We start from the raw sequence: 57,328 nt of genomic DNA, 5'->3' as shown, positions 1-57,328 counted from the left end.
CGTCGCCCAGCAGGAAAGCGTATCCCGTGCTGCATTGACGCTCAACCTCTCACAATCGGCGGCGAGCACCTCAATCACCGAGCTAGAGCGTCAGTGCAGCTGCCAACTGTTCGATCGCGCCGGCAAACGGCTGAGCCTCAACGCCCTCGGCAAACAGCTGTTGCCGCAGGCGGTGGCCCTGCTCGACCAGGCCAAGGAGATTGAAGACTTGCTCAATGGCAAGTCCGGTTTTGGCTCGCTGGCGGTCGGCGCGACCCTGACCATCGGCAATTACCTCGCTACCCTGCTGATCGGCAGCTTCATGCAGCGCCATCCGGAAAGCCAGGTGAAGCTGCATGTGCAGAACACTGCCAACATCGTGCAACAGGTCGCGCATTATGAAATTGATCTGGGTCTAATCGAAGGCGACTGCAGCCATCCGGACATCGAAGTGCAGAGTTGGGTCGAAGATGAGCTGGTGGTGTTCTGCGCGCCCCAGCATCCATTGGCTAAACGTGGATTAGCAACCATGGAAGAACTGAGTCATGAGGCGTGGATTCTTCGCGAGCAAGGCTCGGGCACACGGCTGACGTTCGACCAGGCCATGCGACACCATCGCAGCGCGCTGAACATTCGCCTGGAGCTGGAACACACCGAAGCGATCAAACGCGCGGTGGAATCAGGTTTGGGGATTGGCTGCATTTCGCGCCTGGCGCTGCGCGATGCGTTCCGCCGTGGCAGCCTGGTGCCCGTGGAAACACCGGATCTGGACCTGGCGCGGCAGTTCTATTTCATCTGGCACAAGCAGAAATATCAGACGTCGGCGATGCGCGAATTCCTCGAACTGTGCCGCGCGTTCACCGCCGGGGTTCAGCGCAGCGACGAGATCGTCCTGCCCACCATCGCTTAAAGCAGGATCACCGCCCACACCAGCGCGATCATGCTCAATGCCACCAATTGAGCGGCGCTGCCCATGTCCTTGGCGTTCTTGGACAGCGGATGCAACTCAAGGGAAATGCGGTCGATGGCCGCTTCCACCGCCGAATTGAGCAACTCGACGATCAACGCCAACAGGCAGACCGCAATCAGCAGTGCCTGCTCGACGCGGCTGACGTTCAGGAAGAATGACAGCGGAATCAGGATGACGTTGAGCAACACCAGTTGCCGAAAGGCTGCTTCACCGGTGAAGGCCGCGCGCAGGCCGTCCAGAGAGTAACCAGAGGCGTTGAGGATGCGTTTGAGGCCGGTCTGGCCTTTGAAAGGTGACATAAAGTAGGCAACTGACCAAAAAGGAGTGGGAAAGCTAGATTAAGCGAAGTCAAAAAAGCGTGAACACGTAGCACCTTAGTGGCTAGAAATTGACTCAAGTTGTTGCAAGAGCAACGCTGCCTGAGTCCGGGTACGCACATTCAGCTTACGGAAAATGGCCGTGACGTGGGCCTTGATCGTCGCTTCGGAAACGCTCAACTCGTAAGCAATCTGCTTGTTCAGCAAACCTTCACAGACCATGGTCAACACTCGGAACTGCTGGGGTGTCAGGCTGGCAAGGCCTTCGCTGGCAGCCTTGGCTTCGTCGGAAACGCTGACCGCTTCGAAGGCTTGGGGCGGCCAGAAAACATCGCCATCGAGCACCGCGCGTACGGCTTTCTGAATGACACTCAAATCACTGGACTTGGGAATGAAACCGCTGGCGCCGAATTCACGGGATTTCACCATGATCGACGCTTCTTCCTGAGCCGACACCATCACCACTGGAATCTGCGGGTACTGCCCACGCAACAGCACCAACCCGGAAAAACCGTAAGCCCCAGGCATGTTCAGGTCCAGCAATACCAGATCCCAGTCGGCTTTTTCGTCCAAACGGGTTTCCAGCTCGGCAATGCTCGCCACTTCCACCAGACGGACATCCGGGCCCAGGCCCAGGGTCAATGCTTGATGCAGGGCGCTACGAAAAAGAGGGTGGTCATCGGCAATCAGGATTTCGTATGTGGCCATTCTTCAAATGATCCTGTTTTTTTCATGGGATGCCCGATGCATTCAGGCCTCGCCAAATCGGCGCCAAGCATGCCCAGCGAAGCCAGGGTGGTCAAGTTGCATGGCCCTGCCAGCCAGCCCTGTTCTTTGCAGTATGGACGACGCTCAGCAAACGACGGCCGCCACGTTCTGCACAAAGGGCATCAGCTCGGCGTGAGCCGGTGTTGCAACATTCATATCCAGCTGATGCTTAGCGTCCATATAGTGCTGACTGAACACATCGAAATAAGCGTCCAGCGCCAAGGCTGCGTCTGTATCGCCGGCAAGATCGAGGCACAGCGCCGCCACTTCGGCGGTGCACAGGTGCTCGCTGCGAGTGGATCTGCGTAACCGGTACCGTGAAAGCTTCTCGGGAAGCAGGCTCAGAATCGGCAATGCATCAAAATAGGGGCTTTTCCGGAAAATCTTCCGGGCCTCGGTCCAGGTGGCGTCCAGCAGAATGAACAGCGGCCGCTTGGTGCTATCGACCTCGACGCTGTGGGTTACTCGCTCGGGCTCGACGTATTCGCCTGGAAACACCAGATACGGTTGCCATTGCGGGTCGGCCAGCAGCGCCAGCAGTTGTTCATCGACTTCCGTGCGCGACCAGATGAATGCATGGTTGTCGCGCACCACATCGGCTATCAGCCAACCGGTATTACTCGGTTTGAACACTTCTTTGTTGGTCATGATCAGGCACACACCGCTACGGGTGTCGACCTGCGGGCGCCAGGCGCATAGGCAGTGACTCTCGATCACACGGCAGGCACGGCAACGGGTTGCTCGCCAGCCACGGGCCTGAATCGGCTTGATGCCCTCTTCCTCTCGCTGATCGCGCAAGCGGGCTACGGCGTTGGGGGCGTGGTTCATCGTGGGCAACACCCGCAGACAGGAAAACTCGACACAAACGGCACTCGGCAAGGCAATAAAGGCCAGCAGTTTACCAGAGCAGCCGGCGCAAGCCTGTACCGACCAGGCCACCTCCCCTATAATTCGCCGCCACTGAACGCACAGTCACGTGACGGGTCGAACCACCAGTCACTGAACCAGGAGAGTTTCATGCTGCGCCTTATCGTTCCCACCGCTGCCGTTTTGCTGGCGTCGTCCTTCAGTGCTCAGGCTGCGTCCTTGAGTGAGCAGAATCTGAACAGAGAGCTGCGAAACGTCGCCGTACAAAGCAGTGTCGGCACTCCACGGGCGATCAACGAAGACATTCAGGATCAGGGTTATACCGTCGAAGGCAATCAGCTGATCAACCACCTGAGCGTTCAGAGTAGCCACGCCGACAAGATGCGCGCCGATCCGAAAGCCGTGTACTTTCAGCTTGGCGCCTCCGTCTGCAGAAACGAGGGGTTCCGCAAGCTGATGGCCAAGGGCGCGATCATGCGTTACGACTTCACCGAAGTGAAAACCAACCGCCCGGTCGGCTCCGCAAGCTTCCAGGAATCGGATTGCCCGAAAGCCACACCGGCCAAGAAAAAGTAATCAACGGGAATTGGCGCGCCGCTGTTCATCCTCGGCGCGCAGTTCTGCCAACAGCGCCTGCAAGTAACGCGAACGTCGCTCCCCGCCCTCCAGACGTCGGCAGCACTCCTCTTCGAGACTCAAATGATTGGTCTCGGCTGATAACTTCAGCAATCGATACAGTTGCGCATCGATCTCCAGAGTGACTCTGGGCATGGTTTACCGCCTCCCTGCACGCATCGACCACCGTTGACCACGCGATAAATCCCTGAATTGCTTGAACGTTGCGTCTGCCTTTGACGCAAAGTTGTCGTGTACGCCTGTCACTTAGTAAATCAGAGCGCAGGACATGCGGCTTGCGTTCAGACGAGCGGTGAAAGCACCTTGCAAATGGTCAATAAGCGGTTGCCAGGAAAGACTTTGCGGCGCAATGATCAGGCAGCGCAAATCGTTGCGAGGGTCTAAATTCATAGTGTTCACGTTGTTTTTTTCAGGGCAGAAAAGGGGCTGCCCATTGCGTGCCTTATTGTGCGAACGTTTCTTTCATTCAAGGGATAAACAGAGCCCGTATGGATGGCTCGATTGCAAACGAGTCAGGTGGAGCGCCCAGGCAAGGGCTTGGGCAGACAGCGACACAAGGGGTGTCGCGGCGCCGACGACTGTTTTGTCGGGCCAAGGGTTCTGTGCAGAAGGAGAAGTTGAATGCCTTACCAACCGAATGACCTCCTGAGCCGTCATTTTCAAGAAAGCGGCCACGACCTCACCAGCAAGGTCGAAGAACAACTCAACCTGGTTTCACCCAACAGCCCTAACATCCCGATTTACCGCGACATGATCCTGACTGTGCTGCGCATGGCCCAGGAAGATCACAACCGCTGGAATGCCAAGATTACCCTGCAAGCCCTGCGCGAACTCGAGCATGCCTTCCGGGTGCTCGAGCAGTTCAAGGGGCGACGCAAAGTCACCGTTTTCGGCTCGGCCCGCACGCCGATAGAACACCCACTGTATGGTTTGGCCCGAGAGCTTGGCGCCGCCCTGGCGCGCTCGGACATGATGGTCATCACCGGTGCCGGCGGCGGCATCATGGCGGCGGCCCACGAAGGTGCCGGCCTGGAACACAGCCTGGGATTCAATATCACCCTGCCCTTCGAGCAGCATGCCAATCCCACGGTCAATGGCACCGGAAACCTGCTGCCCTTTCACTTTTTCTTTACCCGCAAGCTGTTCTTCGTCAAGGAGGCCGATGCGCTGGTGCTGTGCCCAGGCGGTTTCGGTACGCTGGATGAAGCGCTGGAAGTGCTGACTCTGATTCAGACCGGCAAAAGCCCATTGGTGCCCGTGGTGCTACTGGATGCGCCAGGCGGCAGGTTCTGGCAAGGCGCGCTGGACTTCATTCACCATCAACTGGAGGAAAATCTTTACATCCTGCCGACCGACATGAAGCTGTTGAGCCTGGTCTACAGTGCCGAAGAGGCAGTGGAGCAGATCAATCAGTTCTACAGCAACTTCCACTCCAGCCGCTGGCTCAAGCATCAGTTCGTGATTCGCATGAACCACAAACTCAGCGACCGGGCGCTCGAACACATGCAGGAGGCATTCGCCGACCTGTGCCTGAGCGATCATTTCCATCAGCACGCCTACAGCGGTGAGGAACACGACGAACCACAGTTCAGCCATCTGGCGCGACTGGCCTTCACTTTCAATGCCCGTGATCATGGCCGTCTGCGGGAGTTGGTGGATTACATCAACCTGCCGGAAAACTGGGCCCAATCCAAACCCCAGGCGAAACAACGCGCGCGTGAGCCGTTCAAGGTGACGTAAGGCAAAAAAAACGGCCCGCTATCGAAATAGCGGGCCGTTTTATTTAATCGTCCATCCCTCGGCCGCTGAACAAGTGGCTGATCATTTCCATGGAATATCCCCGATAACTCAGGAACCTGCCCTGTTTTGCACGTTCCCGAGTGTCTATCGGTAGGTGACCAGCAAATTTGCGCCGCCAGGTATCTTCCAGCTGCCCCTGCCAGTTGATACCGCTCTCGCGCAAGGCGAGTTCGATGTCGGCACGTTGCAGGCCGCGCTGGCTTAACTCTTCGCGAATACGCATAGGGCCATAACCGGAACGGGCACGGTAGGAAACGAAGCTTTCGAGGTAACGGGATTCGGACAACAGGCCCTCTTCCGTCAAGCGGTCGAGTGCTGCGTCGATCATTTCAGGGAGGGCGCCGCGCTGACGCAGTTTACGCGTCAGCTCGACTCGACCGTGCTCGCGTCGCGCGAGCAGGTCCATTGCGGTTCGCCGCACCGCGACGAGTGTATCGAGTACGGCGGTCGTCATCGGAGCAATCAGATATCAGCGTCAGCCAGGTCATCAGCCGTCTCTTTGACCGGCGATGCTTTGACGTCCGGCGCTGGGGTCAGCAACTTGTCGCGCAGTTGCTTCTCAAGCGTCGCGGCGATTTCCGGATTGTCTGCAAGGAACTTGGCCGAGTTAGCCTTGCCCTGACCGATCTTGGTGCCGTTGTAGGCGTACCAGGCGCCGGACTTCTCGACGAAACCGTGCAGAACACCCAGGTCAATCATCTCACCGTTGAGATAGATGCCCTTACCGTAAAGAATCTGGAACTCAGCCTGACGGAACGGCGAAGCCACTTTGTTCTTAACGACTTTGACGCGTGTTTCGCTACCGACGACTTCATCACCTTCTTTCACCGCACCAGTACGGCGAATGTCCAGACGCACCGATGCGTAGAACTTCAGCGCGTTACCACCGGTGGTGGTTTCCGGGCTGCCGAACATCACACCGATCTTCATGCGGATCTGGTTGATGAAGATCACCAGGCAGTTGGCGTTCTTGATGTTACCGGTGATTTTACGCAGCGCCTGGGACATCAGACGGGCTTGCAGGCCCACGTGCATGTCACCCATTTCGCCTTCGATTTCAGCCTTCGGCACCAGAGCCGCCACGGAGTCGACGATGATCACGTCAACCGCGTTGGAACGCACCAGCATGTCGGTGATTTCCAGGGCTTGCTCGCCGGTGTCCGGCTGGGAAACCAGCAGGTCGTCGACGTTGACGCCCAGTTTGCCGGCGTACTCAGGGTCGAGGGCGTGTTCGGCGTCGACGAATGCGCAGGTCGCGCCGGCTTTTTGAGCCTGGGCGATCACCGACAGTGTCAGGGTGGTTTTACCGGAGGATTCAGGACCGTAGATCTCAACGATACGGCCTTTTGGCAGACCGCCAATGCCGAGAGCGATGTCCAGACCCAGAGAGCCAGTGGAAATGGCCGGGATCGCCTGACGGTCCTGATCGCCCATACGCATTACGGCACCCTTGCCGAATTGACGTTCGATCTGACCCAGGGCCGCAGCCAAGGCTTTCTTCTTGTTGTCGTCCATTAAAGTCCTCACGTAATCAATAAGGCCTGACGGCCAACACCTGTATAAGTAGCCAGTATTATTCCACAGCGTTTCAGGATCGCCTACCCCTGATTTGAGATTTCTCCAGCGGCATGCCGCAGCAGCCCCTCTAGCGCGGCCTTCACCGTTTGTCGGCGGACCTCGTCACGGTTACCGGCAAAGTACTGCACCTCGCTGAACACCTGCTCGCCGACGCCCCAGGCCAGCCACACAGTGCCCACCGGCTTGGCCGGCGAACCGCCGTCCGGCCCGGCTACACCGCTCACCGCCACGGCAAAACGCGCCCGGCTTTTTTCCTGCGCGCCGCGGACCATGGCCTCGACCACCTCGCGACTGACCGCCCCGACGTTTGGAAACAACTCGGCCGGGACATCCAGTTGCCGGGTTTTCTGGCGGTTGGAGTAAGTGACATAACCGGCCTCAAACCACGCCGAACTGCCAGGAATGCGGGTGATCGCCTCGGCTATCCCACCACCAGTGCAGGATTCGGCGGTGGTGACGTGAGCATTGAGAACCTGCAAGCGTCTGCCAAGTTCAGCGGCCAGCTGAGTGATATCTTTCACGGCTCTCTCCTGATCGAGCGGAATGAGGCCTACCGTACACGAGCGGATCGCGCTTGCAAGGTTCAGGATCGATCAAAATGTTAGCGAGTGAGGGCTCTGACATAGACCTGACAGGCCTGCAGAGCAATCAGTCCGCTATCGCCTGCGGCGGTGATGGCGATAATTCGTTGAGCATCGGTTTTTTCCGATGATGGCAGGCATTAATGGCCTCCCTGATAGCAACGCGAAGATCAGCGACACCGCTTCACCGTTGATCGGGACGAGAATCGCGCGGTGGCACTTCGCAAACGCCAATCCGCTTGGCGGCCCAGCGCTCATAAAGCCCGATGGCCACGTCCGCCCCGGCCATTGCCGTCAGGCAGCCGAAGGCGCCTGCGGCCCAGATCGACACGCCGGCGGCGTATAGCAGCATGATGGCCGAGATCCCGCAGATCATGCAGGCTCCGGAACGCAGTGCCAGGCGCCGCAACAGCGACCAGCCCCGAGCGCCCTCCTTGTCGGCGCGCCACATTTCGCCGGATACCCCGCCCACCAGGGCGAGACCGATGCCCAGCCAGATCGGCATGTCCAGCAACGCTTGCTGCTCGTTTGCCATGTCGCGCCTCCCGGAGGTGAGTGAAGTGTGTTGGGTTCAAACGGTGTCTCTTGCAGTAGGCATTCCAAAAAGGGTTACCCAGGCTTTTCAGTAAAGTGGTCCTGCGCCTTTCCTGGCCGACAGCCCTTTGTTGAACGGCTTGGGACAAAGAATATGCATTAATGCATATACAGTCAATGCATCAATGCATTTATTTTAGGCAAATGAGATGCACAAACGCATTGAGCGCTCGGTAGACAAAGGGCATCAGGTCGGTTTTCGAAACCCGTCGGGTAGCGCAATGCTGTTCACTTAAGGAGTGTTGAGTCCGTGAGAAACCTGTGGCAAGGGAGCTTGCTCCCGCTTGAGTGCGTAGCACTCACAAAAATCGGGCCGCTGCGCAACCCCAGCACGAGCAAGCTCGCTCGCCACAAAGGCAGGCATGATTGAAGAGTCGCGTTTAAGTGGACAGCATTGCGCCGGATAGCAGGTTTTATCTGACAGCGGGGATGTTAGCGGGCGTACATTCCCCACCAGAAGACATGACCGAGGATGACAATCTGTTCTTCCTGGATTTCCTGAAAGGTGTAGTCCTCGTCCGGATGCTCGTCACGATTGAAGCTGCGCAGGCGGATACCGGATGGCAAGCGATAAAGCTGTTTTACCCGCAATTGGCCGTTGTGGTTGATGGCGTACAGGTCGCCGTCGATGATGTCGCCAATCCCGCATTTACCGGCATTCACCCCAACGGTGGCGCCATCGCGCAGCACCGGCAACATGCTGTTGCCGCGCACGGTCACACACTTGGCTTGGTCGAATTGCACGCCGTTGTGGCGCAAACTACGCTTGCCAAAGCGCAGACTAGAGCGCTCGCTCTCTTCGATGACGAATCTTCCTGATCCAGCAGCCAATTCAACCTCGCGAAGAAACGGGACCGACACCTCGTCGTCATCGACTGGCGTATCGTCGTCCCACAGGCTTATGTCCTTGAGTTCCGAATGCAGTTCACCGCGCCCGACGCCGGCGACCGGCGCGACATCCGCGCGCCCCCGCAATTGATCGGTACTCACGCCGAAGTACTCGGCAATCTTCGAGATGTGCTTATCCGAAGGATCGACGATTTTCCCGCTGAGGATGCGCGAGAGAGTGGATTGAGGCACGCCAGTGCGACGGTGAAGCTCCGTGGGGGAGATCCCGTGCTGGTCGAGCAGCGCTCTTAATACGGTAGAAACATTGCGTTTTTGCATAACGCGCATAGTGCTTGATCTTTTTCGGAAAACAAATGCCAAATTGCATAAATAACGCATAAATCGTGCATGCATCACGAAAACCTTCTGCAAGGCTTTCATGCCAGCGTAGGCCGGACCGCCCATGGTAACCTTGCGTCCATCGCGGAAAAGCCGGGCCGATGCCCCTCCTTTGCCCTACACCTTTCAACGAATTTGCCTATATCCGATGAATAAAGCGCTCTCCGATCTGTCCTCTCACACGCCAATGATGCAGCAGTATTGGCGCCTGAAAAACCAGCACCCTGACCAGCTGATGTTCTACCGCATGGGCGACTTCTACGAGATCTTCTATGAAGACGCGAAGAAGGCTGCCAAGTTGCTGGACATCACCCTCACCGCCCGTGGGCAATCGGCAGGTCAGGCGATTCCAATGTGTGGGATTCCTTACCACGCCGCGGAAGGTTACCTGGCGAAACTGGTGAAGCTCGGCGAGTCGGTGGTGATCTGTGAGCAGGTCGGCGACCCGGCCACCAGCAAAGGCCCGGTGGATCGTCAGGTGGTGCGGATCATCACCCCCGGCACGGTCAGCGATGAAGCGCTGCTGGATGAGCGCCGGGATAACCTGATTGCGGCGGTGCTGGGTGACGAGCGCCTGTTCGGCCTGGCGGTGCTGGACATCACCAGCGGCAACTTCACTGTGCTGGAGATCAAAGGCTGGGAAAATCTGCTGGCGGAACTGGAGCGGGTCAATCCGGTAGAGCTGATGATCCCGGACGACTGGCCGAAAGATCTGCCAGCGGAAAAACGTCGTGGGGTTCGTCGCCGTGCGCCGTGGGATTTCGAACGCGACTCGGCGTTGAAAAGTCTTTGCCAGCAGTTTTCCACCCAGGACCTGAAAGGTTTCGGCTGCGAGAACTTGACCTTGGCCATCGGCGCCGCCGGTTGCCTGCTCAGCTATGCCAAGGAAACCCAGCGCACCGCCCTGCCGCATTTGCGCAGTCTGCGGCATGAACGCCTGGACGACACCGTGGTGCTGGATGGCGCGAGCCGTCGCAACCTGGAACTGGATACCAACCTGGCCGGCGGTCGCGACAACACCTTGCAATCGGTGGTCGATCGCTGCCAGACCGCGATGGGCAGCCGCCTGCTGACTCGCTGGTTGAACCGTCCGCTGCGGGATTTGACCGTATTGCTGGCGCGCCAGAGCTCTATCACCTGCCTGCTCGACGGTTACCGCTTCGAAAAACTGCAACCGCAGCTCAAGGAAATCGGTGACATCGAGCGGATTCTCGCGCGGATCGGCCTGCGCAATGCCCGTCCTCGTGACTTGGCGCGCCTGCGCGATGCCCTCGGCGCACTGCCAGAGTTGCAGGTAGCGATGGCCGAACTTGACGCTCCACACATCATTCAACTGGCGACGACCACCAGCACCTATCCGGAACTGGCGGCGTTGCTGGAAAAAGCCATCATCGACAACCCGCCCGCAGTCATCCGTGACGGCGGCGTGTTGAAAACCGGTTACGACAGCGAGCTCGATGAGCTGCAATCGCTGAGCGAAAACGCCGGGCAATTCCTGATAGATCTCGAAGCCCGCGAAAAGGCCCGCACCGGCCTGGCCAACCTCAAGGTCGGCTACAACCGCATTCACGGTTACTTCATCGAGCTGCCGAGCAAGCAGGCTGAATCGGCGCCCGCGGACTATATTCGCCGGCAGACACTCAAAGGTGCCGAGCGCTTCATCACCCCGGAATTGAAAGCCTTCGAAGACAAGGCGCTGTCGGCCAAGAGCCGTGCCTTGGCCCGGGAGAAAATGCTCTACGAAGCGCTGCTCGAAGACTTGATCAGCCAATTGCCGCCATTGCAGGACACCGCCGCCGCACTGGCCGAGCTGGACGTGCTGAGCAACCTCGCCGAACGTGCGTTGAATCTGGACTTGAACTGCCCGCGTTTCGTCAGCGAGCCGTGCATGCGCATCAGCCAGGGTCGTCACCCGGTGGTCGAGCAAGTGCTCACCACGCCGTTCGTGGCCAACGACCTGAACCTTGATGACAACACCCGCATGCTGGTGATCACCGGTCCGAACATGGGTGGTAAATCCACCTACATGCGTCAGACCGCATTGATTGTGCTGCTGGCGCATATCGGCAGTTTCGTGCCGGCGGCCAGTTGCGAATTGTCTTTGGTAGACCGGATCTTCACCCGGATCGGTTCCAGCGATGACTTGGCCGGCGGGCGTTCGACCTTCATGGTTGAGATGAGCGAAACCGCGAACATCCTGCACAACGCCACCGAACGCAGCCTGGTGCTGATGGACGAAGTCGGCCGCGGCACCAGCACCTTCGACGGTCTGTCCCTGGCCTGGGCCGCCGCTGAGCGTCTGGCGTACCTACGGGCCTATACACTGTTCGCTACCCACTATTTCGAGCTGACAGTGCTGCCGGAAGCCCAGCCACTAGTAGCCAACGTGCACCTCAATGCCACCGAACACAATGACCGCATCGTGTTCCTGCACCACGTGTTGCCTGGGCCTGCCAGCCAGAGCTATGGCCTGGCGGTTGCTCAGTTGGCCGGTGTGCCGAGCGAAGTGATCGTGCGGGCTCGCGAACATCTGAGCCGACTGGAATCCACAGCGTTGCCTCATGAGGTTCCGAAGCCGGTCAAAGGCAAACCGGTCACGCCGCAGCAGAGCGACATGTTCGCCAGCCTGCCGCATCCGGTACTGGATGAACTGGCCAAACTTGATCTGGACGACATGACACCGCGTCGAGCACTCGAAATGCTCTATACATTAAAGACACGGATCTAACGCACTTGCCTGCAAGCTGTTAGAATCTCGCGCGGTTTGGGATGCTGCAGGCTAATAGCCTGGCCTGCAGACTATCGCTCCCGAACCTGGCGACCCCGTCCTGAAGGGGCTCCGCTGCCGCCGCCTGAGGAGAGAATTAGAAATGACCTTCGTCGTCACCGACAACTGCATCAAGTGCAAGTACACCGACTGCGTAGAAGTCTGTCCGGTGGACTGCTTTTACGAAGGCCCGAACTTCCTGGTGATTCACCCGGATGAGTGCATCGACTGCGCACTGTGCGAACCAGAATGCCCTGCCGTGGCCATCTTCTCTGAAGATGAAGTTCCGGAAGATATGCAGGAATTCATTCAGCTGAACGTTGAGCTGGCGGAAATCTGGCCCAACATCACCGAGAAGAAAGAATCGTTGCCCGATGCCGAAGAGTGGGATGGCGTCAAAGGCAAGATTAAAGACCTCGAACGCTGATTACCCTCGCGCTCTAGAAAAGGCCCCTTGTGGGCCTTTTTGCTTTTCTGCAGGCAAAAAAAAAGGGGCGGTATGACCCGCCCACATTTTTTCCCTATTCCTTGTGTTCCTTTTCATCGTCCTGATGAATCGCTCCCTGCGATATCCATTCCCCTCTTCCTTGAAGGGCGTGTCTATCCGTCGACACAGTTCAGATACTAGAGAATTCCCCACCAAGGGCAATCGGCCTCTGTCGCTAACATCGTCTGTCATACGTCGTTAATCTAAAAAAATAATCATATAAATCAACAAGATAAATAAACACCACAAGCTAAATAGACAACTGCCAGGGTGTAAAAATAACGAACACTTACGAAAGAGTAAGCAAAGACTTACAACGCGAGACTACAAACTTGAGGTGGTGCTGAAAACAACGCACATCTCATATTCCCGGCAACAAAAAGCCCCGAGTCAGTCGGGGCTTTTTGTAACCGGTGAACGAGGTGCTTATTGGAACAGCGACTCGCTCGACAGGCCGTTTTTCTCGAGGATCTCCCGAAGACGCTTGAGGCCTTCAACCTGAATTTGCCTGACCCGCTCCCGGGTCAGGCCGATTTCCAGGCCTACGTCTTCAAGCGTGCTGCTCTCATGACCTCGCAAGCCGAAGCGGCGTACGACCACCTCGCGTTGCTTGTCGGTCAGCTCCGAGAGCCACTGATCGATGCTCTGTGACAGGTCGTCGTCCTGTAACAGTTCGCATGGATCGGTAGGGCGGTCGTCGGTCAGGGTGTCCAGCAGGGTTTTATCCGAATCCGGACCCAGCGAGACGTCGACCGAAGAAACCCGCTCGTTCAGGCCGAGCATGCGCTTGACCTCGCCTACCGGTTTCTCCAGCAGGTTCGCGATTTCTTCGGGTGAGGGTTCGTGATCGAGCTTTTGAGTCAGCTCCCGTGCAGCTCGCAAGTACACGTTGAGCTCTTTGACCACATGGATCGGCAACCGGATGGTCCGGGTCTGATTCATGATCGCGCGCTCGATGGTTTGACGAATCCACCAGGTGGCGTAGGTCGAAAAGCGGAATCCGCGTTCGGGATCGAACTTTTCTACTGCCCGGATCAGGCCGAGGTTGCCCTCTTCGATCAGGTCCAGCAGCGACAGCCCACGATTGACGTAACGCCGGGCGATTTTCACCACCAGCCGCAGGTTGCTTTCAATCATGCGCTTGCGTCCGGCCGGATCGCCACTTTGCGACAAGCGCGCAAAATGAACTTCTTCTTCCGGGGAGAGCAATGGGGAAAAGCCGATTTCGTTGAGGTACAGCTGCGTGGCATCGAGTGCCCGTGTGTAGTCGATGTACTTGTGTTGCTTAAGCGAAGCGGAGTGTTTGGATTTGGCGCGAACGGAAGGTGGTGCATCCCCTTCTTCATTCGACATCGAGTCCGTGGCGATGCCGGTCTCCATCAGGAGAACCTCATCGTCGATGTCAAACTCCGGCACTTCTTTACTGAGAGCCATTGTTATAGTCCTTTGGTGAGTTCGACCTCAAGCTCAAGCGGCGCCTTGATCCTTGGCAACGCTGGAGCCTGTTCCCTCTACGTGACGGAACAGGCTGGCTAACAAATCAACGACGTGGCAGGAATTGCAGCGGATCTACAGGTTTACCTTGTCGGCGAATCTCAAAATGCAGTTTCACCCGGTCTGTACCCGTTGACCCCATTTCGGCAATTGTCTGTCCGACTTTGACCTGCTGCCCCTCCCGAACCAACAGCCTGCGGTTATGTCCGTAGGCACTGACGTAGGTATCGCTGTGTTTGATGATGACTAATTCGCCGTAGCCCCTTAAGCCACTCCCGGCGTATACCACCGTCCCATCAGACGCAGCTAAAACAGGCTGTCCCAAATCTCCGGCGATATCAATTCCTTTATTCAAACTACCGTTTGAAGAGAATTTACCAATCAGAATGCCACTAGAAGGCCACCCCCAGCCCGTCGGGGCCGGACCGGCAGGAGGCAGTGGAGCGGGGGCCGGTTTGTTGGCGACGGACGGTGCAAGCACTGTTGTAGTGGTCGTCGCGCCATTTGCCTGACGCCGAATTACCGTGGTTTTACTCGACGATGAAGGCGAGGAACTGGATGAACTCACTACCGTCGTCGGTGTTGAACCGCTGCGACCGTCGAAGCGAATTGTCTGACCCGGATGGATCGTATAAGGCGTAGGAATGTTGTTCCGTGCCGCGAGGGCTTTGTAGTCCCAACCGTAGCGAAAAGCGATGGAGAACAAAGTGTCCTTGGGGCGGACAACATACTGGCCGGTGGTCACGGCCGGACGCTGAGCGACCGCGTTGTTGCGATCGACGACGCTCGCACTCCCTGATTTGGTGCTGGAACATCCGACCAGCAAGGTACTCAAGACAAGGCCAGTCACCAGACGCTGAAAGCTCGTTATACCCATTCGCTGCGCAATGACTGTGAGACTCACCCGCCGCTCCCTTTGTGGTGGCTGAAAATATGAATTGCCGTGCTCCGGCACGAAATGTCGCAAGTATAACGGGCCACAGGTTTTACCTTTAATGAAGCGGATTCGCTTCACGCACACGTTTGCTGCCTGACGATGAATTCCGTTTAACCAATCGATGCCGCTGTAAGACCCGGGCAATCGAAGAGAATTCAGCGCGCCTAAACAAATGCTCAGGCCAACGGCCCGTTGAGTAATGGTACAAAGCGCACCGCCCCCAGAACACGCCTGGAAAAGCCCTGTTCCTCACGGATGATCAACATCAATTGTTGAACTTCACCGGAGCCGACCGGAATCACCAGCCGCCCACCCGGTGCCAACTGATCGAGCAGCGCCTGAGGCACGTCAGTGGCCACGGCGGTGACGATGATGCCGTTGTACGGCGCCAATGCCGGCCAGCCTTCCCAACCGTCGCCCCAGCGAAATACCACGTTGCGCAGGTTCAACTCCACCAGGCGCTCTTTGGCCCGGTCTTGCAGAACCTTGATGCGCTCCACGGAAAAAACCCGCTCGACCAATTGCGACAGCACGGCCGTCTGGTAACCCGAACCGGTGCCGATTTCCATCACCTTGTCCAACGGACCGGCTTCCAGCAGCAGCTCGCTCATGCGTGCCACCATATAAGGCTGGGAGATGGTCTGGTTATGCCCGATCGGTAGCGCCGTATCTTCATAGGCACGATGAGCCAGCGCCTCATCGACGAACAGATGACGCGGGGTGCGACGGATGACTTCCAGCACCTTGGCGTTGGAGATTCCCTCTTCATAGAGGCGCTGAATCAGACGCTCACGGGTCCGCTGCGAGGTCATCCCGATACCGCGATGCAGAATATCGTCTTGTTCACGAGCCATTAACGCAGCCCCTCCAGCCAGCCGTCGAGACTTCTGAAGGCATCATTAAAGGTGCGATCCAGTTGCAGTGGCGTGATTGATACATAGCCTTGCATCACCGCATGGAAATCAGTACCCGGGCCGCCATCTTCAGCGTCCCCCGCCGCCGCGATCCAGTAACCGGATTTACCGCGCGGGTCGACCACTTTCATCGGTGCCGCAGCGCGAGCGCGATGGCCGAGGCGGGTCAGCTGGATACCGCGGATGTGCTCCAGCGGCAAGTTGGGAATGTTCACGTTCAGTACCGTGCGCGGTGGCAGTTCAAGGTCCGCGTGAGCCTCTACCAGTTTGCGCGCAAAATAAGCGGCCGTGGGAAGGTTCTCTACTTGCCGTGAGACGAACGAAAAGGCAAACGAAGGACGCCCAAGGAAACGTCCCTCGAGGGCCGCCGCCACGGTGCCGGAATACAGCACGTCATCCCCCAGGTTGGCCCCCAGGTTGATGCCGGAAACCACCATGTCCGGCTCGAGCTCCAGCAAGCCGTTAAGGCCCAGGTGCACGCAGTCGGTGGGTGTGCCGTTGAGGCTGATAAAGCCATTGGCCAGGGTTTGCGGGTGCAACGGACGGTCGAGCGTCAGCGAGCTGCTGGCGCCGCTTTTGTCCTGGTCCGGGGCGATAACCACACATTCGGTGTAATCCGCCAGCGCAGCATAAAGCGCGGCGAGACCGGGTGCGGTTACCCCATCGTCGTTAGAAATCAGAATACGCATGGGCTGTCCGTCTGCCCCACCGGCACCAGATCGACGAGTTCACGCACCAATACGGTGGCGAAGCATCCGGCCGGCAGGACGAATTCCAGTTGCAGAATGTCAGGCTCGGGATAATGCCACGTCAACCCACCAATGGGCAGCCGCAGGATGCGACGTTCGTGGCTCATTCCGGCGTTAATCAACCAATCGCGCAGATCCGCTTCGCGCGCGGCGATTGCCTGCTCCAGTTCATGGACAGCGCCCGTTGCCGGCGAGTCACCTTCACCCCACTGTGGGCCGGTGGGGTGAAGGTCGAGAATGGCCAGACGAGGATCGCTGCATTCGGCTTCACCTGCCGGGAAGAAACTGCGGCTGTCGGTGAAGGCCAGCAGATCGCCCACCTGAGCGCGCTGCCAGGTGCCATCGGCGACGCGCGCCGCCAACACTTGATTGAACAGAAAACTCCGCGCGGTGGAGAGCAAACGCGAACGCACATTGCGTTGCTCCGGCAGGGCCTTGCGCGCCGCCCAGGCACGAGCGTCGACTACGTTACCGCCATCAAAGCCGAAACGCTGGGCGCCGAAGTAATTGGGGATACCTTGCTTGGCGATCAGTTGCAGACGCTCTTCGATCGCCGCCTTGTCACCGGCGAACTGGGTCAAGCGCAAGGTGAAGCCGTTGGCCGAATGGGCACCGCGTTGCAGTTTGCGCTTGTGCCGACCGGTCTTGAGGATTTTCAGCGTGTCGTTTTCCGCCGCCGACAGATCAGGATCGGCCTTGCCCGGCAGTTGCACGCTGAACCACTGGCGAGTCAGCGCCTGACGGTCCTTGAGGCCGGCATAGCTGACGGTGCGCAACGGCACACCCGCTGCCTTGGCGATGCGCCGTGCCGCTTCTTCGGTATTCAGACCGCGCTTTTCCACCCAGATCCACAGGTGTTCGCCATCACCACTGAGGGGGATATCAAGCACCTCATCGACCTGAAAATCTTCCGCGGTGGCTTTCAGTACCGCGCTGCCGAGCGCCTCACCATAGGCCCGCGGGCCAAGCAATTGCGCCTCGTTCATGCGCGCAGCAACAAGGCAACGGCATGCACGGCAATGCCTTCTTCGCGACCGACAAAGCCGAGCTTTTCGGTGGTGGTAGCTTTCACGTTCACTTGATCCAACTCAACTTGAAGATCCGCGGCAATCAGCGCGCGCATCGATTCGATATGCGGGGCCATTTTCGGGGCCTGGGCGACGATGGTGTTATCGACGTTGCCGATTTTCCAGCCTTTGGCGTGGATCAGTGCGACGACATGACGCAACAGCACACGGCTGTCGGCGCCCTTGAATTGCGGGTCGGTGTCCGGGAAGTGCTTGCCGATATCACCCAGCGCGGCAGCACCGAGCAAGGCATCGCTCAAGGCGTGCAGCAGGACATCACCGTCGGAATGGGCGAGCAGCCCGAAGCTGTGTGCAATCCGCACGCCGCCCAGTGTGATGAAATCGCCTTCAGCGAAACGGTGCACATCATAGCCGTGGCCAATACGCATAAAAAAACGCCCCGATTTTTGTCAGGGCGTGATTCTACCTGCTTTGTCGGACATTAGGCGCTTAGCACACGCGCATGATGTTGCAGGTGGTCGTCAATGAAGCTGGCGATGAAGAAATAACTGTGGTCATAGCCCGGTTGCAGACGCAACGTCAGCGGATGACCCGCCAGTTTGGCGGCCTGTTGCAAGGTTTCAGGCTTGAGCTGGGTGGCCAGAAAATCATCGCGATCACCCTGATCGACCAGCAGCGGCAGCTTCTCGTCAGCCTCGGCGATCAATGCACAGGCATCCCATTCGCGCCACTTCGAACGGTCTTCTCCCAAGTAACGGGAAAAGGCTTTCTGGCCCCAAGGGCAATCAATCGGATTGTTGATCGGCGAGAACGCCGACACCGACAGATAACGCCCCGGATTGCGCAACGCACAGACCAACGCACCGTGGCCGCCCATGGAGTGACCACTGATGCCACGCTTGTCCGATGTCGGGAAATGCGCTTCGACCAATGCCGGCAATTCCTGCACGACATAGTCATGCATCCGATAGTGCCTGGACCACGGTTCCTGCGTGGCATTCAGATAAAACCCGGCACCGAGACCGAAGTCCCAGGCACCGTCCGGATCACCCGGCACATCAGGACCGCGAGGGCTGGTATCCGGTGCGACGATGATCAGCCCAAGCTCGGCGGCCATGCGCATGGCGCCGGCCTTTTGCATGAAGTTCTCGTCGGTACAGGTCAGGCCGGACAACCAGTACAACACCGGCAGTTTACCGCCCTGCTCCGCTTGCGGCGGCAGGTACACGGCAAACACCATGTCGCAACCGAGCACGTCGGAGCGGTGCCGATAGCGTTTGTGCCAGCCGCCGAAGCTTTTCTGGCAGGAGATATTTTCCAGGCTCATGACCGACCTCAGAAATGGATGACACTACGGATGCTTTTGCCTTCATGCATCAGGTCAAACGCCTTGTTGATATCTTCCAGGCCCATCGTGTGGGTGATGAAGGTATCCAGCGGAATCTCGCCGGTCTGGGCCATTTCGACATAGCTTGGCAACTCGGTACGCCCGCGCACACCACCGAACGCCGAGCCGCGCCAGACTCGACCGGTCACCAACTGGAACGGACGGGTGGAAATTTCCTGACCGGCACCGGCTACGCCGATGATCACCGACTCACCCCAGCCTTTGTGGCAGCACTCAAGTGCAGCACGCATCAACTGGACGTTGCCGATGCATTCGAAGGAAAAGTCGACGCCGCCATCGGTCATGTCAACGATCACTTCCTGAATCGGACGATCGAAGTCTTTCGGGTTTACACAATCGGTAGCGCCCAATTGCTTGGCGATTTCGAACTTGGCCGGGTTGATATCGATGGCGATGATCCGCCCTGCCTTGGCTTTGACCGCGCCAATCACAGCCGACAGACCGATGCCGCCCAGGCCGAAGATGGCGACGGTGTCACCCGGTTTGACCTTGGCGGTGTTGATTACCGCGCCGATGCCAGTGGTGACGCCACAACCCAGCAGGCAGACTTTTTCCAATGGCGCTTCTTTAGGAATTTTGGCGACGGAGATTTCCGGCAGCACGGTGTACTCGGAAAAAGTCGAGGTGCCCATGTAGTGGAAAATCGTTTCGCCCTTGTAGGAAAAACGCGAAGTGCCATCCGGCATCAGGCCTTTACCCTGAGTCGCACGAATCGCCTGGCAGAGGTTGGTTTTGCCCGACAGACAGAATTTGCACTTGCCGCATTCCGGGGTGTACAGCGGGATCACATGGTCGCCGACCGCGACCGAGGTCACGCCCTCGCCGATCGCTTCGACCACCGCACCACCTTCGTGACCCAGGATCGACGGGAAGATACCTTCCGGGTCAGCGCCCGAGAGGGTGTAGGCATCGGTATGGCAAACACCGGAGGCGACGACGCGCAGCAGGACTTCCCCAGCCTTGGGCATGGCGACATCGACTTCAACGATCTCGAGGGGTTTCTTGGCCTCGAAGGCAACGGCGGCGCGCGACTTGATCATGCTGACTCTCCAGTGAATAAAAACGAGACAAGGAGTGTAATACAGCGCCTTACGATGAATAATCTGGACAAAAGCAAAACATTATTGCCATACAGGGATAATCCTGATGTCCGAAAACCGCTGGGAAGGCATCGATGAGTTCGTCGCCGTCGCCGAATGCAGCCAATTCACCGCTGCGGCCGAGCGCCTTGGGGTGTCTTCCTCTCACATCAGTCGCCAAATCGTACGGCTGGAAGAGCGCCTGCAAACCCGTTTGCTCTATCGCAGCACCCGCCGGGTCACGCTGACCGAGGCCGGGCAAACTTTTTTGCAACATTGCCAGCGTTTGCAGGACGGTCGCGAGGAAGCGTTGCGCGCTGTCGGCGACCTGACCAGCGAACCCAAGGGCATGCTGCGCATGACCTGTGCCGTGGCCTATGGCGAACGATTCATCGTGCCTCTGGTGACTCGCTTCATGGGGTTGTATCCGCAACTGCGCGTCGACATCGAGCTGAGCAACCGACCGCTCGATCTAGTGCATGAAGGGCTGGACCTGGCCATCCGCCTCGGCCGTCTACAAGATTCAAGATTGGTGGCGACACGTCTGGCACCACGGCGCATGTACCTGTGCGCCTCACCTTCCTACCTGGAACGGTATGGTCGCCCACACAGCTTGTCGGAACTGAGTCGCCATAACTGCCTCATTGGTAGCTCGGACATCTGGCAACTGGAACAGAACGGGCGGGAATTTTCCCAGCGCGTGCAGGGAAACTGGCGCTGCAACAGTGGGCAGGCAGTGCTGGATGCCGCGCTGCAAGGGGTTGGGTTGTGTCAGTTGCCGGATTACTACGTGCTGGAATACCTGAAAAACGGCGAATTGATTTCGCTGCTGGAAGCACACCAGCCGCCAAACACAGCGGTTTGGGCGCTTTACCCACAGCAACGGCATCTGTCGCCGAAGGTGCGCAAGTTGGTGGATTATTTGAAGGAAGGGTTGGCCGAACGGCCGGAGTATCGAACTTAGAAAAATCTACCGGTGTGTCTGCCAGGGATTGATTGCTTGAACTACCGCTTTCGCGAGCAAGCCCGCTCCCACAGTGGATCTTCAGTGAACATATTATTTGTGCTCGTCCGAGATCAAGTGTGGGAGCGGGCTTGCTCGCGAAAGCAATCTGACAGACACCACAGCAGTCAGCGGCGGTTAGCCCAACGCTGCCGCAACCACTCCAGATCTTCGGGGCGAGTGACCTTGATGTTATCGGATCGCCCTTCAATCAAGCGCGGTGCCTGGCCCGACCACTCCATGGCCGAGGCTTCATCGGTGACGATAACGTCCGCCACCAGACTGTCGGCCAACGCCCGATGCAACGTGCCAAGGCGAAACATTTGCGGCGTATAGGCCTGCCAGATCACACTGCGATCCACCGTTTCCAGCACGCGCCCATGCGTGTCGACCCGTTTGAGGGTATCGCGCGCAGGTACCGCCAACAGACCGCCCACCGGATCGTCAGCCAGCTCACTGAGCAATTTATCGAGATCATCACGCGCCAGATTCGGTCGTGCGGCATCGTGAACCAACACCCAATCCTCATCGTCAGCGCCTTGGGCATGCAGATGCAGCAAGGCATTGAGCACCGACCCGGAACGCTCGGCGCCACCCTCAACCCGCTGAATACGCGGATCAGTAGCACACGCCAGGTTCGGCCAGTAAGGATCATCGATTGCAAGACTGACCACCAACCCTTTCAGGGCAGGATGATCGAGAAAACAGCCGAGGCTGTGTTCGAGAATAGTGCGCCCGCCCAGCTGCAAGTATTGCTTGGGACGGTCCGCGGCCATACGGGCACCAACGCCCGCGGCAGGAATCACGGCCCAGAAGGCCGGTAACGAATTAATCATTGGGCCAACTGGTAAAGGGTTTCACCGTCCTTGACCATGCCCAACTCATGACGAGCCCGTTCTTCAACGGTCTCCATGCCCTTTTTCAGTTCGCTGACTTCGGCGTCCATCACCCGATTACGCTCCAGCAACGCCTCGTTCTCGGCGTGTTGATCCGCAATCTGCTGCTTCAGCTCGGCCACTTGCGCCAGACTGCCATTACCCACCCACAGGCGGTACTGCAGGCCGGCCAGCAGCAAGAGCAAGACGAGGAACAACCAATTGGGACTGCGCATCGAATATCAGGTATCCAGTGAAAAAAGACAGCCATGCCAAAACTTTGAAGCTTCTGATAGCACGAAGCCTGGAAGAACCAGGCTTGTGCTCTTAAGGCATCAGATTAGTGGCAAATCCATCGCTGCTGCGATTTTTCCGACACAATCCGGTGTCTTTTTACTTCCTGCCACTTAGCCGCGGAACTCGCTACGACCGTTGTACTTGGCTTTGCCATTCAACTGCTCTTCGATACGCAGCAGTTGGTTGTACTTGGAAACGCGGTCGGAACGGCACAGGGAGCCGGTCTTGATCTGGCCAGCCGCAGTGCCCACAGCCAGGTCGGCAATGGTCGAATCTTCGGTTTCGCCGGAGCGGTGCGAGATTACGGCGGTGTAACCAGCGGCCTTGGCCATCTGGATGGCTTCCAGGGTTTCGGTCAGGGTGCCGATCTGGTTGAACTTGATCAGGATCGAGTTGGCGATCTTTTTATCGATGCCTTCTTTCAGGATCTTGGTGTTGGTCACGAACAGGTCGTCGCCCACCAGCTGAGTCTTCTCGCCGATCTTGTCGGTGAGGATTTTCCAGCCAGCCCAGTCGGACTCGTCCAGACCGTCTTCGATGGAGATGATCGGGTAACGCTCGGTCAGACCTTTCAGGTAATCGGCGAAACCTTCAGCGGTGAACACCTGGCCTTCGCCGGACAGGTTGTACTTGCCGTCTTCGTAGAATTCGCTGGCCGCGCAGTCCAGTGCCAGGGTCACGTCGGTGCCCAGCTTGTAACCGGCGTTGGCCACGGCTTCGGAGATCACTTTCAAAGCGTCTTCGTTGGAGGCCAGGTTCGGCGCGAAACCACCTTCGTCACCGACCGCAGTGCTCAGGCCACGAGCCTTCAGTACAGCTTTAAGGTGATGGAAAATCTCGGTGCCCATGCGCAGACCTTCCGAGAAAGACTTGGCGCCGACTGGCTGAACCATGAATTCCTGGATGTCGACGTTGTTATCGGCGTGCTCGCCACCGTTGATGATGTTCATCATCGGAACCGGCATCGAGTAAACACCCGGGGTGCCGTTCAGGTTAGCGATGTGAGCGTACAGCGGCAGGTCCTGGTCCTGTGCTGCTGCCTTGGCCGCGGCCAGGGAAACGGCGAGGATCGCGTTGGCGCCCAGGGTCGCTTTGTTTTCGGTGCCATCCAGCTTGATCATCGCGTGATCCAGCGCCTTCTGGTCGCTTGGGTCTGCACCCAACAACAGATCGCGGATCGGACCGTTGATGTTGCCGACGGCTTTCAGAACGCCTTTGCCCAGGTAACGGCTCTTGTCGCCATCACGCAGCTCGAGTGCTTCACGCGAGCCAGTGGAAGCACCGGATGGCGCGCAAGCGCTGCCGATGATGCCGTTATCGAGAAGCACATCTGCTTCCACAGTGGGATTGCCACGGGAGTCGAGAACTTCACGACCTTTGATGTCGACGATTTTTGCCATTGTTGTAAACACTCCAAAGTTGACGAAAACGACGCAGCTGAAGGAAATCTTTTATCGTCGGCAAGCGACAGGCAGCGGGCAGGCTTGCGGACGAAAAGGCTCAAGCCCGAGGGCCTGAGCATTAAATCGTGCGGTACTTTACCGGAGAATTGAGGTTTACGCGGTTTCTACCGTCGGAAAACTCTTCACCAGTTCGTCCAGTGCTTTGAGCTGGGCCAGGAAGGGTTCCAGTTTGTCCAGACGCAAGGCGCAAGGGCCATCGCATTTAGCGTTGTCCGGGTCCGGGTGGGCTTCAAGGAACAGACCAGCCAGTGACTGGCTCATGCCGGCCTTGGCCAGATCGGTGACCTGACCGCGACGACCGCCGGCGGAATCGGAGCGACCGCCAGGCATTTGCAGCGCATGGGTCACGTCGAAGAACACCGGGTATTCGAACTGCTTCATGATGCCGAAGCCAAGCATGTCGACCACCAGGTTGTTGTAGCCGAAGCTCGAACCACGTTCGCAGAGAATCAACTGATCGTTACCGGCTTCTACGCATTTGTTCAGGATGTGTTTCATTTCCTGAGGCGCGAGGAACTGGGCTTTCTTAATGTTGATCACCGCACCGGTCTTGGCCATCGCGACCACGAGGTCGGTCTGACGCGACAGGAAGGCCGGCAACTGGATGATGTCGCAGACTTCAGCGACGACCGCGGCCTGATCAGGCTCGTGGACGTCGGTGATGATCGGCACGCCGAAGGCTTGCTTGATGTCCTGGAAAATCCGCATGCCCTCTTCCAGGCCGGGGCCACGGTAAGAGGTCACAGAAGAACGGTTTGCCTTGTCGAAACTGGCCTTGAACACGTAAGGGATACCGAGTTTTTCGGTGACCTTTACGTACTCTTCGCAGACCAGCATCGCCATGTCGCGGCTTTCCAGCACGTTCATGCCACCGAACAGCACCATCGGCTTGTCGTTAGCGATCTCGATGTTGCCTACGCGGATGATTTTCTGCGCCATGAGGTTCAAGCCTTCTTCTGATGTTGAGCCAAAGCGGCTTTGACGAAACCGCTGAACAACGGGTGACCGTCGCGTGGCGTCGAGGTGAACTCAGGGTGGAACTGGCAAGCGACGAACCATGGATGATCCGGCGCTTCGACCACTTCAACCAGCGCGCCATCACCGGAACGACCGGAGATTTTCAGACCGGCCTCGATGATTTGCGGCAGCAGATTGTTGTTCACTTCGTAGCGATGACGGTGACGCTCGACGATCACGTCCTTGGCGTAGCAATCGTGCACCAGGGAACCTGGCTCAAGCAGGCAATCCTGAGCACCAAGACGCATGGTGCCGCCCAGATCGGAGGTTTCGGTACGGGTTTCGACTGCGCCGGTGGCATCTTCCCACTCGGTGATCAGACCCACGACCGGGTGACCGCTGGTGCGATCGAACTCAGTGGAGTTGGCGTCTTTCCAGCCCATGACGTTACGAGCGAACTCGATAACGGCCACTTGCATGCCCAGGCAGATACCCAGGTATGGAACCTTGTTTTCGCGAGCGTATTGAACGGCAGTGATCTTGCCTTCAACGCCACGCAGACCAAAGCCGCCCGGTACCAGAATCGCGTCGACGCCTTCCAGCAGCGCGGTGCCCTGGTTTTCGATGTCTTCGGAATCGATGTAGCGCAGGTTGACCTTGGTGCGGTTGCTGATGCCGGCGTGACTCATCGCTTCGATCAGCGACTTGTAGGCGTCCAGCAGTTCCATGTACTTGCCGACCATGGCGATGGTGACTTCGTGTTCCGGGTTGAGCTTGGCATCAACCACCGCTTCCCACTCGGACAGATCGGCGCTGTCGCATTGCAGGCCGAAACGCTCGACGACGAAATCATCCAGGCCCTGGGAGTGCAGAATGCCCGGGATCTTGTAGATGGTGTCGGCGTCTTCCAGCGCGATCACCGCACGTTCTTCAACGTTGGTGAACTGGGCGATCTTGCGACGCGAAGAGATGTCGATCGGATGATCGGAACGGCACACCAGCACGTCTGGCTGCAGGCCAATGGAGCGCAGTTCCTTGACCGAGTGCTGAGTCGGCTTGGTTTTGGTTTCGCCGGCAGTGGCGATGTACGGCACCAGCGTCAGGTGCATCAGCATCGCGCGCTTGGCACCGACTTCGAAACGCAATTGACGGATCGCCTCGAGGAACGGTTGCGATTCGATGTCACCCACGGTGCCACCGATCTCGACCATGGCCACGTCGGCATCGCCGGCGCCCTTGATGATCCGGCGCTTGATTTCGTCGGTGATGTGCGGGATCACCTGAATGGTTGCGCCCAGGTAATCACCACGGCGCTCTTTGCGCAGGACGTGTTCGTAGACACGGCCGGTGGTGAAGTTGTTGTTCTGGGTCATGGTCGTGCGGATGAACCGCTCGTAGTGGCCCAGGTCCAGGTCGGTCTCGGCGCCGTCGTGGGTGACGAACACTTCACCGTGCTGGAACGGGCTCATGGTGCCCGGGTCAACGTTGATGTACGGGTCCAGCTTCAGCATGGTGACCTTAAGTCCCCGCGCCTCCAGGATGGCCGCCAATGAAGCCGAGGCAATGCCTTTCCCCAATGAAGAAACAACACCGCCCGTGACGAATATGTAGCGCGTCATGAAAAACCCTAGAAGTCTGCGTTAAAGCGGTCCGAGCCGCCGGGGAAAGCGAAGGAAGGCCGAAGCCCCCGATCACCTGCATTAATCACAGTGCACCTTTCAAAAAAACCGCCGCGTTGGGACAGACCGGTAGATGAAACACCGATAGGTTGCTCGCTACACATTTTTTGGAATCGCCCAGCAAAGACTGCTTGGTAATCGGCAACTCCTGCGATTCAGGCGAATCCACAGAAGTTGTATCAAGAAGGGAGCGTAGTCTACCGGAAAGCCCCTTTCAGCTCAAACCTTGATCTTCGATCGATGGCTGCCAATGCAAATACCAGCCACCTTGCTCACCGCCATTTAGCCCCCGCAGGTTCGCCACCGCCAGCAATTGCTCGCCTCTGTAGACCAGCGGCAATCTGCCACGGGCGAAGCCCGGCACACCGCTTTCGTTGAGCAAACGCTTCAGGTCACGGTGGCCGCGATCGGGCAGATTCATAATCTCTCCGCCCTCGCGATAGCGGATCTGCAGCGGGCCAACGGGGATCTGACCGGTGAACGTAAGTACGCCGTTATCCGGCAACGCCAGTGATATTGCGGGATCAACCCAAGACACCGGGGACGACGGCGTGCGCAGCCAACTACCAGACAACCACCAGAGACGCCCACCCGCGCGATGCAATTCACCCGCCGCCAGCCGCCAGACCGGACGCGCATCGCCGGTCGCATCGCGCAAATTTTCCCAACCCGACCAATGGTCACTGTCCGGCAAAGTCGTCAGCAGTTTGAGCCAGTGACTTAGCGCGTTGCGCTGGCGCGCATCAGACAGTTTTTCCAGTGGTGCCAACTCCAGCGACGGCAACCCCAGCCAATCGAAATCACTGACCGTGGTGGCGTGGGCCAGATCGATTTGCGCCAATTCGTCGAGCAGTCCCTGCGCTTCGCTCAGATGTGCAGCGCTGCGAGCTATAGTCGCCACCGCTTGCGGCCAGCGCGCGATCAACACGGGGAACACCTGATGACGCAGATAATTGCGCGAGAAATGTTGGTCCTGGTTCGAAGGATCTTCGATCCAGCTCAACTGATATTCAGTCGCGTAGGCCTCAAGCTCGGCGCGAGTGACGTCGAGCAAGGGTCGCAGCAGATAACCCCGGCCCAAAGGACGCTGGCTTGGCATCCCCGACAACCCTCTCACCCCAGCCCCTCGCATCAGCCGAAACAACAGGGTTTCTGCCTGATCGTCACGGTGTTGGCCGGTGAGCAGCACTTCACCAGTATGAGTCGCCGCGTTGAAGGCGCCATAACGCGCATCCCGAGCCGCACGCTCAAGGCTGGCGCCGGATTCAACCTGAACACGCACGACCTCTAGCGGCACTCCCAACGCATCACAGACCGACTGACAATGCTCCGGCCACGCATCAGCCGCAGCCTGGAGGCCGTGGTGGACATGGATGGCGGTCAGCGCCGGCAGGGATTGGGTTTTCGCAAGGTGCGCGAGAAGGTGCAGCAGGACGGTGGAGTCGAGACCACCAGAGAAGGCGATGCGCCAGGTTGTGGCGGTGCGCCACGGTGCAAGATTCAGCAGGAGCCTGGTAGGCAAATCAGTCGTGGGCTGGCTCATATTGATCACTTCGCACAAATCAAATGTGGGAGCGGGCTTGCTCGCGAAAGCGGTTCAACATTCAACACATCAGTTGACTGTTATACCGCCTCGCGAGCAAGTCGAATCGTCGCACCGCCGCTCCCACATTAAAGCCGAGATCAGATCAGAGACCGTAGCTCATCAGACGCTCGTAACGGCGGGCCAACAGCGCCTCGTTATCGAACTTCTTCAGCATCGCCAGTTGCGAGCTCAGCTCTGCGCGGATCGAGGCAGCCGCAGCGGCCGGATCACGATGAGCGCCGCCCAATGGCTCGCCGATCACTTTATCGACAATACCCAGGCCCTTCAGACGCTCGGCAGTGATGCCCATGGCTTCAGCAGCATCCGGAGCCTTCTCGGAAGTTTTCCACAGAATTGAGGCGCAACCTTCCGGCGAAATCACCGCGTAGGTCGAGTACTGCAGCATGTTCAACTGATCGCAGACACCGATCGCCAATGCACCACCGGAACCACCCTCACCGATCACGGTGGCGATGATTGGGGTTTTCAGGCGCGCCATGACGCGCAGGTTCCAGGCAATCGCTTCGCTCTGGTTGCGCTCTTCGGCGTCGATGCCTGGGTACGCACCCGGGGTGTCGATGAAGGTCAGGATCGGCATTTTGAAACGCTCGGCCATTTCCATCAGGCGGCACGCCTTGCGATAGCCTTCCGGACGCGGCATGCCGAAGTTGCGGCGAACCTTCTCGCGTACTTCGCGGCCTTTCTGGTGACCGATGATCATCACCGGCTGGTCGTCCAGACGGGCAATGCCGCCAACGATCGCAGCGTCGTCGGAGAAGTGACGGTCGCCATGCAGTTCGTCGAACTCGGTGAAGATGTGTTCGATGTAGTCCAGGGTATATGGACGTTTCGGGTGACGCGCCAGACGTGCGATCTGCCAGCTGGTCAGCTTGCCGAAGATGTCTTCGGTCAGCGTGCTGCTCTTGTCCTGCAGGCGGGAGATCTCATCGCCGATATTCAGCGAATTGTCATTACCGACCAAGCGCAACTCTTCGATCTTGGCTTGCAGGTCGGCGATCGGCTGTTCGAAATCTAGAAAATTCGGGTTCATAGGCGTCCGTCTTGGGTCGACCTCCAAGAGAACTTGGGCCGGCCGGTTGTCTATTCGCGCCCTACCTTAAGGGACAGGCGCGTTCAGGTCGAGATTAAAAATTCGGGTCAAGATCAGGTGCTTCAAACACACCTGACCGTCAACGGTATTGGAGGAAGACGTTGTCTCGCCCGAACTGGTCACGCAGGGCTTGAATCAAGGCATCCGCCGGATCGATCCGCCAGGTCTCGCCGAACTGCAACAAGGCCTTCGCATCGGGACTGGTGTACTCCATGGTGATCGGGCACGCGCCGCGGTGGCGCTTGAACAGCTCACCCAGCCAGCGTAGCTGATCGCCCTTCAAATCCTTGGTGTGCAATTTCAGGCGCAGGCTTTCGGCCAGGTTGGTGCGCGCGTCTTCCATACTCATCACGCGCTTGACCCTCAACCGCAGGCCACCAGAGAAGTCGTCGTTGCTGACTTCGCCTTCGACAACCACCATCGCGTCGGTCTGCAACAGCGACTGTGCAGAATGGAAGGCGTCGGCGAACAGCGAGGCTTCGATCCGCCCGGAGCGGTCGTCGAGGGTGATGAAACCCATCTTGTCGCCCTTTTTGTTCTTCATCACTCGCAGGGCGATGATCATGCCCGCGACCGTCTGCGTATCGCGAGCCGGCTTCAGGTCGATGATGCGCTGACGGGCGAAGCGACGAATCTCGCCTTCGTACTCGTCGATCGGGTGACCGGTCAGGTACAGGCCCAGGGTGTCTTTCTCCCCTTTCAGGCGTTCCTTGAGGGTCAGTTCCTTGGCCTTGCGGTGGTTGACGTAGACATCGGCGTCTTCCTCGACGAACAGCCCGCCAAACAAGTCGGCGTGGCCACTGTCGTGGGTGCGAGCGGTTTGTTCGGCAGCCTTGATCGCCCCTTCCATCGCGTTCAACAAGACCGCGCGGTTCTGGTCGATGCTGGCTTGATAGGCTTTTGGTTCGTCATGGAAATACGGGCCCAAACGATCCAGCGCGCCGCTGCGGATCAAACCGTCCAGGGTGCGCTTGTTGATCCGCTTGAGATCGACACGGGCGCAGAAATCGAACAGATCCTTGAACGGTCCGTCCTGACGCGCCTCGGTGATCGCTTCCACCGGCCCTTCACCCACTCCCTTGATAGCGCCAAGGCCATAAATAATGCGGCCTTCGTCATTCACCGTGAACTTGAACTCCGAAGTATTCACATCCGGCGCGTCGAGACGCAGCTTCATGGTGCGAATTTCTTCGATCAAGGTCACGACCTTGTCGGTGTTGTGCATATCCGCCGACAGTACCGCGGCCATGAACGGCGCCGGGTAGTGGGTTTTCAGCCACGCGGTCTGGTACGACACCAGGCCATACGCGGCGGAGTGGGATTTGTTGAAGCCGTAACCGGCGAACTTTTCTACCAGGTCAAAGATGTTACCGGCCAGGTCGGCGTCGATATTGTTGGTGGCGCAACCTTCAATGAAACCGCCGCGTTGCTTGGCCATTTCTTCGGGTTTTTTCTTACCCATGGCTCGACGCAGCATGTCTGCACCGCCAAGGGTATAACCCGCCATGACCTGGGCAATTTGCATCACCTGTTCTTGATACAGGATGATGCCGTAAGTCGGCGCCAGGACTGGCTTGAGGCCTTCGTACTGGTAATCCGAGTGCGGGTACGCGAGCTCCGCGCGACCGTGCTTACGGTTGATAAAGTCGTCAACCATGCCTGATTGCAACGGGCCCGGACGGAACAGGGCCACCAGTGCGATCAAGTCTTCCAGGCAGTCGGGCTTGAGCTTTTTGATCAGCTCTTTCATGCCGCGCGACTCGAGCTGGAACACCGCGGTGGTTTCAGCTTTTTGCAGCAGCGTGTAGGTCGGTTTGTCGTCCAGCGGGATAAAGGCGATATCCAGCGGCGGCTCGTTGACCTTGGCGCGATCGCGGTTGATGGTTTTCAGCGCCCAGTCGATGACCGTCAGGGTCCGAAGTCCCAGGAAGTCGAACTTCACCAGACCGGCCGCCTCAACGTCATCCTTGTCGAACTGGGTTACCAGGCCATCGCCCGCTTCGTCGCAATAAATCGGCGAGAAGTCGGTCAGCTTGGTCGGCGCGATTACTACACCACCCGCGTGTTTGCCGACGTTACGCACAACGCCTTCAAGCTTGCGCGCCATCTCCCAGATTTCCGCAGCCTCTTCATCAACCTTGATGAAGTCGCGCAGGATTTCTTCCTGCTCGTAGGCTTTTTCCAGGGTCATGCCGACTTCGAACGGAATCATCTTCGACAGACGATCCGCCAAGCCGTAGGACTTGCCCTGCACCCGCGCAACGTCACGGACCACCGCTTTCGCCGCCATGGAACCGAAGGTGATGATCTGGCTAACCGCGTTCCGGCCGTATTTCTCGGCCACGTAGTCGATCACCCGGTCACGGCCGTCCATGCAGAAGTCGACGTCGAAGTCGGGCATGGATACCCGTTCCGGGTTAAGGAAACGTTCGAACAGCAGGTCATATTCCAGCGGATCGAGGTCGGTGATCTTCTGCACATAGGCCACCAGCGACCCGGCACCCGACCCACGACCCGGACCTACCGGCACGCCGTTGCTCTTGGCCCACTGGATAAAGTCCATCACGATCAGGAAGTAACCGGGGAAGCCCATCTGGATGATGATATCCAGCTCGAAATTCAACCGGTCGACATAGACCTGACGCTTGGCTTCGTAGTCTTCGGTGGTGTCCTTGGGCAACAGAACGGTGAGGCGCTCTTCCAGACCGTCGAAGGACACCTTGCGGAAATACTCATCGATGGTCATGCCATCGGGAATCGGGAAGTTGGGCAGGAAGTGTTTGCCCAATTTCACGTCGATGTTGCAGCGCTTGGCGATCTCGACGGTGTTTTCCAACGCCTCGGGCAAGTCGCTGAACAGCTCGGCCATTTCCTCGGCGCTTTTGAGGTATTGCTGATCACTGTAATTCTTCGAACGCCGCGGATCGTCGAGGGCGCGACCTTCACCGATGCAAACCCGGGTTTCGTGGGCTTCGAAGTCTTCCTGCTTGATGAAGCGCACGTCGTTGGTCGCCACCAGCGGCGCGCCGATTTTCGCCGCCAGGGCCACGGCGCCGTGCAGTTGTTCTTCGTCATTGGGGCGGCTGGTGCGCTGGACTTCCAGATAGAAGCGATCCGGAAACACCGTCATCCACTCGCGGGCCAGGGTTTCGGCTTCGTCCGGGTTGCCGCTGAGCATCGCCAGGCCGATCTCGCCCTCTTTCGCCGCCGACAGCATGATCAAGCCTTCGCTGGCTTCGGCCACCCACTCGCGCTCGATGATGATCGAGCCATTGCGCTGGCCATCGATGAAACCACGAGAGATCAGTTCGGTGAGGTTGCGATAACCCACGGCGTTCATCGCCAGCAGGCTGATCCGGCTCAAGGAGTTGTCCGGATCCTTGTTCGACAGCCACAGGTCGGCGCCGCAGATCGGCTTGATCCCCGCACCCATGGCAGCTTTATAGAATTTGACCAGGGAACACATGTTGTTCTGGTCGGTGACCGCCACGGCAGGCATGTTCATGCCGACGAGGGTCTTGACCAGCGGTTTGATCCGCACCAGACCGTCGACCAGGGAATATTCAGTGTGCAGGCGTAGATGAACGAATGAAGCCGGCATAGTGATCCTGTCTAGAAACTAGAAACGTGGAGACAACAAGGCCCGGATTGTACCGGGCCTTGGCAAAAACATCAGCCTTGCGACTAACTCTCGATCAGGTTTTCCCGCGCCTCGTAAGCCAGGCGTACCGGGGCAAACGAACGGCGATGAATCGGTGTCGGACCCAGACGTGCCAGCGCTTCCAGATGAACGGGCGTCGGGTAGCCTTTGTGGCCTCCGATGCCGTAACCCGGGTAGATCAATTCGAAAGCGGCCATCTCGCGGTCGCGGCTGACCTTGGCCAGAATCGATGCGGCAGCGATGGCCGGAACCTTGCCGTCGCCCTGCACCACTGCTTCGGCGCGCATGGACAGTTTCGGACAGCGGTTACCGTCGATCATCGCCAGTTTTGGCTGAATGTGCAGGCCTTCGATCGCACGCTGCATGGCCAGCATGGTGGCATGAAGGATGTTCAACTCATCGATTTCTTCGACTTCCGCGCGCGCGATGTACCAGCTCAAGGCTTTTTCGCAGATTTCGTCGTAGAGCTTTTCGCGCCGGGCTTCGGTGAGCTTCTTCGAATCGTTCAAGCCCAGGATCGGACGGTTCGGATCGAGGATCACAGCCGCGGTCACCACGGCGCCACAAAGCGGGCCGCGACCGACTTCGTCAACACCGGCAACCAGATCTTCGACTTCAGCGACCAAGGTGAAATCCAGCCCCATTTGCATGCTTGTTTTACTCATTGTACTTGGCCGATCAGCTTCAGCACCGCATCCGCAGCCTGGTTGGAGGCATCCAGACGAAGGGTCCGGTGAATTTCATCAAAGCCGCGAGTCTGCTCTTCACCACCTTCGATCAATGGCGACAGCGTCTGGGCCAGCGCTTCAACCGTCGCATCGTCCTGCAGCAACTCGGGCACCAACAGGCGCTGGGCCAACAGGTTCGGCAACGAGACGTAGGGGCTTTTGACCATGCGCTTGAGAATCCAGAACGTCAGTGGCGCCAAACGATAGGCAACGACCATCGGCCGCTTGTACAACAACGCTTCAAGGGTAGCCGTTCCGGAGGCGATCAACACCGCGTCGCAAGATGCCAGCGCCAGATGGGACTTGCCGTCGAGCAGGGTCAGCGGCAGATCGCGACCGACGAGCAACTCTTCAAGCTGCGCGCGGCGCTGAGGGCTGGCGCATGGCATGACGAACCGTACGCCCGGACGCATGGCGCGCAAGCGCTGGGCGGTGTCTAGGAACAGCGCACCAAGGCGCCCGACCTCACCGCCACGGCTGCCCGGCATCAGGGCGACCAGCGGCCCTTCCGGCAAGCCAAGTTCGGCCCGCGCCGCGGCGCGATCAGCCTCAAGCGGAATCGCATCGGCCAGGGAATGTCCGACAAACCGCACCGGCACGCCCTTCTCTTCATAAAATTTGGCTTCGAACGGGAACAGCGTCAGCATCAGGTCGCAACCTTCGCGAATCTTCAGCACCCGCTTCTGCCGCCAGGCCCAGACCGACGGGCTGACGTAATGCACGGTCTTGATCCCGGCCTGACGCAGCTTGAGTTCGATATTGAGGTTGAAATCCGGAGCATCGATACCGATGAACACGTCCGGCTTCTCGGCGATCAGGTCTGCGACCAGTTTCTTGCGACGCTTGAGCAACTCGCGCAACCGGCCCAGCACTTCCACCAGGCCCATCACAGAAAGACGTTCCATCGGGAAATACGAGGTCAGGCCTTCGGCTTGCATCAGCGGACCGCCGACACCGATGAACTCGACCGCCGGATGCCGAGCCTTGAGCGCGCGCATGAGGCCCGCACCCAGAATGTCACCGGAAGCCTCACCCGCCACCAGCGCAATACGCAAATTGGCCATGGTTAACGGGTGATGCCGCGGGTCGAAGACTGGATGGAGTCACGGAACACCGCGACTTCCGGGAACTGAAGCGAGGGTTCGGCCAGCTCGGCAAGCGCCTGTTCGACCGTCAGGCCCTGGCGGTAAACCACCTTGTAGGCACGACGCAGCGCGTGGATCGCATCTTCGCTGAAACCGCGACGGCGCAGGCCTTCGAAATTCATGCTGCGGGCTTCGGCGGGATTGCCGAATACCGTGACGTAGGCTGGAACGTCCTTGCCAATGGCCGTGCCCATGCCGGAAAAGCTGTGGGCGCCGATATGGCAATACTGGTGAACCAGGGTAAAACCGGACAGGATCGCCCAGTCCTCGACGTGCACATGGCCCGCCAACGCGGTGTTGTTGACCAGAATGCAGTGGTTGCCGATAACGCTGTCGTGACCGATGTGGGCATAGGCCATGATGAGGTTGTGATCGCCCAGGGTCGTTTCCGAACGGTCCTGAATGGTCCCACGGTGAATCGTCACGCCTTCACGGATGACGTTGTGGTCACCGATGACCAGACGGGTTTCTTCGCCTTTGTATTTCAGATCGGGCGTGTCCTCGCCTACCGAAGAAAACTGGTAGATGCGATTGTGCTTACCGATTCGGGTCGGGCCCTTGAGAATCACATGCGGCCCGATCACTGTCCCCTCGCCGATTTCCACACCTGCGCCGATGATCGACCAAGGGCCGACTTCGACGTCGTCGGCCAGAACAGCCGTCGGATCGATGATTGCGCGAGGGTCAATCAAACTCATAGTTTGCGTTCCGCGCAGATGATTTCAGCGGAGCAGACTGGCTTGCCATCGACCGAAGCCTGGCACTCGAACTTCCAGATCTGACGCTTGCAGCTCAGGAACTTGGCTTCCAGGATCAGCTGATCGCCTGGCAGCACGGGCTGACGGAAGCGCAGCTTGTCGGAGCCGACGAAGTAATAAAGCGTGCCGTCGGCAGGCTTCACGTCGAGCATTTTGAAACCAAGGATCCCGGCAGCCTGAGCCATCGCTTCGATGATCAATACGCCCGGCATGATTGGATGCGCAGGGAAGTGACCATTGAAGAACGGTTCGTTGATGCTGACATTCTTGTAGGCGCGAATGCGCTTGCCTTCCACATCCAGATCCACGACCCGATCCACCAGCAGGAACGGGTAACGGTGAGGCAGGTATTCGCGAATCTCGTTGATGTCCATCATTTCGGGGGGAAGCCTATGTAAAGATTGGGAGCGCGACTGACGCGCACTCCTCTAGCAAATCAAGGAGGCAGTCTAACGGCTGTGCACACTTGATATGGAAATGGTATCAGCCATCTGATGAAGCATTACCGTCAGGGGTCACGTCCCCTACACGCTTTTCCAGCTGTCGCAAACGTCGCGCGATGTCATCGAGCTGACGGATACGTGCCGCGCTTTTGCGCCATTCGGCCGCCGGTTGCATCGCCGTACCGGAAGAGTAGGAGCCCGGCTCGGTAATCGAGTGGGTCACCATGGTCATCCCGGTCAGGAAAACGTTGTCGCAAATCTCGATATGCCCCACCAGCCCTACGCCACCGGCGAGCATGCAATGCTTGCCGATTTTGGTGCTGCCGGAGATCCCCACACAGGCGGCCATGGCGGTGTGGTCACCCACCTGGACGTTGTGAGCAATCTGAATCTGATTGTCGAGCTTCACACCATTGCCGATAACGGTATCGGCCAGTGCGCCGCGATCGATAGCGGTATTTACGCCTATCTCCACGTCATCGCCGATCGAGACGCCGCCGATCTGGGCGATTTTCTGCCAGACACCTTTCTCGTTGGCAAAACCGAAGCCTTCACCTCCAAGCACGGCACCGGACTGAATCACCACCCGTTTACCGATGCGCACGTCGTGATACAGCGTGACGCGCGGAGCCAACCAGCCGCCCTCGCCGATTTCGCTGCGAGCACCGATGAAGCAATGAGCCCCAACAGTCACACCTGCACCAATACGCGCTGCACTTTCGATCACCACAAAGGCACCGATGCTCGCCGCCGGATCGACCACTGCATCCGCCGCCACCACCGCCGTCGGATGAATACCGGCAGGCGCCTTGGGCTTTGGATCGAACAGGTGGGAAACGCGTGCGTAGGCCAGATACGGATCCGGCACCACCAGTGCATCACCGGTAAAACCTTCAGCGTCAGCGGCCTTCAGCAATACAGCTGCGGCCTGACTGCCAGCCAGGTATTTACGGTATTGAGGATTTGCCAGAAAGCTCAACTGAGCTGGGCCAGCCTCTTGCAAAGTGGCTAGCCCAGTAATTTCTTTCTTCGGGTCGCCACGTAAGGTTGCGCCGAGGAACTCGGCCAACTGGCCGAGCTTTATAGTCGCTGTCATGGGTTACTTCAGCTGATTCATGCGCTCGATAACCTGGCGAGTGATGTCGTACTGAGGCTTGACATCAATCACTGCGCCACGCTCGAAGACCAGGTCAAAAGCACCTTTCTTGATGACTTCTTCCACAGCACTGTCCAGTTTCGGCTTGAGCTGTTTCAGCATTTCACGGTCGGCAACGGCCTTGGCTTCGTTCAGTTCCTTGGACTGGAACTGGAAATCACGGGCCTTTTGCTTGAACTCGAGCTCCAGACGCTCACGCTCGCCTTGCTGCATTTTGTCACCGCCGGCCATCAGACGGTCCTGGATACCCTTGGCGCTGCTTTCCAGGCTCTTGAGCTTGGTCAGTTGCGGGCCGAACTTCTTCTCGGCATCCACGGCGTATTTTTTCGCCGCGTCGGATTCCAGCAGTGCCATCTGATAGTTCAGAACGGCGATTTTCATGTCGGCAAAAGCCGGACCTGCTACCAGTACGGTCGCCAGGAGAACCAATTGAGTCAACTTACGCACGATGCACTCCTACAAAATCCATTGTCGTTATCTTGGGTCAGACGCTTAGAACGTCTGGCCGAGGGAGAATTGGAACACTTGAGTCTCAGCGTCATCCGGTTTCTTGACCGGCATTGCCAGTGCGAAGCTCAAAGGACCCAGTGCAGTGACCCAGGTCACGCCGACACCGACAGAACTGGCCATGTTGCTCAGGCTGATGTCGTTGCACGCTGTTTGAGACGTTGAACCGACATTCGCATTTGTCGTTTTTTCGCACTTGGAGTCGAATACGTTACCCACATCCCAGAATACCGAAGTACGCAGGGAACGCTGATCCTTGACGAATGGCAGCGGGAACAGCACTTCGACACCACCCTGGATCAGGACGTTACCACCGAATGGCAGCGGATCCTGGTCCGGGTCGCGGGTCGTACCGGCGTTCCCCGTCACAGCTGCGCCGCGGCTAGGGGTACTGCGAGGACCAAGGGTACTGTCCTTGAAGCCGCGAACCGAGTTGAAACCACCAGCATAGTAGTTTTCATAGAACGGCAAGCCGTCGGTCGAACCGTAACCATCGCCATAGCCCAGTTCGGTGTGCAGGCGCATGGTGTAGTTTTCGGTCAATGGCTGGAATAGCTGGCCACGATAATCGAGCTTGAAGAACGACAGGTCACTGCCAGGCGTCGTGGCTTCAAGAGTCAGGCTCTGGGAATGACCACGGGTCGCCAGTACGCCCTTGTTCAGGGTGGACTCGGACCAACCGGCCGAAGCCTTGAAGTTCAGGTAGCTATCGCCTTCACGGTTAACGAAGTCGAAAATCTCGTCAACGGTGTACTGGCCGGTCTTGATGTCGTCCTGCTGTGCCGACAGACCGAAGGTCAGACGCGAAGTCTCGCTGATCGGGTAGCCAACATTCACGCCTGCACCCAGGCTATCTACCGCATAGCTGGTGAGGTCGGCGTCAAGCTCGTCGTAGTCGGTGGTGCGGTAGAACGCGTTGTAACCCAGGCTCACACCGTCAGCAGTCCAGTAGGGGTCGACATAACCGAAGTTATAGCGGCTCTGGTATTCACTGCGGGTCAAACCGATGCTGACCTTGTTACCGGTACCCAGAAAGTTGTTCTGGGTGATCGAACCACCGAGGATCAGGCCGGCGCTCTGGGCGAAACCGACGCTGGCGGTAATCGAACCGGACGCCTGCTCTTCAACGCTGTAGTTCACGTCTACCTGGTCGTCGACACCCGGCACAGCCGGTGTTTCAACGTTGACTTCCTTGAAGAAGCCCAGGCGCTCCAGACGCGTCTTGGATTGATCGATCAGGTAAGTCGACGCCCAACCGCCTTCCATCTGACGCATTTCACGGCGCAGCACTTCGTCTTCGGACTTGGTGTTGCCACGGAAGTTGATTCGATTCACGTAAGCACGTTTACCCGGATCGACAGCGAACGTGATGTCGACCGTGTGGTCGTCATCATGAGGCTGAGGCACGCCGTTGACGTTGGCGAAGGTGTAACCCTCGTTACCCAGACGACGAGTGATCAATTCGGAGGTGGTGGTCATCAGCTTGCGCGAGAATACCTGGCCTTTCTGAACCAGCAGCAGAGACTTGACCTGGTCTTCAGGCACTTTCAGGTCGCCGCTGAGCTTGACGTCACGAACGGTGTACTTCTCGCCTTCGTTGACGTTGACGGTGATATAGACGTGTTTCTTGTCCGGGGTGATGGACACCTGGGTCGAAGCGATATCCATATTGATATAGCCGCGATCCAGATAGTAGGAACGCAGACGCTCCAGGTCACCGGAGAGTTTTTCACGGGCGTACTTGTCATCGTTCTTGAAGAACGACAGCCAGTTGCTGGTCTTGAGTTCGAACAGGTCGATCAGGTCTTCATCAGGGAAGACAGTGTTACCCACCACGTTGATGTGCTGGATAGCCGCAACGGTGCCTTCGTTGATATTGACCTTCAACCCGACACGGTTACGGGGCTGCGGCACCACTTCGGTGTCGACGGTAGCCGAATAGCGACCCTGAGCGACGTATTGACGCTGCAGCTCGTTACGAACACCTTCGAGGGTGGCGCGCTGGAAAATCTCGCCTTCGGCCAGGCCGGATTGTTTCAGGCCCTTCATCAGGTCTTCAGTGGAGATCGCCTTGTTGCCTTCGATCTCGATACTGGCGACCGATGGACGCTCGACTACAGTAATGACCAGGACGTTGCCATCGCGACCCAGCTGGATATCTTGAAAGAACCCGGTTTTGAACAACGCACGAGTGGATTCCACCAGACGACGATCGTCCGCCTGTTCGCCGACGTTCAACGGCAAGGCACCAAAGACGCTACCCGCGGAGACCCGCTGGAGGCCATTGACGCGAATATCAGAGATAGTGAAGGACTCGGCGTGAACTTCGGCGATCATCAATACGGTGAGAACCGCAGTTAGCAGCAGACGTTTCATGAAGTCCTTTCTTATTCCAACTGGCAATAAAAACTGCCGCAAAATGCGGCAGATTCGCAATTCAGCGAAGCGTTACAGTCGACCCAGATCATTGACCAGAGCAAGCAACATCACCCCGACCACCAAACTGATGCCGATCTGTATCCCCCAACCTTGCACCCGATCCGACAAGGGGCGACCACGCGCCCACTCGATCAGATAAAACAACAAATGCCCCCCATCCAGTACAGGAATGGGCAGCAAATTCAGAACCCCCAGGCTAATACTCAGATAAGCAAGGAAATTCAGGAAATCAGCGACGCCCGACTGGGCAGAAGCGCCCGCCACTTTAGCAATGGTTATCGGTCCACTCAAGTTTTTTACCGAGAGCTCGCCGAACAACATTTTCTTGAGCGAATCGAGGGTCAGTACGCTCATGGTCCAGGTGCGTCGGGCACCCTCGCCAATCGCAGCCACCGGACCATAACTGACTTCGCGAATCATCTCTGGTGGCCAATCGACCGCTTTCACCCCGGCGCCCAGATAACCACTGGGCGACTTGCTCTCGCCGCGAGCGGCCAACGTCACAGGGACGTCGATTTGAGCACCATCGCGCTCGACGCGCAGCATGATCTTGGTATCTGGATGCGTACGGACGATATCGACTACCTGCTGCCAGTCGTCCAGCGCCTTGCCATCAAGGGCCAACAAGCGGTCCCCCGTCTTCAGGCCCGCAGCTTTCGCCGGCCCTTTCGGATCAAATTCGGCCAGCACTGGAGGCAACGCCGGACGCCAGGGACGAATACCCAGCGAGCGAATCGGATCTGGCTCCTCAGCGCCCTTGAGCCACTTGTCCAGCACCAGCTCACGGGGTGAATCCACCGTGGAGCCCTGTTCACGGACCAGCAATTGAAGGGAACCGCTCTCACCCAGACGACGGATCAGTTGCAGGTTCACCGCGGCCCAGCCGGAGGTTGGCTCACCATCGACGGCCATAATTTCCTGGCCTGGGCTCAAACCTGCCTTGGAGGCAATACTGCCGGACTCGACCGCTCCGATAACCGGCCGCACCTGCTCGCTGCCGAGCATTGCCAACGCCCAGAAAAACACCATCGCCAATAGAAAGTTGGCGATCGGGCCGGCCGCGACGATGGCGATGCGCTGACGGACAGATTTGCGATTGAAGGATTGATCGACCTGATCGGCCGGGACCTCGCCTTCGCGCTCGTCGAGCATCTTCACGTAGCCACCCAGCGGGATGGCGGCGACCACGAATTCAGTGCCTTTGCTGTCGTGCCAGCGCAGCAGCGGCATGCCGAAGCCCACGGAGAAACGCAGCACTTTGACCCCACATCGACGCGCAACCCAGAAATGGCCGAATTCGTGGAAGGTGACCAGCACACCCAGCGCTACCAGGGTGCCGACAATCATATAGAGCGCGCTCATGTACTTCCTCCGCAATCCTATCCGTGCTGCATGGGGCAACGTATCGCAGCACTTATCGCCCGTGACGGCTCAACCATTGCCCGGCCAGTACCCGTGCTTTCGCATCAGCCGTAAACACTGCCTCGAGATCGTTTACCGCAACCACAGGCTCGAGGTTCAACACTTCCTCGATAATACTCGCGATTTCCAGGTAGCGAACCCGTCCGTCGAGAAAGGCTGCCACAGCTACCTCATTCGCGGCATTGAGCATGGCCGGTGCGCTGTTGCCAGCCTCGGCGGCTTGACGTGCAAGGCGCAGGCAAGGGAAACGCTCTTCATCGGGCGACTGAAAATCCAGGCGAGCGATGGCGAACAGGTCCAGCGGCGCAACACCCGAGTCGATTCTCTCTGGCCAGGCCAGGGCATTGGCGATTGGCGTGCGCATGTCCGGATTGCCCAACTGCGCCAATACCGAACCATCGATGTAGTCGACCAGCGAATGAATCACGCTCTGCGGGTGAATCACCACTTCGACCTGGGAGGGCGTGGCGTCGAACAGCCAGCAGGCCTCGATCAGCTCGAGCCCTTTGTTCATCATGCTGGACGAATCCACCGAAATCTTGCGTCCCATGGACCAATTCGGATGCGCACACGCTTGCTCGGGGGAAACATGCGCCAATTCGGCCATCGGTGTCTGCCGGAACGGGCCGCCAGAGGCTGTCAGTAAAATCCGACGCACACCGACCGCGCCAAGTCCACGAGCGAAATCCTGTGGCATGCACTGAAAAATCGCGTTGTGTTCGCTGTCGATCGGCAGCAGCACCGAACCACTTTTACGCACGGCCTGCATAAATAGCGCACCAGACATCACCAGCGCTTCTTTATTGGCCAGAAGAATCTTCTTGCCGGCTTCGACCGCCGCCAGAGTTGGACGCAAGCCCGCCGCACCGACAATGGCCGCCATCACCGCATCGACCTCCGGATCGGAGGCGACCTGACACAAGCCCTCCTCCCCCACCAGAACGCGGGTCGACAGACCGGCAGCGCGCAAATCGTCCTGCAACCCTGGGGCAGCGCCAGATTCCGGCACGACAGCGAAGCGCGGCGCATGACGCACACACAACGCCAACAACTCACTCAAGCGAGTGAAACCGCTCAAGGCGAAAACCTGATAACGCTCGGGGTGACGGGCGATGACGTCGAGGGTACTCAGACCAATCGAACCGGTCGCACCCAGCACGGTAATCTGTTGCGGGCGGCTCATGGCGCGGCCATCCACAGCAGCACGGCGAATACCGGAATCGCCGCCGTCAGACTATCGATGCGGTCCAGCACGCCGCCGTGGCCGGGCAGCAGATTACTGCTGTCCTTGATCCCCGACTGGCGCTTGAACATGCTTTCAGTGAGGTCACCCACCACTGAAATGAACACGATGACTGCGGCACCGAACAGCCCCATCAGTATCTGAGCGAAACTCCAGTCCCGCACAAAACCGACGATTGCGGTAATCACCAGACTCAGCAGCAAGCCGCCGTAAACGCCCTCCCAGCTCTTGCCAGGACTGACCTGTGGCGCCAGCTTGCGCTTGCCGAAGGCCCGACCGGAAAAGTACGCACCGATATCGGCCCCCCAGACCAACACCATCACCGCCATGATCAGCCAATTGCCCAAGGGTTCCTGCTTGATCAGGATCAGACCTTGCCAGGCCGGTAACAGAATCAACAAACCGATCATCAGCTTGCAGGCTGCACTGGCCCAGTGTTCGCGGGACTGTGGATAGGTCAAGACCAGGTACGTGGCCACGCCCCACCAGAGCACTGCGGCGCCCAACACCCAAGGTGCGAGCCCCGGCAGGATGTGCATGACAAACAGCACCAACGCGACCACAGCCGCATAGGCAACGCGAATCGACTGAGCAGCAAAACCCGCCAGGCGCGCCCACTCCCACGCGCCGAGCGTCACCACCAGCCCAATGAACAGCGCAAAACCGGACCCTTCGAGCAGGAAAAACCCGCACAGGGCAATCGGCAGCAGGATCAGCGCCGTGATGATTCGTTGTTTAAGCATTAAACCCGGGCTCCAGCCTCGACCTGCTCGCTCGTTTTACCGAAGCGACGCTGGCGAGAAGCGAAATCTGCCAGCGCATTGCGCATGGCGTCGTGTTTGAAGTCCGGCCAAAACAGGTCGGAGAAGTACAGCTCGGCGTAGGCCAGTTGCCACAGCAGGAAGTTGCTGATGCGATGCTCGCCACCTGTACGGATGCACAAGTCCGGCAACGGCAGATCACCGGTCACCAGACAGGTTTGCAACAGCTCAGGGGTAATGTCCTCCGGACGCAGATGCCCGGCCTGAACTTCGCGAGCCAGACGCTGCGCGGCTTGCGCGATATCCCACTGACCGCCGTAGTTGGCGGCGATCTGCAGGATAAAGCGATTGGCGCCGACGGTCATCGCCTCGGCTTCGCGCATGGCGGCCTGAAGCTCCGGGTGAAAACGCGAACGATCGCCAATGATGCGCAAACTGATGTTGTTGTCGTTGAGGCGCTTGGCCTCGCGACGCAACGCCTTGAAGAACAAATCCATCAAGGCACTGACCTCATCGACCGGGCGCTGCCAGTTTTCGCTGGAGAAGGCGAACAGGGTCAATACTTCAACCTTGGCCTCGGCACACACCTCGATCACTGCACGTACTGCATCCACACCCGCTTTATGCCCGGCGACACCCGGCATAAAGCGTTTTTTCGCCCAACGATTATTACCATCCATGATGATCGCGACATGGCGCGGCACCGCGGACGGCGCAGTCTGCTTTGTCTTATCCATTAAAACGCGACCCTTATACGGCCATCAGGTCTTTTTCTTTCTGTGCCAAATTCGCGTCGATTTCAGCCACGTATTTTTTGGTCAGATCATCAATTTCGCCAGTGGCGCGACGTTCTTCGTCTTCGCTGATCTCTTTTTCCTTGACCAGATCCTTGAGCTGGCTGTTCGCATCACGACGGATGTTTCGTACAGCAACACGGGCATCTTCGGCGACATCGCGAGCCTGCTTGGTGAAGCCCTTGCGGGTTTCTTCGGTCAGGGCAGGCATGGAGATCAGCAGCAACTCACCCAGGTTGGTCGGGTTGAGGTTCAGACCAGCACTACCGATAGCCTTGTCGACGGCACCGAGCATGTTGCGCTCAAAGGCAACTACTTGCAGGGTACGGGCGTCTTTAACGGTGATGTTCGCCACTTGCTTGATCGGAGTGTCGGAACCGTAATACGGCACCATCACGCCTTCAAGAATGCTTGGGTGTGCCTGACCTGTACGAATACGGCCAAAGTTGTGCGCCAGCGATTCGACGGATTTTTTCATGCGCTCTTGAGCGTCTTTTTTGATTTCGTTGATCATTGTTGGCCTTCCTCGATCAGGGTCCCTTCAGCGCCGCCATGTACGATGTTCAGCAGGGCGCCGGGCTTGTTCATATTAAATACGCGCAACGGCATCTTGTGGTCGCGGCACAAGCAAATAGCCGTCAAATCCATTACACCCAGCTTGCGATCCAGCACTTCATCATAAGTCAGATGATCGAACTTCTCGGCATGCGGGTCTTTGAATGGATCAGCCGTGTAAACGCCATCGACCTTGGTTGCCTTGAGCACGACGTCAGCGTCGATTTCGATTGCACGCAAGCAGGCTGCCGAATCCGTGGTAAAGAACGGATTACCAGTACCGGCCGCAAAAATCACGACTTCCTTGGCGTTCAGGTGGCGCATGGCTTTGCGGCGATCGTAGTGATCGGTCACGCCAACCATGGAAATGGCCGACATCACGATGGCCGAGATATTGGCACGTTCCAGCGCATCGCGCATCGCCAGGGCGTTCATCACAGTGGCCAGCATGCCCATGTGGTCGCCAGTGACCCGATCCATGCCCGCCGCGCTGAGCGCCGCGCCGCGGAACAGGTTGCCGCCACCGATCACCAGACCGACCTGAACACCGATGCCGACCAGTTGGCCAACTTCCAGCGCCATGCGATCCAGAACTTTGGGGTCGATCCCGAACTCTTCCGAGCCCATCAGGGCCTCGCCGCTAAGCTTGAGTAGAATGCGTTTATAGCGAGCCTGATAACCACTGCCCTGCTGAGCCATTGCGAATCTCTCCTGCGGCGTATTTTAAAAATTCTTTGCGAGCTGTTTACAGCTGGCGTTCACTCTAGCTTGGCACTGTTTCAGCGCCATCGGAACATGGCTTTGTAAGCCAGTTCCAAAAGGAAACCAATTAAAATTGGCAACCCATCTGAAAAGAGGCTGCGCGCGTAAGCGGGCAGCCTCTTCAGGGCGACAGTTAAAAAACCGTCTTATTGCTTGGCGGCAGCCAGCTGGGCAGCAACTTCTTCAGCGAAGTTGTCTACCGGCTTCTCGATGCCTTCGCCTACTTTGAAGTAGGTGAAGGAAACGATTTCAGCACCGGCTTTCTTGGCCAGATCGCCAACCTTGATTTCAGGGTTCTTGACGAACGCCTGCTCAACCAGGCTAGCTTCGGCCAGGAACTTGCTGATACGGCCTTTGACCATGTTTTCAACGATGTTTTCCGGCTTGCCGGCGATCTTGTCAGCGTTCAGCGTCAGGAACACGCCTTTCTCGCGCTCGACCGCTTCAGCGGAAACTTCCGATGGCAGCAGGAATTCAGGGTTGGTGGCCGCTACGTGCATAGCGATGTCCTTGGCCAGCTCAACGTCGCCGCCTTTCAGGACAACTGCAACACCGATCTTGTTGCCGTGCAGGTAGCCACCGACAACGTCACCTTCAACGCGTACCAGACGACGGATGTTGACGTTTTCGCCAACCTTGCCGACCAGTACCAGGCGAGCAGCTTCTTGAGCTTCGATCAGCGGAGCGACGTCAGTCAGCTTGTCGGCGAACGCTTTTTCAACGCTTGCAGCAACAAATGCCTTGAAGTCGTCCTGCAGGGCCAGGAAGTCGGTCTGCGAGTTCACTTCCAGCAGAACGGCGGATTTACCGTCTTCCTTCAGAGCGATTGCGCCTTCAGCAGCCACGTTGCCTGCTTTCTTGGCAGCCTTGATGGCGCCCGAAGCACGCATGTCATCAATGGCTTTTTCGATGTCGCCGCCAGCCTTGGTCAAGGCCTTTTTGCAATCCATCATGCCTTCGCCAGTACGCTCGCGCAGTTCTTTGACCAACGCTGCAGTAATCTCTGCCATTTCAAAATCCTCTTGGATAGGTTTTCAACCATTCCACCCGACCGAACGGGCGATCAATTCTTCCCGAACCACCGTTGTAAGCCGCTGCACGTTACAGCTCTGCAAGTGCGGGGCCGACAAACGGTTTTCGAGGTGGCAAAAAGGGGGCCAAGCCCCCTTTTTGCTTACTGAGTCAACGCCAGGGCGTCAATTACTCAGCTGCTGCTGCCGGAGCTTCTTCAACGAACTGCTCGGTGCCACCAGCAACGTGGTTGCGACCGCGGATAACAGCGTCAGCCATCGAACCCATGTACAGCTGGATAGCGCGGATTGCGTCATCGTTGCCTGGGATGATGTAGTCAACGCCTTCCGGGCTGCTGTTGGTATCGACTACGCCGATAACCGGGATGCCCAGCTTGTTGGCTTCGGTGATCGCGATGCGCTCGTGATCAACGTCGATAACGAACAGAGCGTCTGGCAGACCGCCCATGTCCTTGATACCACCCAGGGAACGATCCAGCTTTTCCAGGTCACGGGAGCGCATCAGCGCTTCTTTCTTGGTCAGCTTGGCGAAAGTACCGTCTTCGGCTTGCACTTCAAGGTCACGCAGACGCTTGATGGAAGCACGGATGGTTTTGAAGTTGGTCAGCATGCCGCCCAACCAGCGGTGATCGACGTACGGCGAACCGCAACGTGCTGCTTCTTCAGCAACGATCTTGCCAGCGGAACGCTTGGTGCCGACGAACAGAATCTTGTTTTTGCCCTGGGCCAGACGCTCTACGAAAGTCAGAGCTTCGTTGAACATTGGCAGGGTTTTTTCAAGGTTGATGATGTGGATCTTGTTACGCGCGCCGAAAATGTATTTACCCATTTTCGGGTTCCAGTAACGGGTCTGGTGACCGAAGTGCACACCGGCCTTCAGCATATCGCGCATGTTGACTTGGGACATGATAGTTCCTTAATAAGTCGGGTTTGGCCTCCACGTATCCCAATGACCAACCAGCAGCTTCAGCTGAAGGCACCCAGGTCATCGTGTCGACACGTGTGTGGATTTAAGCTTTCTAGGGTATCCCCGGAAAGCGGCGCATTTTATATCACAAGGCAGAAAAAAACGGAACCCGGATTCTGAAAACCTGGGGAATGCTTTTGGCCCCCGCCTTGGAATCCCCCCAGAATGCGCCATCCTATAGAGAGAAGCGATGCACAGAGGCTCAGATTTGCGCTGATCGTCTGATAGAATCGTGTTTTTCAGGGCCGCGACAATTTATTCGCGCAATGCCCATTTCGTTTTAGAAGGCGCCATTGAGCGCAGAGAGAGCCTGTATGACCGTCACCCTCAAAACCCCAGAGGACATCGCAAAAATGCGGATCGCCGGCAAATTGGCCGCCGATGTGCTGGAAATGATTGCCGATTATGTCAAACCGGGTGTCACCACCGAAGAGCTGGACCGCATCTGCCACGACTACATCGTCAACGAGCAGAAAGCCATCCCTGCCCCGCTCAACTACAAGGGCTTCCCGAAGTCGATCTGCACCTCGATCAACCACGTGGTCTGCCACGGCATCCCGAACGAGAAACCGTTGAAGGATGGCGACACGGTGAACATCGACGTCACCGTCATCAAAGACGGTTACCACGGCGACACCAGCCGCATGTTCCACGTCGGTACTGTGCCGGTCTGGGCCGAGCGCCTGTCCCAGGTGACTCAGGAATGCATGTACAAGGCCATCGAACTGGTCAAACCCGGCTGCCGCCTGGGCGATATCGGTGAAGTGATCCAGAAGCACGCCGAAAAGAACGGCTTCTCGGTGGTTCGCGAGTTCTGCGGCCACGGCATCGGCAAGGTGTTCCACGAAGAACCGCAGATCCTGCACTACGGCCGCGCCGGCACCGGCATGGAACTGAAAGCCGGCATGACCTTCACCATCGAGCCGATGATCAACCAGGGCAAGGCCGACACCAAGGTGTTGGGCGACGGCTGGACCGCCATTACCAAGGACCGCAAGCTGTCGGCACAATGGGAACACACCCTGCTGGTGACCGAAACCGGTTACGAGATTTTCACCCTGCGCAGCGACGATACCATCGCGCGCGTTTCGGCCTGATCCCGCCCGCTCCGTTCCCAGCCTTATAGAAAGGAAAGCCAATCGATGCCGCAGGTGGATCCCGAACTCTTCGACCGCGGCCAGTTCCAGGCTGAACTGGCCCTGAAGGCAAGCCCTATTGCTGCTTTCAAGAAGGCGATCCGTCAGGCCCGCGAAGTGCTCGACGAGCGGTTTCGCAGTGGCCGGGACATTCGCCGGCTGATCGAGGATCGCGCCTGGTTTATCGACAATATCCTGCAACAGGCCTGGGAACAGTTTAACTGGAGCGAAGACGCCGATATCGCCCTGGTGGCGGTCGGCGGCTACGGTCGCGGCGAGCTACACCCCTATTCCGACATCGATCTGCTGATTTTGCTGGACAGCGCCGATCATGAAATTTTCCGAGATTCCATCGAACGTTTTCTGACGTTGCTGTGGGACATCGGCCTGGAAGTCGGCCAGAGCGTTCGCTCGGTGGACGAATGTGTCGTCGAGGCCCGTGCCGACCTGACGGTCGTCACCAATCTGATGGAAAGCCGCACCATTTGCGGCCCCGAGCGGCTGCGCCAGCGCATGCTGGATGTCACCAGCACCGAGCACATGTGGCCCAGCAAGGAATTCTTCCTGGCCAAACGCGCAGAGCAGAAAGCCCGTCACCACAAGTACAACGACACCGAGTACAACCTGGAACCCAACGTCAAAGGCTCGCCCGGTGGCCTTCGGGATATTCAGACGATTCTCTGGGTCGCCCGTCGTCAATACGGCACCCTGAACCTGCGGGCTCTGGCGGGCGAAGGCTTCCTGGTGGAGAGCGAAAATGCGCTGCTGGCTTCGTCCCAGGAGTTTCTGTGGAAGGTGCGCTATGCGCTGCACATGCTCGCCGGCCGCTCCGAAGACCGTTTGCTGTTCGATCACCAGCGCTCGATTGCCGGGCTGCTGGGTTTCGAAGGCAATGACGCCAAGCAAGCCATCGAAAACTTCATGCAGCAGTACTACCGGGTGGTCATGAGCATTGCCCAGCTCAGCGACCTCATCATCCAGCACTTCGAAGAAGTGATCCTGGCCCCCGAGGACGAAGCAGCGCCGCAGCCGATCAACTCGCGGTTCCAGCTGCACGACGGCTACATCGAGGCGCGTAACGACAACGTGTTCCGCCGTACGCCATTCGCCATGCTCGAGATCTTTGTGCTGATGGCCCAGCAACCGGAAATCAAAGGCGTACGCGCCGATACCATCCGTCTGCTGCGCGAGAACCGTCATCTGATCGATGACGACTTCCGCAACGATATTCGTAATACCAGCCTGTTCATCGAGCTGTTCAAGTGCAAGATCGGCATCCACCGCAATCTGCGGCGGATGAACCGTTACGGCATCCTTGGGCGCTATCTGCCGGAGTTCGGTTTCATTGTCGGGCAGATGCAGCACGACCTGTTTCACATCTATACGGTGGATGCGCATACCCTGAACCTGATCAAGCACTTGCGTAAGCTGCAGTACACCCAGGTGTCGGAAAAATTCCCGCTGGCCAGCAAGCTCATGGCCAAACTGCCCAAACCCGAACTGATTTACCTGGCCGGTCTGTACCACGACATCGGCAAGGGCCGACATGGCGATCACTCGGAAATCGGCGCCGTGGATGCCGAAGCCTTTTGCCAGCGCCACCAGTTGCCGATCTGGGACAGCCGTCTGATCGTCTGGCTGGTGCAGAACCATCTGATGATGTCGACCACCGCTCAGCGCAAGGACTTGTCCGACCCGCACGTGATCCACGATTTCGCGCAGACCGTCGGCGATGAAACCCGCCTCGATTATCTGTACGTGCTGACCGTTGCGGACATCAATGCAACCAACCCGACGCTATGGAACTCCTGGCGCGCGAGCCTGTTGCGTCAGCTCTACACTGAGACCAAGCGCGCCTTGCGTCGTGGCTTGGAAAACCCGGTGGATCGCGAAGAGCAGATCCGCCAGACCCAGAGCGCGGCACTGGACATTCTGGTACGCGGCGGCAACGACCCGGACGATGTCGAGCAGTTGTGGGCGCAATTGGGCGATGACTATTTCCTGCGCCACACCGCTGGCGACGTGGCCTGGCACACTGACGCGATTCTGCAGCAGCCGGCCGACGGTGGCCCGCTGGTGCTGATCAAGGAAACCACCCAGCGCGAGTTCGAGGGCGGTACGCAGATCTTCATCTATGCACCGGACCAGCACGACTTCTTCGCCGTGACCGTAGCGGCGATGGACCAGCTCAACCTGAACATTCACGACGCCCGGGTCATCACTTCCAGCAGCCAGTTCACCCTCGACACCTATATCGTGCTCGACACCGATGGCGACTCGATCGGCGACAACCCGGCAAGGGTCAAGCAGATCCGTGAAGGACTGACCGAAGCCCTGCGCAACCCGGACGATTACCCGACCATCATCCAGCGTCGGGTGCCGCGCCAGCTCAAGCATTTCGCGTTTGCGCCCCAGGTGACGATCCACAATGACGCTCAGCGTCCGGTGACGGTGCTGGAGCTTAGCGCCCCGGATCGCCCCGGCCTGCTGGCACGGATCGGCACGATCTTCCTCGAGTTCGACCTGTCGTTGCAGAACGCCAAGATCGCCACCTTGGGCGAGCGCGTGGAAGACGTGTTCTTCATCACCGATGCCAACAATCAGCCGCTGTCCGACCCGTTGCTGTGCAGCCGTTTGCAGGATGCAATCGTGGAACAGCTGAGCGTCAGCCAGGAACCCGATATCAAACTGTCGCGCATCAGTTTCTGAACCAACATTTTTTCCCCTGTGGGAGCGGGCTTGCTCGCGAAAGCGTCCTGTCAAACAACATTGATGGTGACTAATACACCGCTTTCGCGAGCAAGCCCGCTCCCACATTTATAGAGGCCCCCCATGAACAACGCTCTGAACCAGTTGCAGCCCTACCCGTTCGAAAAGCTCCGCGCCCTGCTCGGCAGCGTCACGCCAAACCCGGACAAACGCGCCATCGCGCTGTCCATCGGCGAGCCGAAACACCGTTCGCCGAGCTTCGTCGCCGAAGCGCTGGCGAGCAATCTGGATCAGATGGCCGTCTACCCGACCACCCTCGGCATCCCGGCGCTGCGTGAAGCCATTGCCGCCTGGTGCGAACGTCGCTTCAGCGTCCCGAACGGCTGGCTCGACCCGGCGCGCAACGTGTTGCCGGTCAACGGCACCCGTGAAGCGCTGTTCGCCTTCACCCAGACCGTGGTCAACCGTGGCGACGACGCCTTGGTGGTCAGCCCGAACCCGTTCTATCAGATCTACGAAGGCGCCGCGTTCCTGGCCGGGGCCAAGCCGCATTACCTGCCATGCCTGGATGAAAACGGCTTCAACCCCGACTTCGACGCTGTTTCACCGGATATCTGGCAGCGCTGCCAAATCCTGTTCCTGTGCTCACCGGGCAACCCGACCGGCGCACTGATCCCGGTCGACACTCTGAAGAAACTGATCGCCCTGGCCGACGAATACGACTTCGTGATCGCCGCCGACGAGTGCTACAGCGAGCTGTATTTCGACGAACAAACCCCGCCGCCGGGCCTGCTCAGCGCCTGCGTCGAACTGGGCCGCAAGGATTTCAAACGCTGCGTGGTGTTCCACAGCCTGTCCAAACGCTCCAACCTGCCGGGCCTGCGCTCGGGTTTTGTCGCCGGTGATTCGGATATCCTCAAGGGCTTTCTGCTGTACCGCACCTACCACGGCTGCGCGATGCCCGTTCAAACGCAACTGGCCAGCGTTGCCGCCTGGAATGACGAAGTGCATGTACGCGCCAACCGTGCGCTGTATCGTGAGAAATACGATGCGGTGCTGGAAATTCTCAGCCCGGTCATGGATGTGCAGCGTCCGGACGGTGGCTTCTACTTGTGGCCAAATGTGGCCGGCGACGATGCAGCGTTTTGCCGTGATCTGTTCGAGCAGCAGCACGTCACCGTGGTTCCGGGCTCCTATTTGTCTCGCGACGTCGATGGCGTAAACCCTGGCGCAGGTCGTGTGCGCATGGCACTGGTTGCGCCACTGGCCGAATGTGTGGAAGCCGCAGAGCGGATTCGCGAGTTTATTAAAAACCGCGCACTGTAACTTCAATAATAACTTCCGCATTGCGCAAAGCGATGCGGAAATTTATGAAACAACATACACCGCAACACCTTGATGCTCCCACTTTGTCTTTTAATCCGTTAAAACTTTCCCAGCACTTGAAGCCGCACGTCGACTTCAAGAATCGTCGAGGTATTTCTTGATATAAACCAACCCAAAAGAGCACACACAATGACTCAACCCGCACACTGCAGTTTTCCATTCATTATTGACGAAACCCTTTCCCGGGAACTGGCCATTATCGAGCGAGCTGATAATGACGGACGCATCGAATCTTCTCGCCCAAAGCGAGCGGTGGCAAAAAACACCAAGTTCTGGGCAAACGGCCGCACCTTGCGCATCGCGATAACTCGCTACAACGAAGACATGTACCAAACCGTGGTCTCGGCAATCAACCAATGGGCGCCCCATGTCAACCTGACCTTCGAATTCCTGGAGCTGCCCGATAACGATGAGGAATATGAAGGCGATATTCGCATCTACCTCGCTTCGCATTATGACGGCGAGGGTGGCTCCGCAATTGGAACCGACGCACTCGCGGTCGCCTCCCATATACCCACCATGTTTCTCGGCACAAAATACCAAACGCCTTACTTCACTCAGGCGGCGCTTCACGAATTCGGGCATGCTCTTGGACTTGAACATGAACATCAACACCCAGATGCGACGCTGCAATGGAACATGCTTGAGTTGTATCGCGAGTTCAAACGACTGGGCTGGAGCAAGGAACTTGTCGACTCCAACGTTCTAAAAAAATTGGAGCGCGAAGAAGTTCGTTTTTCCACCTATGACCAGAACTCAATAATGCACTATTCATTTCCGGGCAGCGTGATGTTGGACGGGGTCGCCATCGCGTCGAACAGCGTAATTTCCGTCAAAGACATCGAATTCATCAGTTCGGTATATCCGCGCTGAATTTTGAGCGCTGGCACGAACTATTGCTTACTTGACCGCCCCGAGGTTCGCCTCCCTCAGGTCCAGGTCGGCCAGCACTTCTCGCAATACGTCATCACCCATCTGGTGATGACGGTTGAGGCTCTATACAGCTCCCACCGTTACGCCCACAACACCTTCAATCGCAAGCGCCGCCCCAGCATTTCCCTCGCAAGCGCCAATGCTTGCTGCGTGGGTCGAATCCCCCCCCCATTTAAATGCCATATTAGCCGCCTAAACTGCTGGCTCACCGCCGCATGGAACAGCAGATAGCCAACCAAAAAGACAAACCCGACCACGACCGACGCGAAACCGTCCGGTCATGGCATAATCCGTCACCTTTTATTTTCAGCACCTGCAAAAGGGGGCAATTCCTTGACCGCTTCAAGCAAAACGTTGCACCTTTTCGGCATCAAAGCCTGCGATACCATGAAAAAGGCGCGCACCTGGCTCGATGAACACGCTGTCAGCTATGACTTTCATGATTACAAAACGGTCGGTATCGACCGTGAACACCTGAACCAATGGTGCGACGAGCACGGCTGGCAAGTGGTGTTGAACCGTGCAGGAACGACCTTTCGCAAGCTCGACGACGAACGCAAAGCCGATCTCGACCAGCCGAAAGCCATCGAACTGATGCTCGCGCAACCCTCGATGATCAAGCGCCCGGTGCTCGATCTCGGTGACCGAACCCTGATTGGCTTCAAGCCAGATATCTACGCGGCCGCACTCAAGTAAGGCAGCCCGTTCCATTTTGTTAGAGGTATCAACATGTCCACTACCCTGTTCAGCCTGGCCTTTGGTGTCGGCACTCAAAACCGTCAAGGCGCATGGCTGGAAGTGTTTTACGCGCAGCCACTGCTCAACCCGTCGGCCGAACTGGTCGCTGCCATTGCGCCGATTCTGGGCTACACCGAAGGTAATCAGGCCATCGCCTTCAGCACCGCTCAGGCGTCGCAATTGGCTGAAGCACTGAAAGGCGTCGACGCTGCCCAGGCTGCGCTGCTGACCCGTCTGGCCGAGAGCCACAAGCCGCTAGTCGCGACTATTTTGGCCGAAGACGCTCAACTGACCTCCACGCCTGAGGCTTACCTCAAGCTGCACCTGCTTTCCCATCGTCTGGTCAAGCCACACGGCTTGAACCTGGCCGGCGTGTTCCCGCTGCTGCCGAACGTGGCCTGGACCAGCCAGGGTGCGATCGATCTGGCCGAACTGGCCGAGCATCAACTGGAAGCCCGTCTGCGCGGCGAGCTGCTGGAAGTGTTCTCGGTGGACAAGTTCCCGAAAATGACCGACTACGTGGTACCGGCCGGCGTGCGTATCGCTGATGCGGCGCGTATCCGTCTGGGCGCTTACGTGGGCGAAGGCACCACCGTGATGCACGAAGGTTTCGTCAACTTCAACGCCGGTACCGAAGGCCCGGGCATGATCGAAGGTCGCGTGTCGGCGGGCGTTTTCGTTGGCAAGGGTTCGGACCTGGGCGGCGGTTGCTCAACCATGGGCACCCTGTCGGGTGGCGGCAATATCGTGATCAAGGTCGGCGAAGGCTGCCTGATCGGCGCCAACGCCGGTATCGGTATCCCGTTGGGCGACCGCAACACCGTTGAGTCGGGCCTGTACGTGACGGCCGGCACCAAGGTTGCGCTGCTGGACGAGCACAACAAACTGGTCAAAGTCGTTAAAGCCCGTGAGCTGGCCGGTCAGCCTGACCTGCTGTTCCGTCGCAATTCGGAAACCGGTGCCGTGGAATGCAAAACCCACAAATCGGCCATTGAACTGAACGAAGCGCTGCACGCTCACAACTAAGCAGAGCGTCACACGATCACCTGTGTTGTAGGAGCGGGCTTGCCCGCGAAGCTTTTGGCGACCTCAAGGGCCCCTTCGCGAGCAAGCTCGCTCCTACACAGGTCTGGCGTACATCCGCCCATGTCACCAGGGCCGAACAACATGATGATTCCCTCTCCCTGGCGCGCCGATTTCCCGGCCATCGCCGCTCTGCAACGGCAAGACCAGACCTATCTGGACAACGCCGCCACCACGCAAAAACCTCAAGCACTGCTGGATGCCCTGGCGCATTACTACGCCAATGGCGCGGCCAACGTGCATCGGGCGCAACACTTGCCCGGCGCCCATGCCACCCAAGCGTTCGAGAATAGCCGCAGCAAAGTTGCGCAATGGCTCAATACTGGCGATTGCGGGCAGATCATCTTCACCCACGGCGCGACGTCCGCGCTGAACCTCCTGGCCTATGGCCTGGAACACGTATTCAATCCGGGCGATGAAATTGTCATCAGCGCCCTGGAGCATCACGCCAACCTGTTGCCATGGCAGCAACTGGCCCATCGTCGCGATCTGAAACTGGTGATTCTGCCGCTGAATGTCGACGGCTTGATCGATCTTGATACCGCCGCGTCGTTGATCGGTCAGCGCACCCGTTTGCTGGCAGTCAGTCAGCTGTCCAACGTGCTCGGCGCCTGGCAACCGTTACCCGCGTTATTGGCGATGGCCAAAGCGCACAACGCGCTGACCGTCGTCGACGGCGCTCAAGGCGTGGTGCATGGTCGGCATGACGTGCAGGCGCTGGGTTGCGACTTCTATGTATTTTCCAGCCACAAGCTCTACGGCCCGGATGGCCTCGGTGTGCTGTTCGGTCGTCATGAAGCGCTCGCGCAACTGCGTCCGTGGCAGTTCGGCGGCGAAATGGTGCTGGATGCCAACTACCACGACGCCCGCTTTCGTCCTGCGCCACTGGGGTTCGAGGCGGGTACGCCACCGATTTCCAGCGTGATTGGCCTGGGGGCGACCCTGGATTATCTGGCCGGGCTCGATCAGGACGCGGTGTCCGCCCACGAAGCCGCGCTGCATGACTATTTGCTCAAAGGCCTCGAAGCGCGCAACGGCATTCGTCTGCTGGGCAAGCCGCAACTGGCACTGGCCAGTTTTGTCGTCGAGGATGTGCATAACTCTGATCTGGCGCATTTGCTGACCGAACAGGGAATCGCCGTTCGCGCCGGTCATCATTGCGCCATGCCGTTGCTCAAAAGCTTTGAACTGGCTGGGGCGATTCGGGTGTCGTTGGCGCTGTACAACGACTCCGAGGACCTTGAGCGCTTTTTTGAAGCGCTGGATCAGGCATTGGAGTTGTTGCGATGATTTTACCTGTCGATGCCGTTACGGCACTGGACACTTTTCAGAAGGCTGCGAGTTGGGAGCAGCGGGCGCGGTTGCTGATGCAATGGGGCGACCGCCTGCCGGCGTTGAGCGATGTGGATAAAGTCGAGGCCAACCGCGTGCATGGCTGTGAGAGCCAGGTCTGGCTGGTCGGTGCGTTGCAGGACGGTCATTGGCAGTTCAGCGCCAGCAGCGATGCACGCTTGATTCGCGGGTTGGTGGCGTTGCTGCTGGCACGGGTCAACGGGTTGTCCGCTGCCGAGTTGCAGCAGGTGGATTTGCCGGACTGGTTTAATCAGCTGGGCCTGTCGCGGCAGTTGTCGTCGTCGCGCAGTAATGGCCTCAATGCCGTGCTCCAGCGGATGAATGAGTTGGCTGGTTAATCGCCTTCGCGAGCAAGCCCGCTCCCACATTGGATGTGTGGTGTATCCGGATTTTGTATCCAACACCAATCAAATAATGAAATGGCTACCCCCGCCGCCCCCTGCGATCGCCCACTAAGCTTTCGCAGGG

54 protein-coding genes and 2 pseudogenes (1 of these 56 cut by a window edge) are annotated in these 57,328 nt (G+C 58.2%); 14 read left to right on the top strand and 42 right to left on the bottom strand.

Annotation, left to right across the window (positions count from 1 at the left end; genetic code table 11):
* Nucleotides 1-889 carry the 3' portion of a LysR family transcriptional regulator gene (locus IC37_RS23695; protein WP_030127958.1) on the top strand. It extends 38 nt beyond the left edge of the window, so only the last 889 of its 927 coding nucleotides appear in the window; its start codon lies beyond the left edge, outside the window; its stop codon occupies nt 887-889.
* Here the strand turns inward: IC37_RS23695 and IC37_RS23690 are convergent.
* From IC37_RS23690 to IC37_RS23680, 3 genes are all read right to left on the bottom strand, one after another.
* Nucleotides 886-1,248 (bottom strand): diacylglycerol kinase, encoded by a 363-nt coding sequence (locus IC37_RS23690; RefSeq protein WP_008153979.1) that lies wholly within the window; start codon nt 1,246-1,248, stop codon nt 886-888. The genes IC37_RS23695 and IC37_RS23690 overlap by 4 nt on opposite strands.
* A 75-nt stretch (nt 1,249-1,323) precedes the next feature.
* The gene (erdR, locus tag IC37_RS23685) at nt 1,324-1,974 is read right to left on the bottom strand and encodes a response regulator transcription factor ErdR (protein WP_030127959.1); all 651 of its coding nucleotides are present in this window, start codon (nt 1,972-1,974) and stop codon (nt 1,324-1,326) included.
* Nucleotides 1,975-2,118: 144 nt separating this feature from the next.
* Nucleotides 2,119-2,862, bottom strand: a complete 744-nt coding sequence (locus tag IC37_RS23680) for a tRNA-uridine aminocarboxypropyltransferase (protein ID WP_030127960.1) — start codon at nt 2,860-2,862, stop codon at nt 2,119-2,121.
* A 189-nt stretch (nt 2,863-3,051) separates the two neighbouring features.
* Between IC37_RS23680 and IC37_RS23675 the strand changes: the two genes are divergently transcribed.
* On the top strand, nt 3,052-3,477 hold the full coding sequence (locus IC37_RS23675) for a PA3611 family quorum-sensing-regulated virulence factor (RefSeq protein ID WP_030127961.1): 426 nt from the start codon (nt 3,052-3,054) through the stop codon (nt 3,475-3,477).
* Here the strand turns inward: IC37_RS23675 and IC37_RS23670 are convergent, their stop codons facing one another.
* Complete coding sequence (locus tag IC37_RS23670) at nt 3,478-3,672, bottom strand: hypothetical protein (protein WP_007907277.1); 195 nt, start codon at nt 3,670-3,672, stop codon at nt 3,478-3,480.
* Nucleotides 3,673-4,158: 486 nt separating this feature from the next.
* Here IC37_RS23670 and IC37_RS23665 point away from each other — a divergent pair, with 486 nt between their 5' ends.
* Nucleotides 4,159-5,277 (top strand): LOG family protein, encoded by a 1,119-nt coding sequence (locus IC37_RS23665; RefSeq protein WP_030127962.1) that lies wholly within the window; start codon nt 4,159-4,161, stop codon nt 5,275-5,277.
* 43 nt (nt 5,278-5,320) lie between these two features.
* Here the strand turns inward: IC37_RS23665 and recX are convergent, their stop codons facing one another.
* The 6 genes and pseudogenes from recX to IC37_RS23635 all read right to left on the bottom strand — a co-directional run bounded on the left by recX (nt 5,321) and on the right by IC37_RS23635 (nt 9,257).
* Nucleotides 5,321-5,791 (bottom strand): recombination regulator RecX, encoded by a 471-nt coding sequence (gene recX, locus IC37_RS23660; protein ID WP_030127963.1) that lies wholly within the window; start codon nt 5,789-5,791, stop codon nt 5,321-5,323.
* Nucleotides 5,792-5,799: 8 nt separating this feature from the next.
* On the bottom strand, nt 5,800-6,852 hold the full coding sequence (gene recA, locus IC37_RS23655; protein ID WP_007947175.1) for a recombinase RecA: 1,053 nt from the start codon (nt 6,850-6,852) through the stop codon (nt 5,800-5,802).
* 83 nt (nt 6,853-6,935) lie between these two features.
* The gene (locus IC37_RS23650) at nt 6,936-7,436 is read right to left on the bottom strand and encodes a CinA family protein (RefSeq protein WP_030127964.1); all 501 of its coding nucleotides are present in this window, start codon (nt 7,434-7,436) and stop codon (nt 6,936-6,938) included.
* Between the two features lie 80 nt (nt 7,437-7,516).
* Nucleotides 7,517-7,609, bottom strand: a pseudogene (locus IC37_RS30705) (lysis protein); the annotation flags it as partial.
* A 71-nt stretch (nt 7,610-7,680) separates the two neighbouring features.
* Nucleotides 7,681-8,031, bottom strand: a complete 351-nt coding sequence (locus IC37_RS23640) for a phage holin family protein (protein WP_030127965.1) — start codon at nt 8,029-8,031, stop codon at nt 7,681-7,683.
* 491 nt (nt 8,032-8,522) lie between these two features.
* Nucleotides 8,523-9,257, bottom strand: a complete 735-nt coding sequence (locus IC37_RS23635) for an XRE family transcriptional regulator (RefSeq protein WP_030127966.1) — start codon at nt 9,255-9,257, stop codon at nt 8,523-8,525.
* Between the two features lie 208 nt (nt 9,258-9,465).
* Here IC37_RS23635 and mutS point away from each other — a divergent pair, with 208 nt between their 5' ends.
* Nucleotides 9,466-12,045 carry a DNA mismatch repair protein MutS gene (mutS, locus tag IC37_RS23630; protein WP_030127967.1) on the top strand — a complete coding sequence of 860 codons (2,580 nt, stop codon included), beginning with the start codon at nt 9,466-9,468 and terminating at the stop codon, nt 12,043-12,045.
* Nucleotides 12,046-12,187: 142 nt separating this feature from the next.
* A complete protein-coding gene (fdxA, locus tag IC37_RS23625; RefSeq protein WP_003222178.1) occupies nt 12,188-12,511 on the top strand; it encodes a ferredoxin FdxA in 324 nt (107 codons plus the stop codon).
* A gap of 486 nt (nt 12,512-12,997) precedes the next feature.
* Here the strand turns inward: fdxA and rpoS are convergent, their stop codons facing one another.
* The 8 genes from rpoS to IC37_RS23580 form a co-directional block, all read right to left on the bottom strand.
* Complete coding sequence (rpoS, locus tag IC37_RS23615) at nt 12,998-14,005, bottom strand: RNA polymerase sigma factor RpoS (RefSeq protein ID WP_030127968.1); 1,008 nt, start codon at nt 14,003-14,005, stop codon at nt 12,998-13,000.
* A 106-nt stretch (nt 14,006-14,111) separates the two neighbouring features.
* The gene (locus IC37_RS23610; RefSeq protein ID WP_030127969.1) at nt 14,112-14,969 is read right to left on the bottom strand and encodes a peptidoglycan DD-metalloendopeptidase family protein; all 858 of its coding nucleotides are present in this window, start codon (nt 14,967-14,969) and stop codon (nt 14,112-14,114) included.
* A gap of 209 nt (nt 14,970-15,178) precedes the next feature.
* The gene (locus IC37_RS23605) at nt 15,179-15,814 is read right to left on the bottom strand and encodes a protein-L-isoaspartate(D-aspartate) O-methyltransferase (protein WP_177318845.1); all 636 of its coding nucleotides are present in this window, start codon (nt 15,812-15,814) and stop codon (nt 15,179-15,181) included.
* Nucleotides 15,815-15,855: 41 nt separating this feature from the next.
* The gene (surE, locus tag IC37_RS23600; RefSeq protein WP_030127971.1) at nt 15,856-16,605 is read right to left on the bottom strand and encodes a 5'/3'-nucleotidase SurE; all 750 of its coding nucleotides are present in this window, start codon (nt 16,603-16,605) and stop codon (nt 15,856-15,858) included.
* The gene (gene truD / locus IC37_RS23595) at nt 16,593-17,651 is read right to left on the bottom strand and encodes a tRNA pseudouridine(13) synthase TruD (RefSeq protein WP_030127972.1); all 1,059 of its coding nucleotides are present in this window, start codon (nt 17,649-17,651) and stop codon (nt 16,593-16,595) included. Before truD ends, surE begins: the two co-directional genes overlap by 13 nt.
* Nucleotides 17,648-18,121 carry a 2-C-methyl-D-erythritol 2,4-cyclodiphosphate synthase gene (gene ispF, locus IC37_RS23590; protein ID WP_030127973.1) on the bottom strand — a complete coding sequence of 158 codons (474 nt, stop codon included), beginning with the start codon at nt 18,119-18,121 and terminating at the stop codon, nt 17,648-17,650. The genes truD and ispF overlap by 4 nt, the downstream gene beginning before the upstream one ends.
* A gap of 53 nt (nt 18,122-18,174) precedes the next feature.
* Nucleotides 18,175-19,020 carry an S-formylglutathione hydrolase gene (fghA, locus tag IC37_RS23585; protein WP_030127974.1) on the bottom strand — a complete coding sequence of 282 codons (846 nt, stop codon included), beginning with the start codon at nt 19,018-19,020 and terminating at the stop codon, nt 18,175-18,177.
* Between the two features lie 8 nt (nt 19,021-19,028).
* Entirely contained in the window at nt 19,029-20,141 is a 1,113-nt protein-coding gene (locus tag IC37_RS23580) for an S-(hydroxymethyl)glutathione dehydrogenase/class III alcohol dehydrogenase (protein ID WP_007907184.1), read from the bottom strand.
* 106 nt (nt 20,142-20,247) lie between these two features.
* Between IC37_RS23580 and IC37_RS23575 the strand changes: the two genes are divergently transcribed.
* Nucleotides 20,248-21,144 carry a LysR substrate-binding domain-containing protein gene (locus IC37_RS23575; protein WP_030127975.1) on the top strand — a complete coding sequence of 299 codons (897 nt, stop codon included), beginning with the start codon at nt 20,248-20,250 and terminating at the stop codon, nt 21,142-21,144.
* A gap of 167 nt (nt 21,145-21,311) precedes the next feature.
* Here IC37_RS23575 and ispD read toward each other — a convergent pair whose 3' ends face one another.
* From ispD to rpsB, 23 genes are all read right to left on the bottom strand, one after another.
* Nucleotides 21,312-22,019 carry a 2-C-methyl-D-erythritol 4-phosphate cytidylyltransferase gene (gene ispD, locus IC37_RS23570; protein ID WP_030127976.1) on the bottom strand — a complete coding sequence of 236 codons (708 nt, stop codon included), beginning with the start codon at nt 22,017-22,019 and terminating at the stop codon, nt 21,312-21,314.
* Nucleotides 22,016-22,294 carry a cell division protein FtsB gene (gene ftsB, locus IC37_RS23565; RefSeq protein WP_007907178.1) on the bottom strand — a complete coding sequence of 93 codons (279 nt, stop codon included), beginning with the start codon at nt 22,292-22,294 and terminating at the stop codon, nt 22,016-22,018. The genes ispD and ftsB overlap by 4 nt, the downstream gene beginning before the upstream one ends.
* A gap of 171 nt (nt 22,295-22,465) precedes the next feature.
* Entirely contained in the window at nt 22,466-23,755 is a 1,290-nt protein-coding gene (eno, locus tag IC37_RS23560; RefSeq protein WP_030127977.1) for a phosphopyruvate hydratase, read from the bottom strand.
* Between the two features lie 156 nt (nt 23,756-23,911).
* Nucleotides 23,912-24,757 (bottom strand): 3-deoxy-8-phosphooctulonate synthase, encoded by an 846-nt coding sequence (gene kdsA / locus IC37_RS23555; protein ID WP_030127978.1) that lies wholly within the window; start codon nt 24,755-24,757, stop codon nt 23,912-23,914.
* 5 nt (nt 24,758-24,762) lie between these two features.
* Nucleotides 24,763-26,394 (bottom strand): CTP synthase, encoded by a 1,632-nt coding sequence (locus IC37_RS23550; RefSeq protein ID WP_030127979.1) that lies wholly within the window; start codon nt 26,392-26,394, stop codon nt 24,763-24,765.
* Nucleotides 26,395-26,668: 274 nt separating this feature from the next.
* Nucleotides 26,669-27,997, bottom strand: a complete 1,329-nt coding sequence (gene tilS / locus IC37_RS23545) for a tRNA lysidine(34) synthetase TilS (RefSeq protein WP_030127980.1) — start codon at nt 27,995-27,997, stop codon at nt 26,669-26,671.
* 145 nt (nt 27,998-28,142) lie between these two features.
* Nucleotides 28,143-29,090: an acetyl-CoA carboxylase carboxyltransferase subunit alpha gene (locus IC37_RS23540; protein WP_030127981.1), complete on the bottom strand. Its 948-nt coding sequence runs from the start codon at nt 29,088-29,090 to the stop codon at nt 28,143-28,145.
* 139 nt (nt 29,091-29,229) lie between these two features.
* Nucleotides 29,230-32,751 carry a DNA polymerase III subunit alpha gene (gene dnaE / locus IC37_RS23535; protein ID WP_030127982.1) on the bottom strand — a complete coding sequence of 1,174 codons (3,522 nt, stop codon included), beginning with the start codon at nt 32,749-32,751 and terminating at the stop codon, nt 29,230-29,232.
* An 83-nt stretch (nt 32,752-32,834) separates the two neighbouring features.
* A complete protein-coding gene (gene rnhB / locus IC37_RS23530; RefSeq protein ID WP_033864767.1) occupies nt 32,835-33,461 on the bottom strand; it encodes a ribonuclease HII in 627 nt (208 codons plus the stop codon).
* 11 nt (nt 33,462-33,472) lie between these two features.
* The gene (gene lpxB, locus IC37_RS23525; RefSeq protein ID WP_030127984.1) at nt 33,473-34,603 is read right to left on the bottom strand and encodes a lipid-A-disaccharide synthase; all 1,131 of its coding nucleotides are present in this window, start codon (nt 34,601-34,603) and stop codon (nt 33,473-33,475) included.
* A 2-nt stretch (nt 34,604-34,605) separates the two neighbouring features.
* The gene (gene lpxA, locus IC37_RS23520) at nt 34,606-35,382 is read right to left on the bottom strand and encodes an acyl-ACP--UDP-N-acetylglucosamine O-acyltransferase (RefSeq protein WP_030127985.1); all 777 of its coding nucleotides are present in this window, start codon (nt 35,380-35,382) and stop codon (nt 34,606-34,608) included.
* Nucleotides 35,379-35,819: a 3-hydroxyacyl-ACP dehydratase FabZ gene (fabZ, locus tag IC37_RS23515; protein WP_007907157.1), complete on the bottom strand. Its 441-nt coding sequence runs from the start codon at nt 35,817-35,819 to the stop codon at nt 35,379-35,381. The genes lpxA and fabZ overlap by 4 nt, the downstream gene beginning before the upstream one ends.
* Before the next feature lie 106 nt (nt 35,820-35,925).
* Nucleotides 35,926-36,981, bottom strand: a complete 1,056-nt coding sequence (gene lpxD, locus IC37_RS23510) for a UDP-3-O-(3-hydroxymyristoyl)glucosamine N-acyltransferase (RefSeq protein WP_030127986.1) — start codon at nt 36,979-36,981, stop codon at nt 35,926-35,928.
* Between the two features lie 3 nt (nt 36,982-36,984).
* Entirely contained in the window at nt 36,985-37,488 is a 504-nt protein-coding gene (locus IC37_RS23505; RefSeq protein ID WP_007907155.1) for an OmpH family outer membrane protein, read from the bottom strand.
* Nucleotides 37,489-37,533: 45 nt separating this feature from the next.
* The gene (bamA, locus tag IC37_RS23500; protein ID WP_030127987.1) at nt 37,534-39,924 is read right to left on the bottom strand and encodes an outer membrane protein assembly factor BamA; all 2,391 of its coding nucleotides are present in this window, start codon (nt 39,922-39,924) and stop codon (nt 37,534-37,536) included.
* A gap of 72 nt (nt 39,925-39,996) precedes the next feature.
* Nucleotides 39,997-41,349: a sigma E protease regulator RseP gene (gene rseP / locus IC37_RS23495; RefSeq protein ID WP_030127988.1), complete on the bottom strand. Its 1,353-nt coding sequence runs from the start codon at nt 41,347-41,349 to the stop codon at nt 39,997-39,999.
* Between the two features lie 52 nt (nt 41,350-41,401).
* On the bottom strand, nt 41,402-42,592 hold the full coding sequence (gene ispC, locus IC37_RS23490) for a 1-deoxy-D-xylulose-5-phosphate reductoisomerase (RefSeq protein WP_030127989.1): 1,191 nt from the start codon (nt 42,590-42,592) through the stop codon (nt 41,402-41,404).
* Entirely contained in the window at nt 42,589-43,395 is an 807-nt protein-coding gene (locus IC37_RS23485; RefSeq protein ID WP_030127990.1) for a phosphatidate cytidylyltransferase, read from the bottom strand. Before IC37_RS23485 ends, ispC begins: the two co-directional genes overlap by 4 nt.
* Nucleotides 43,395-44,150, bottom strand: coding sequence for a polyprenyl diphosphate synthase (gene uppS, locus IC37_RS23480; protein WP_030127991.1), 756 nt, complete (start codon nt 44,148-44,150; stop codon nt 43,395-43,397). The genes IC37_RS23485 and uppS overlap by 1 nt, the downstream gene beginning before the upstream one ends.
* A 13-nt stretch (nt 44,151-44,163) precedes the next feature.
* Nucleotides 44,164-44,721: a ribosome recycling factor gene (gene frr, locus IC37_RS23475; protein WP_007907979.1), complete on the bottom strand. Its 558-nt coding sequence runs from the start codon at nt 44,719-44,721 to the stop codon at nt 44,164-44,166.
* On the bottom strand, nt 44,718-45,461 hold the full coding sequence (gene pyrH, locus IC37_RS23470; RefSeq protein ID WP_003172271.1) for a UMP kinase: 744 nt from the start codon (nt 45,459-45,461) through the stop codon (nt 44,718-44,720). The genes frr and pyrH overlap by 4 nt, the downstream gene beginning before the upstream one ends.
* Nucleotides 45,462-45,670: 209 nt before the next feature.
* The gene (tsf, locus tag IC37_RS23465; protein ID WP_030127992.1) at nt 45,671-46,534 is read right to left on the bottom strand and encodes a translation elongation factor Ts; all 864 of its coding nucleotides are present in this window, start codon (nt 46,532-46,534) and stop codon (nt 45,671-45,673) included.
* Between the two features lie 190 nt (nt 46,535-46,724).
* A complete protein-coding gene (gene rpsB, locus IC37_RS23460) occupies nt 46,725-47,462 on the bottom strand; it encodes a 30S ribosomal protein S2 (protein ID WP_008028964.1) in 738 nt (245 codons plus the stop codon).
* A gap of 374 nt (nt 47,463-47,836) precedes the next feature.
* Here rpsB and map point away from each other — a divergent pair, with 374 nt between their 5' ends.
* From map to IC37_RS23440, 4 genes are all read left to right on the top strand, one after another.
* Nucleotides 47,837-48,619, top strand: a complete 783-nt coding sequence (map, locus tag IC37_RS23455) for a type I methionyl aminopeptidase (RefSeq protein WP_030127993.1) — start codon at nt 47,837-47,839, stop codon at nt 48,617-48,619.
* Nucleotides 48,620-48,664: 45 nt separating this feature from the next.
* Nucleotides 48,665-51,367: a [protein-PII] uridylyltransferase gene (locus IC37_RS23450; RefSeq protein WP_030127994.1), complete on the top strand. Its 2,703-nt coding sequence runs from the start codon at nt 48,665-48,667 to the stop codon at nt 51,365-51,367.
* A gap of 123 nt (nt 51,368-51,490) precedes the next feature.
* The gene (dapC, locus tag IC37_RS23445) at nt 51,491-52,693 is read left to right on the top strand and encodes a succinyldiaminopimelate transaminase (RefSeq protein WP_030127995.1); all 1,203 of its coding nucleotides are present in this window, start codon (nt 51,491-51,493) and stop codon (nt 52,691-52,693) included.
* 189 nt (nt 52,694-52,882) lie between these two features.
* Entirely contained in the window at nt 52,883-53,626 is a 744-nt protein-coding gene (locus IC37_RS23440) for a hypothetical protein (protein ID WP_030127996.1), read from the top strand.
* A 27-nt stretch (nt 53,627-53,653) separates the two neighbouring features.
* Here the strand turns inward: IC37_RS23440 and IC37_RS30700 are convergent.
* Nucleotides 53,654-53,832: pseudogene (locus IC37_RS30700) on the bottom strand (Na+/H+ antiporter); the annotation flags it as partial.
* Nucleotides 53,833-54,073: 241 nt separating this feature from the next.
* Here IC37_RS30700 and IC37_RS23430 point away from each other — a divergent pair.
* The 4 genes from IC37_RS23430 (at nt 54,074) to IC37_RS23415 (ending at nt 57,198) form a co-directional block, all read left to right on the top strand.
* Nucleotides 54,074-54,382, top strand: a complete 309-nt coding sequence (locus tag IC37_RS23430; protein ID WP_231670529.1) for an arsenate reductase — start codon at nt 54,074-54,076, stop codon at nt 54,380-54,382.
* A 33-nt stretch (nt 54,383-54,415) separates the two neighbouring features.
* Nucleotides 54,416-55,450 carry a 2,3,4,5-tetrahydropyridine-2,6-dicarboxylate N-succinyltransferase gene (gene dapD / locus IC37_RS23425; RefSeq protein WP_030127998.1) on the top strand — a complete coding sequence of 345 codons (1,035 nt, stop codon included), beginning with the start codon at nt 54,416-54,418 and terminating at the stop codon, nt 55,448-55,450.
* Nucleotides 55,451-55,591: 141 nt separating this feature from the next.
* Nucleotides 55,592-56,797 carry an aminotransferase class V-fold PLP-dependent enzyme gene (locus tag IC37_RS23420; protein ID WP_030127999.1) on the top strand — a complete coding sequence of 402 codons (1,206 nt, stop codon included), beginning with the start codon at nt 55,592-55,594 and terminating at the stop codon, nt 56,795-56,797.
* Nucleotides 56,794-57,198 (top strand): SufE family protein, encoded by a 405-nt coding sequence (locus IC37_RS23415; RefSeq protein WP_095920383.1) that lies wholly within the window; start codon nt 56,794-56,796, stop codon nt 57,196-57,198. Before IC37_RS23420 ends, IC37_RS23415 begins: the two co-directional genes overlap by 4 nt.
* The last annotated feature ends 130 nt before the right edge of the window (nt 57,199-57,328 follow it).

Source organism: Pseudomonas sp. QTF5 (assembly GCF_000512695.2).
In the GTDB taxonomy this organism is placed as follows: Bacteria; Pseudomonadota; Gammaproteobacteria; order Pseudomonadales; family Pseudomonadaceae; genus Aquipseudomonas.
The sequence above is the reverse complement of the archived record's forward strand: the minus strand, read 5'-3'. Positions and strand labels throughout refer to the sequence as shown.

Bases quoted from the DNA above. Each gene is read 5' to 3' on its own strand.
- IC37_RS23690 (WP_008153979.1), bottom strand. From the start codon at position 1,248: ATGTCACCTTTCAAAGGCCAGACCGGCCTCAAACGCATCCTCAACGCC.
- erdR (WP_030127959.1), bottom strand. From the start codon at position 1,974: ATGGCCACATACGAAATCCTGATTGCCGATGACCACCCTCTTTTTCGT.
- IC37_RS23680 (WP_030127960.1), bottom strand. From the start codon at position 2,862: ATGAACCACGCCCCCAACGCCGTAGCCCGCTTGCGCGATCAGCGAGAG.
- IC37_RS23675 (WP_030127961.1), top strand. From the start codon at position 3,052: ATGCTGCGCCTTATCGTTCCCACCGCTGCCGTTTTGCTGGCGTCGTCC.
- IC37_RS23670 (WP_007907277.1), bottom strand. From the start codon at position 3,672: ATGCCCAGAGTCACTCTGGAGATCGATGCGCAACTGTATCGATTGCTG.
- IC37_RS23665 (WP_030127962.1), top strand. From the start codon at position 4,159: ATGCCTTACCAACCGAATGACCTCCTGAGCCGTCATTTTCAAGAAAGC.
- recX (WP_030127963.1), bottom strand. From the start codon at position 5,791: ATGACGACCGCCGTACTCGATACACTCGTCGCGGTGCGGCGAACCGCA.
- recA (WP_007947175.1), bottom strand. From the start codon at position 6,852: ATGGACGACAACAAGAAGAAAGCCTTGGCTGCGGCCCTGGGTCAGATC.
- IC37_RS23640 (WP_030127965.1), bottom strand. From the start codon at position 8,031: ATGGCAAACGAGCAGCAAGCGTTGCTGGACATGCCGATCTGGCTGGGC.
- IC37_RS23635 (WP_030127966.1), bottom strand. From the start codon at position 9,257: ATGCAAAAACGCAATGTTTCTACCGTATTAAGAGCGCTGCTCGACCAG.
- mutS (WP_030127967.1), top strand. From the start codon at position 9,466: ATGAATAAAGCGCTCTCCGATCTGTCCTCTCACACGCCAATGATGCAG.
- fdxA (WP_003222178.1), top strand. From the start codon at position 12,188: ATGACCTTCGTCGTCACCGACAACTGCATCAAGTGCAAGTACACCGAC.
- rpoS (WP_030127968.1), bottom strand. From the start codon at position 14,005: ATGGCTCTCAGTAAAGAAGTGCCGGAGTTTGACATCGACGATGAGGTT.
- IC37_RS23605 (WP_177318845.1), bottom strand. From the start codon at position 15,814: ATGACCTCGCAGCGGACCCGTGAGCGTCTGATTCAGCGCCTCTATGAA.
- surE (WP_030127971.1), bottom strand. From the start codon at position 16,605: ATGCGTATTCTGATTTCTAACGACGATGGGGTAACCGCACCCGGTCTC.
- truD (WP_030127972.1), bottom strand. From the start codon at position 17,651: ATGAACGAGGCGCAATTGCTTGGCCCGCGGGCCTATGGTGAGGCGCTC.
- ispF (WP_030127973.1), bottom strand. From the start codon at position 18,121: ATGCGTATTGGCCACGGCTATGATGTGCACCGTTTCGCTGAAGGCGAT.
- fghA (WP_030127974.1), bottom strand. From the start codon at position 19,020: ATGAGCCTGGAAAATATCTCCTGCCAGAAAAGCTTCGGCGGCTGGCAC.
- IC37_RS23580 (WP_007907184.1), bottom strand. From the start codon at position 20,141: ATGATCAAGTCGCGCGCCGCCGTTGCCTTCGAGGCCAAGAAACCCCTC.
- IC37_RS23575 (WP_030127975.1), top strand. From the start codon at position 20,248: ATGTCCGAAAACCGCTGGGAAGGCATCGATGAGTTCGTCGCCGTCGCC.
- ispD (WP_030127976.1), bottom strand. From the start codon at position 22,019: ATGATTAATTCGTTACCGGCCTTCTGGGCCGTGATTCCTGCCGCGGGC.
- ftsB (WP_007907178.1), bottom strand. From the start codon at position 22,294: ATGCGCAGTCCCAATTGGTTGTTCCTCGTCTTGCTCTTGCTGCTGGCC.
- eno (WP_030127977.1), bottom strand. From the start codon at position 23,755: ATGGCAAAAATCGTCGACATCAAAGGTCGTGAAGTTCTCGACTCCCGT.
- kdsA (WP_030127978.1), bottom strand. From the start codon at position 24,757: ATGGCGCAGAAAATCATCCGCGTAGGCAACATCGAGATCGCTAACGAC.
- IC37_RS23550 (WP_030127979.1), bottom strand. From the start codon at position 26,394: ATGACGCGCTACATATTCGTCACGGGCGGTGTTGTTTCTTCATTGGGG.
- tilS (WP_030127980.1), bottom strand. From the start codon at position 27,997: ATGAGCCAGCCCACGACTGATTTGCCTACCAGGCTCCTGCTGAATCTT.
- IC37_RS23540 (WP_030127981.1), bottom strand. From the start codon at position 29,090: ATGAACCCGAATTTTCTAGATTTCGAACAGCCGATCGCCGACCTGCAA.
- dnaE (WP_030127982.1), bottom strand. From the start codon at position 32,751: ATGCCGGCTTCATTCGTTCATCTACGCCTGCACACTGAATATTCCCTG.
- rnhB (WP_033864767.1), bottom strand. From the start codon at position 33,461: ATGCAAATGGGGCTGGATTTCACCTTGGTCGCTGAAGTCGAAGATCTG.
- lpxB (WP_030127984.1), bottom strand. From the start codon at position 34,603: ATGGCCAATTTGCGTATTGCGCTGGTGGCGGGTGAGGCTTCCGGTGAC.
- lpxA (WP_030127985.1), bottom strand. From the start codon at position 35,382: ATGAGTTTGATTGACCCTCGCGCAATCATCGATCCGACGGCTGTTCTG.
- fabZ (WP_007907157.1), bottom strand. From the start codon at position 35,819: ATGATGGACATCAACGAGATTCGCGAATACCTGCCTCACCGTTACCCG.
- lpxD (WP_030127986.1), bottom strand. From the start codon at position 36,981: ATGACAGCGACTATAAAGCTCGGCCAGTTGGCCGAGTTCCTCGGCGCA.
- bamA (WP_030127987.1), bottom strand. From the start codon at position 39,924: ATGAAACGTCTGCTGCTAACTGCGGTTCTCACCGTATTGATGATCGCC.
- rseP (WP_030127988.1), bottom strand. From the start codon at position 41,349: ATGAGCGCGCTCTATATGATTGTCGGCACCCTGGTAGCGCTGGGTGTG.
- ispC (WP_030127989.1), bottom strand. From the start codon at position 42,592: ATGAGCCGCCCGCAACAGATTACCGTGCTGGGTGCGACCGGTTCGATT.
- IC37_RS23485 (WP_030127990.1), bottom strand. From the start codon at position 43,395: ATGCTTAAACAACGAATCATCACGGCGCTGATCCTGCTGCCGATTGCC.
- uppS (WP_030127991.1), bottom strand. From the start codon at position 44,150: ATGGATAAGACAAAGCAGACTGCGCCGTCCGCGGTGCCGCGCCATGTC.
- frr (WP_007907979.1), bottom strand. From the start codon at position 44,721: ATGATCAACGAAATCAAAAAAGACGCTCAAGAGCGCATGAAAAAATCC.
- pyrH (WP_003172271.1), bottom strand. From the start codon at position 45,461: ATGGCTCAGCAGGGCAGTGGTTATCAGGCTCGCTATAAACGCATTCTA.
- tsf (WP_030127992.1), bottom strand. From the start codon at position 46,534: ATGGCAGAGATTACTGCAGCGTTGGTCAAAGAACTGCGCGAGCGTACT.
- rpsB (WP_008028964.1), bottom strand. From the start codon at position 47,462: ATGTCCCAAGTCAACATGCGCGATATGCTGAAGGCCGGTGTGCACTTC.
- map (WP_030127993.1), top strand. From the start codon at position 47,837: ATGACCGTCACCCTCAAAACCCCAGAGGACATCGCAAAAATGCGGATC.
- IC37_RS23450 (WP_030127994.1), top strand. From the start codon at position 48,665: ATGCCGCAGGTGGATCCCGAACTCTTCGACCGCGGCCAGTTCCAGGCT.
- dapC (WP_030127995.1), top strand. From the start codon at position 51,491: ATGAACAACGCTCTGAACCAGTTGCAGCCCTACCCGTTCGAAAAGCTC.
- IC37_RS23440 (WP_030127996.1), top strand. From the start codon at position 52,883: ATGACTCAACCCGCACACTGCAGTTTTCCATTCATTATTGACGAAACC.
- IC37_RS23430 (WP_231670529.1), top strand. From the start codon at position 54,074: ATGAAAAAGGCGCGCACCTGGCTCGATGAACACGCTGTCAGCTATGAC.
- dapD (WP_030127998.1), top strand. From the start codon at position 54,416: ATGTCCACTACCCTGTTCAGCCTGGCCTTTGGTGTCGGCACTCAAAAC.
- IC37_RS23420 (WP_030127999.1), top strand. From the start codon at position 55,592: ATGATGATTCCCTCTCCCTGGCGCGCCGATTTCCCGGCCATCGCCGCT.
- IC37_RS23415 (WP_095920383.1), top strand. From the start codon at position 56,794: ATGATTTTACCTGTCGATGCCGTTACGGCACTGGACACTTTTCAGAAG.